Origin of the sequence: Vreelandella massiliensis (assembly GCF_900155385.1) — a bacterium.
GTDB lineage: Bacteria > Pseudomonadota > Gammaproteobacteria > Pseudomonadales > Halomonadaceae > Vreelandella > Vreelandella massiliensis.
Map to the genome: position 1 here is coordinate 1,508,574 of NZ_LT699745.1, position 57,671 is coordinate 1,566,244.

Sequence of the window (57,671 nt, forward strand, 5' to 3'; positions counted from 1 at the left end):
CTTATGTAGCGGCGCGAGTTCATCGTCGGCCCCGCTGTAGCGGGAAATAAGATGCAAGCTATCAACGGGAACATAGAGCCTGGCGCCGCCAGCGTATTCCAGTGCCAGAAACTCGTTGGCCATACCGCCGGCTTCGAGTGTTTCGAGCCCTAAGTAGCGACCCACACCGTGAGCCTGATGCACTACGGGCGCGCCTTTTTTCAGCTCCGATAAATGGCGAACAGCGAATTCGTTGTCGTCGGTGGCCTTTTCGCGCCGGCGGCTTTGGCGCACGACATCGCCAAAAAGCTCGGTTTCGGTAATGACCGCAAGATCGGGTGATGCCAGCCACAAGCCTTCATCGACCTGGCCTTCGGCGATGGCATACGGCATCTCGCCTTGCGCGAACGCGGAGAAGTCTTCCACGTGGGGCAGTGAGAGAGAAAGCGGCGCAAGGATTTCCTCAAGTGCTTCACTGCGACCGCGCGATTCGGCGATAAAAAGGACGCGGGTGGCGGGGTTGTCGTGTAAAAACGTCTTTAGTGCAGAGAGCGGGGTTTTGCTACGGGCATTGATGGTGATATCGGGGAGCACTTTGGCGGCGAAGTGGTGTGCGTGGCGCTGTTCGGCGTCGTTGGTCAGCTCAAGGCGCGGGCGCTGCTTGATTGCGCCAAAGATCTCATTGATGGGATAAAAAGCCCGATGGGGCGGCAGCAAAGGGCGCGTGGGGTCAACGCCGAGATTCGCGTAGCGCGCCTCGATGGCTTCCCAGTGGTGCTCGCCCGCCTCAAACACCCCGGGTAGCAGCGCGACTTGTGTCGCGTCGGTAAGGTGCTCAAACAGAGAGGCGGTTTGCTCAAAGAACAGGGGTAAATACTGCTCCAAGCCTGGCGAGGGAATGCCCTTTAACGCGTCGTTGTAGAGTGGGCACTGGCGCGGATCAACGTCGAAAAGGGTCTCGAACTGTTCACGGAAACAGGCAATAGCGCCACGGCTGAGCGAATATTCGTGGGCGGGCAGCAGCTCAATGGCATCGATTTTATCGGTTGAGCGCTGTGAGCCGGGATCAAAGTAGCGCAGGGTATCAATTTCATCATCAAAAAGATCGATGCGAATGGGGGCGTCCATCCCCATGGCGTAGAGGTCGATTATCGCCCCACGCATGGCGTACTCGCCTGGCTCGTAAACCGTTTCCACCGCGCGATACCCGGCGCGGGAAAGCGATTCGCGCAACGCTTCGCGATCGAGGGTGTCGCCGGTCTTGAGCGACATCACGCGTCCGGCAATGTAGTCAACCGGTGGCAGGCGTTGCATGAGCGTATTGATGGGTACCAAGACAATGCCGTGCACGCCCTCCTGTAGCTCACGCAGGGTCCGTAGTCTGGCTGAGACGATATCCTGGTGCGGTGAAAAGCTATCGTAGGGCAGGGTCTCCCAATCAGGGAAGGGGAGCACCGGGATATCGCTATAAAATGCCAATGCCTGTTCAAGCGCTTGGGCGCTCGCCGTGCTTGGCGTAATCACGAGTAACGGTGTACTGGTCGCCACTTGGGATAATGCCAGGGCATCGGCACTGCCCGGCGGCGAAACCCAGTAGAGGGTGTCGCGAGTCCCTTGGGGGGCGGGCGGTTCTAGCAGTGAAAAAGTCGGCATAATGTCAACATCGTCTAAGCATCGGGGCAAAGCGTTGATGATACACGATCAACCCGTCAGGCGATGTAGCGTTAATGACCGCTCATACGCACGAAACAAGCCGCTTCCATCGAACAGCGCCATCATGTAGTCAGAAGCCCCTTTGTGTAATCTGCTTACAGCAGCTGCGACTATCCAGTGATTGCAGGGAATGATGGCGACCGGGATAATAGCACTTTACTAATTCCCTCCTTTTTCTTCATTACCTAAAGAGGTCGCTCGTGAGTCAGCAAACGCTCGATAACGTTTTTCAGGAATGGCAAAGCAATGAAGCGCTGGCGGAGCAGATGATCCCGTTGGTAGGGCGTCTTTATCGTCAGAATAACGTCGTTGCGACCATGTTCGGGCGTTCGTTGATCCGCCGTTCAGTCATTCGGATCCTCAAGGATCACCGCTTTGTGCGCAAAATTGAGGGCACCGAGCTCTCCGTGCAAGATACATTCTCTATTGTTAAGGCCCTGTGCGAGCTCAATCTTGGCCCAGCGCACGTCGATGTGGGTAAACTAGCGGTCATGCTAAAAAAGCAGGGCGGCGGCGACGTGGAAGCCTTCCTGCGCAAGGAACTGCATGAGATTGTCGACGGCTATCAGCCCGGTGCCAGCACCGGTGAGCCCAAAGACGTCGTGCTTTATGGCTTTGGCCGTATTGGTCGTTTGTTGGCCCGTATTCTCGTCGAGAAAGCCGGTGGCGGTAATCTTTTACGCCTGCGTGCCATCGTTGTGCGTGGCCGCGGTGATGTGGCGAAAGATTTGGAAAAGCGGGCAAGCCTTCTGCGTCGTGACTCCGTGCATGGGCCATTTAAAGGCACAATTAGCGTGGATGCCGATGCGCGCACACTGACCGTTAACGGCAACGTGGTCCAGGTGATTTACGCTGACTCGCCCGCCGATGTGGATTACACCCAGTACGGGATCGATAATGCCGTGGTGGTGGATAATACCGGCATCTGGCGTGACGAAGCGGGCTTGGGCCAGCATTTGGAGTGCAAAGGAGCCTCCAAGGCGCTCTTAACCGCGCCGGGTAAAGGCAACATCAAAAACATCGTTTATGGCATCAACCACGGCGATGTGACTGAAAACGACACCATTCTTTCCGCGGCTTCTTGCACCACCAATGCCATTGTGCCGGTTCTCAAGGTGCTTAACGACGAGTATGGCGTTGTAACGGGCCATGTCGAAACTGTCCACGCTTATACAAACGATCAAAACTTGATCGATAATTACCATAAAGGCGATCGTCGCGGCCGCAGCGCGGCGCTGAATATGGTACTGACCGAAACCGGTGCGGCAAAAGCCGTGGCAAAAGCGCTGCCGGAGCTAGAGGGAAAGCTGACCGGTAACGCTATTCGCGTGCCGACACCGAATGTGTCCATGGCGATCCTTAATCTGACCCTGGATAAAGGCACCGATGCCGATACGCTGAACGATTACTTACGCCGTATGTCGATCAATTCGGCCTATCAAAAGCAGATTGATTTTGTCGATTCGCCCGAAGTGGTGTCATCTGACTTCGTGGGTAACCGCCATGCCGGCATCGTCGATGCAAAAGCGACCATCGCTAATGGCAATCATGCCGTGGTTTATGTGTGGTACGACAACGAGTTCGGTTATAGCTGCCAGGTCGTGCGGATTCTGCAGCAGATGTCCAACGTGAGCTTTTTGAAGCTGCCACGTACCGAGGCATAACCCGCGAATTCTAGGTTAGATAACGCCACCCTCGGGTGGCGTTTGTCGTTGTGATGCTGCGATTTGGCTGGGTCTATAGCACTTTTGGCGAGGGCTTGGGATGTGGTCATTGGCCGCGCTTATCTTTATAATGCGGTAGATTTTTGGGGTGGTTCAAGCGTGGGCTTGAGCCGGACTGGTAATCATCTGAGCGAAAAACAAGAATTCGAATCCATTCGAACCCCTTATCTTCGTATATCCGATCCATCAACTGGGCGAGACTATGATCGAAGTCAAAAAAGGCCTGGATCTCCCCATCACGGGAGCGCCCGAGCAGCGTATCGAAAATGCGCAGCCTGTGCGTCACGTGGCGATCCTGGGTACTGACTACGTTGGCATGAAGCCAACTATGGAAGTACAGGAAGGGGATAAGGTCAAACTAGGCCAACTGCTCTTCACCGATAAGAAAATCGACGGCGTGCGCTTTACCGCGCCCGCTGCTGGTGAAGTAGTCGCTATTAACCGTGGCGAAAAGCGTCGTCTGCTATCTGTTGTGATTAAAGTGGATGAGAGCGAAGAAGCCATTTCTTTCACCACGCATGATCGCTCCTCACTGGAGCGTTTAGAGCGCCAAACGGTGGTTGATCAGCTGGTCGAATCCGGTCTTTGGACGGCGCTGCGTACACGACCGTTTTCACGCACGCCTGCTATCGACAGCACGCCAGCCGATATCTTCGTCACCGCTGTGGATACGCATCCGTTGAGTCCTGATCCTGCCTTGATCATTAATGAGAATGCTCAAGCGTTTGAAGACGGCTTAAAGGTGCTCGCGCGTTTGACCGAGGGCAAGGTGTATCTGTGTACCGGTTCGGATAGCACTATCCCTGGTGGTGATGTCGACGGTGTTCAAACGGAGACTTTCTCCGGCCCGCATCCCGCTGGCCTGGTAGGCACGCACATCCACTACCTCTCGCCTGTCGCGCTGCACAAAAAAGTGTGGCACATCGGCTATCAGGATGTGATCACGTTCGGCAAGCTCTTCACCGAAGGCAAGTTGGATGTGAACCGTATCGTGGCCGTAGGCGGTCCTCGCGCTGAGAACCCGCGTCTGCTGCGCACGCGTATCGGTGCGAGTACGGATGAACTTCTCAACGGTGAAATTATCGAACCGGATGACACGCGGGTTATTTCTGGGTCGGTATTTTCCGGGTCGACGGCAGAAGGTAATCTGACCTATTTAGGACGTTTTCACAACCAGGTCAGCCTGATTGAAGAGGGTAACAAGCGCTCCTTTATGGGATGGCTCTCTCCGGGGGCTAATCGCCACTCGGTCATGGGCATCTACCTATCGAAAATCACAGGGCTGAGCAATTACGCGCCGACAACATCGACGAACGGTTCAGAGCGTGCCATGGTGCCGATGGCTAACTATGAACGTGTAATGCCTCTGGATGTGATGCCAACGCAGCTATTACGCTCGCTCATTGTAGGGGATATAGAAGTTGCCATGCAGCTTGGGTGTTTGGAACTGGACGAGGAGGACCTGGCTCTTTGTACCTACGTTTGCCCCGGCAAGTATGAGTACGGCCCCATCCTGCGTGACAATCTCACCCTGATCGAGAAAGAGGCCTGATGATGGGTATTCGACAAACACTCGATAATCTCGAGCCGCACTTCCATAAAGGTGGTAAGTACGAACAGTTCTATCCGCTGTATGAAGCGGTAGACACGATTTTTTACTCGCCGCCTTCTGTCGCTAAAACCACCGCCCACGTGCGTGACGGTGTTGACCTCAAGCGCATCATGATCACCGTCTGGATGTGTACCTTCCCGGCGATGTTTTTCGGTATGTGGAATGCTGGTTGGCAAGCCAACACCGCCATAGACGCGGGATATGCCTCCATGGGGGGATGGCGCGAAGCGATTATGATGACATTGGCTTCTGGCCATGACCCCAGCAGTTTGTGGGCGAACTTTGTCCTCGGCGCCACCTACTTCCTACCAATCTATCTTGTCACTTTTGTGATTGGCGGTTTCTGGGAAGTCCTGTTTGCCATCAAGCGCGGTCACGAAGTCAACGAAGGTTTCTTCGTCACGTCTGTACTGTATGCGCTGATTTTGCCGGCGACCATTCCCTTGTGGCAGGTAGCATTGGGTATCACCTTCGGTATCGTGATCGGCAAAGAGATTTTTGGCGGCACGGGGAAAAACTTCCTCAATCCGGCATTAACCGGCCGCGCGTTTTTGTACTTCGCGTATCCAGCGCAAATCTCGGGTGATGCTGTATGGGTGGCGGCAGACGGTTACACCGGTGCGACCGCTCTATCCATGGCGTTCCAAGGTGGCATGAGCGCTGTAACCGAGTTGTACAGCTGGTGGGATGCTTTCCTCGGCTTTATTCCGGGGTCTGTGGGCGAAACATCGACACTCGCCATTTTGCTCGGTGCCGTCGTGCTGATGTGGACCAAAATCGCCAACTGGCGCATCGTACTGGGGGTTTTCCTGGGTATGGTGGTGACCAGCACACTGTTTAACCTTATCGGTTCCGACTCCAACCCGATGTTTGCCATGCCGTGGTACTGGCACTTGGTCGTCGGCGGTTTCGCGTTTGGTATGGTGTTTATGGCGACCGATCCGGTTTCCGCTTCGATGACCAACCAAGGGCGGCTGATCTTTGGCGCGCTCATTGGGGCTATGACCGTCTTGATCCGTGTGGTAAACCCGGCCTTCCCGGAAGGCATTATGCTGGCGATTCTGTTTGCCAACCTGTTTGCACCGCTGATCGACCATTTCTTTGTCCAGGCCAATATTAAACGTCGCGAAAAACGCGTTGGCGTGCCGGCCGAGGAGACTGCCTAATGGCTCAAGGTAATAACTCGATCAAAAAGATCCTGACCGTTGCATTCGCACTCTGCATTGTGTGCTCTGTCATCGTGTCAACTGCAGCAGTGGCATTACGCCCTATGCAGCAGTTCAATCAGGAGCTAGATCGCAAAACCAACATTCTCAATGTTGCTCAGCTTTATGAGCCGGGCACCGACGTTGAAGAGACGTTCCGCGAAGAAATTACCGCGCGCGTGGTTGACATGCGCACCGGTGAATACACTGAAGAATTTGATCCCGAGACGTTCAATCACTTTGAAGCGGCGCGTGATCCGGCGACCGGCCGCACGCTGTCGGGTGATCGTGATATCGCAGGCCTTTCTCGGGTAGAAAATTACGCGACCGTGTATCTCGTGGGCGACCCCGATAATCCCAATCAGATCGTTTTGCCGATTCGTGGCCAGGGCCTTTGGGGCTTGATGCGTGGCTTTTTGTCCGTTGAAGGTGATGGTAATACCCTCATCAGTATCACCTACTACGAACACAGCGAAACGCCGGGTTTGGGCGCTGAGGTTAATAATCCGCGCTGGCAAGCTCAGTGGGAAGGCAAAAAGATCTACGACGAAGAAGGTGATTTGACACCGGAGATTCATTTGGCCAAGGGTGGTGCTTCTGGTGAGCACGAAGTAGATGCCCTTTCCGGTGCTACCTTGACCAGTAACGGGGTGACCAACATGGTCCAGTTCTGGTTGAGCCCGGAAGGTTTCGGAGAGTACTTGGCGAAATTCCGTAGTGGGATTAGCCAAGAAGAAGCTCAAGAAGCCGACGTCGAAATCGAATCCGAAGGAGCCTAACCATGGCAGACGTCACTCCTAAAAGTGTCCTAACGGCACCGATATTTCAAAACAACCCCATTGCATTACAAATTTTGGGGATCTGTTCCGCACTCGCGGTAACGACAAGCTTGAGCGTGTCGACGGTAATGGCCCTGGCCGTTATCTTCGTCACCGCCTTTTCTAACTTGTTCGTTTCCTTGATTCGGAACCACATTCCATCGTCGATTCGCATCATTGTGCAAATGACGATTATCGCCTCACTGGTCATCGTGGTTGACCAGATTCTGAAAGCATTCGCTTATGAAATGTCGAAACAGCTTTCCGTCTTCGTTGGCCTCATTATTACCAACTGTATCGTGATGGGGCGCGCGGAAGGTTTCGCGATGTCGAACAGCCCGGGGCTTTCATTCCTCGACGGTATCGGTAACGGCTTGGGGTATGGCTTTGTACTGATGGTGGTCGGTTTTGTTCGCGAGCTCTTTGGCTCGGGCAGTATCTTCGGCTTTACGGTATTGGCCCCTGTCCAAGACGGCGGCTGGTACGTGCCCAATGGTCTGCTGCTGCTACCGCCCTCCGCGTTCTTTATTATCGGCCTAATGATTTGGGTAATGCGTGCCTTGGACCCGGGTCAGGTCGAAGAGAATGAGTTCAAGATGAAGGAAAATACCAAGCCGAAGGAGGCCGTGTAACATGGAACACTATATAAGCCTTTTTGTTGCTTCGGTTTTCGTCGAGAACCTAGCCCTTGCCTTCTTCCTCGGCATGTGTACTTTCTTGGCGGTATCTAAGAAAGTCTCTTCCGCTTTTGGTTTGGGCATTGCGGTTATCGTCGTCTTAACCATTTCCGTGCCGGTGAATAACCTGGTTTATGGCTTGCTGTTGGCAGAAGGGGCGCTCTCTTGGACCGGCATTAGCGGTGCCGAGAATATCGACCTCTCTTTCCTGGGCCTGCTCAGCTATATCGGTGTTATTGCGGCGTTGGTACAAATCCTGGAGATGTTCCTGGATAAATATGTGCCCGCGCTTTATAACGCCTTGGGCGTATTCCTACCGCTGATCACCGTCAACTGTGCCATCTTGGGTGGCGTACTCTTCATGGTGGAGCGTAGCTATAACTTTGGTGAGTCCGTTGTTTATGGCTTCGGCTCAGGCGTTGGCTGGGCGCTGGCTATCACCGCGCTTGCCGGTATCCGTGAAAAGCTGAAGTACAGCGATGTACCCGCAGGCTTGCAGGGGCTAGGCATCACCTTCATCACTGTGGGCTTGATGTCTCTGGGCTTCATGTCTTTCTCAGGCATTCAGCTTTAACGGAATGGTTTTCCCGGCGACGTTGCGTCGCCGGGATGAAGAAAACCTTCAGCAATAGGAAACCGACATGGTTGATACATCTATCATCTTGCTCGGTGTTGTCATGTTCACGATCATCGTTATTAGCTTAACGGCGATTATTCTGGCAGCGCGCAGCAAGTTAGTGAGTAGCGGGGACGTCACCATTGAGGTCAATGGTGACCCAGAACACACCTTGAGCACTCAAGCCGGTGGCAAGCTGCTAAATACATTGGCGGCAAACGGCATTTTCCTCTCTTCTGCCTGTGGCGGCGGCGGTTCCTGTGCGCAGTGCAAGTGCCGTGTAGAAGAGGGCGGTGGTTCTATTCTGCCCACTGAAGAGTCGCACTTCACCATGCGCGAGAAAAAGGAAGGCTGGCGCCTTTCCTGCCAGGTGCCGGTGAAGCAGGATATGAAAATTGAAGTTCCGGAAGAGGTCTTCGGGGTTAAGAAGTGGGAGTGTGAGGTTCTCGATAACCCCAACGTGGCCACTTTCATCAAAGAGTTGAACTTGAAGCTACCTGAAGGCGAGGAAGTTGACTTCCGTGCCGGTGGCTATGTTCAGCTTGTCGCGCCGCCTTACGACATCAAGTTCTCTGACTTTGATATCGAAGAGGAGTACCGGGGCGACTGGGAGAAATTCAACCTCTTTGATATCTCGCATAAGAACGACGAGGAAGTGATTCGCGCCTACTCGATGGCGAACTACCCGGAAGAGAAGGGTATCCTCAAGTTCAATATTCGTATCGCGACACCGCCTCCCGGTACCAATCATCCGCCCGGCCTGATGTCGACGTATGTCTTCAACTTAAAGCCCGGCGATAAGGTGACGGTAATGGGGCCATTTGGCGAGTTCTTCGCCAAGGATACCGATGCGGAAATGGTCTTTATTGGCGGTGGTGCCGGTATGGCACCGATGCGTAGCCATATTTTTGATCAGCTCAAACGTCTGGAAACGAACCGCAAAATTTCGTTCTGGTACGGTGCGCGCTCCTGGCGTGAGACCTTCTATAACGAAGAGTACGACAAGCTGGCCGAAGAGTATCCCAACTTCGAATGGCATTTAGCACTCTCTGACCCGCTACCCGAGGATAACTGGGAAGGGCCGACGGGCTTCATTCATAACGTGCTGTACGAAAACTACCTGAAGGACCATCCGGCTCCTGAAGATTGTGAGTACTACATGTGTGGGCCGCCCATGATGAATGCCTCGGTGATTAAGCTACTGCTTGATCTTGGGGTTGAGCCGGAAAATATCCTCCTGGATGACTTCGGCGGATAAGCTGACCCAGCAAGAGATAACGGGGCTAGCCACTGTGCTAGCCCCGTTTGTTATTTACCCGCCGCTTAACGATAATGGCACTAAATACCGCTTTAACTGTCATGAGTTGAGGTGGCTAATGCGTTGTATTCAGAGCGTAACACAGTGATTTGAGTGAGGTGTTTATCATGACCATTTGGCTATTGGCGTTCGGATTTATGCTCTTGGTGATGGCGGCCATGGCGGTGGGTGTCATCATGGGCCGCAAGCCTATCGCGGGTTCGTGCGGTGGTTTGAATCAAATTGGCATGAAGGATGGATGCGATATTTGCGGTGGTAAGGATGAAGTGTGCGAAGAAGAGAATCGCAAGCGGCGTGGCGTTAGCTCGCGGCGGCGCAGCGATGAGAGCCGCGGCGCTGATTTAGGTTACGATGCGACACGTCGCTGACTCCGTGTACAGTACTTAATACAACCAATAAGGGACGCAAAAACGTATGGCGGTTCACAACTATGATGTCGTGGTGATTGGCACAGGGCCTGCGGGGGAGAGTGCCGCGATTAACGCAGCAAAACACGGTATGCGTGTCGCTGTTATCGAGCGGCAGACCCAAGTGGGTGGTAACTGCACTCACTGGGGTACCATTCCTTCAAAAGCGCTGCGCCATCAGGTCAAGCAGATCATGGCATTCAATACGAACCGTATGTTCCGTGATATTGGCGAACCGCGCTGGTTCTCGTTCCCCAAAGTGATGGAGCGCTCTCGCGGCACCATCGATCAGCAAGTGGAAATGCGCACGACGTTCTATGCGCGGAATCGCATCGACCTCTTCCATGGCTTGGCGCGGTTCAAGGATGAACACACCGTTGTCGTACGTGACCGTCAAGAGGGTGTTGAAGAGTTGGTGGCGAAAAAGATCGTGATCGCGACAGGATCGCGCCCTTATCGTCCGGCTGATATCAATTTCCGCCATCCGCGTATCTACTGCTCCGATACGATTTTGAGCCTTTCGCATACGCCGCGCACGTTGATCATCTTTGGTGCGGGGGTTATCGGCTGCGAATACGCCTCGATTTTTTCGGGATTGGGCGTCAAGGTCGACTTGATTAACAATCGCGATAGCCTGCTGTCATTTTTGGACGATGAAATCAGCGATGCGCTTTCGTACCACTTGCGCAAGCACGGCGTGCTCATCCGCCAGAACGAAGATTACGCCAGTGTTGAAGGCGATGAATCTGGCGTGGTGGTCCATCTGAAATCTGGCAAGAAAATGCGCGCCGATGCCTTCTTGTGGGCCAACGGGCGTACCGGCAATACCGATAGCTTGGGTTTAGAAAATATCGGCCTGGAAGCCAACGGGCGTGGCCAGCTTAGCGTGGATGAGCATTACCGCACGGCTATTCCGCATATCTATGCCGCGGGCGATGTCATCGGTTGGCCAAGCCTTGCCAGTGCGGCCTATGACCAGGGGCTTAACTCCTGTAACGAGCTTTTGGATAAGGAGTATCGCTTTGTCTCGGAAGTGCCAACGGGTATCTACACCATTCCCGAAATCAGCTCATTTGGCCCCAATGAGCGTGAATTAACCGACGCGAAAGTGCCCTATGAAGTGGCACAAGCGTTTTTCAAAGACACGGCCAGAGCGCAAATAACGGGCGACACGGTGGGGATGCTGAAGATTCTCTTCCATCAAGACACGCTGGAGATATTGGGTATTCACTGTTTCGGCGACCAGGCGTCTGAAATTGTGCATATCGGCCAAGCCATCATGCAACAATCAGGCAGTGCCAATACGCTTGAGTATTTCGTTAATACCACGTTTAACTACCCCACCATGGCAGAAGCGTACCGCGTCGCCGCGCAGAACGGTCTTAACCGCGTGTTTTAGTGCTTAGATCATCACTTGACTGTTGGCGAGTATTTTTTGATGTCCTGGGGAGGAGGTGGGAGGAAGTACACACTCAACCCTATTTCTTCCTAAAGCTTTGGCTTGGTATAGCGCTTGATCCGCCAACGAGTAGAGCTTTTCAAAACTATGCTTGCCATCAAAGGTGGTAGTAACGCCAATGCTAACGTTCTGCCGTAAATCTTTGTCTATGTGGGAAAGCGGTTGCTTCGCAATAGTTTGACGAATACGCTCGGCCACGCTTTCGGCATCCTCTGTGTTGGTGTTCGGCATCAACAGGCAAAATTCCTCCCCGCCAATGCGTGCAGCCACATCAGTGCCCCGGCTAATATCACGCAGCTTCTGGCCTACCATGCGCAGTACATCATCACCGGCTGGATGGCCATAAGTATCATTGATGTGCTTGAAGTAATCCAAATCTATCAGCAAAAGGCTCAGGGGTTGGTCGTGACGCTGGGCGTCGTTCAAAGCGGCTAAGGCAGACGCGACAAGGTGGCGTCGGTTATAAAGTTTTGTAAGCTCATCGGTTAGCATCAGCGTTTTTAACGCGTTGCGCTGACGTTGCAAGCGTAATACGGCAGCGAGTAGCGCTAAAGCGATCAGCATTACCGCCACAACCAACCCTGCTACAGCCCATGACAGACGCTCCATGATTAAACGTTGCCGGCCAGCAGCGCTATGCACGGCATCGTTAAGCTCGCTATACGTCCACGCCATGGTGGCTTCAATGTCACTGGACAGCCGCTTTAATTCGGATAGGAGTGAGCGGTCGACAAGCGCTGCCTCTGACCGCCTTTCCAGTTTGTTAAGCTGCTCAGCAAGGCGCTCAAAATCGACCTCAAGGTAGGCGGTCTCTTGATGCAATTGCGGATGCCCATTTAAACCCTGACGGACGTGGTCTAAATACTTTTTGGAAAGCCACAAGGCGTGATTAATCTGGCGCAAATGCAGACCTATAGGCTCGTCAATAAAGCTTTCTAAGGCATTATCTAATTGCGGGGTGGTTTGTTGCGCTCGGACAATATCACCAACAAGCGCTGTGTAATCGGCGCCCAATTGTTGGCGCGCGCTGTGGACATAAAACCCCACCAGAAGCGCCGTTGAAGTGGCTACAATGGCAATAAGCGCAGCAATCCCCCACATTTTAGGGGTAAAGGTTATAGGTAGTGGGTTCATGAGTAACGAAGCTCCCGGATTGACCAAATCCAGCGAGTGTGGGGTGACGTACCCTTTATTACGCTTTCGGCATCAGCGGGAACAACGAGTAGCAGTGGGCCAAGTTGCTGTTTGTTAAGAGGCTGACCATTCAGGCGTGTCACAAGTAAATAACGTTTTTGGTCGCGCTCGCTGGGGCTCAGAAATATGGTGTAGTCATCGTGGGCAATGAGGCGGATACGCTTGTCTTGGGGAATGCCTTGGTGCTCAAGAAATGCATTTAACCATACGCCGGTAAATCTGCCTTCAAGGCCTTCCGGGTGTTCTAGTTCGACATCGTAAAGCGGAAGCGTTTCTATATCCGCCAGCGAGAGCCAACGCTGATCCTGGTGGTGAGTGATTAGCAGTATATACGCATGATTGTCACTGGGTTCCTGTTGGCTGGGCACTGGAGTCGCGCCAAAACCGGAGCTGGCAAAAAGTCCCAATAGTATGAGTAAAGGCCACCTCAAGCAGTGTTTACGGTAGCCGAGTGGCTTCTTTACCGGTATGCGCTTAGCAAATGCTAAGGGGTAGATCAGAAACCAAGGCTGCATTGGAAGCTCCGGGTATAAAACGATGACAATATTTCATAACAGGATAACCTAACTAAAGCAAAATTATACTTAAGTTTCCATCAGAACATTTAGCTATTTCTCGCTAAAAATTAATCTTTTGTGTGACTCTCCCTAAGCAACTTTATTATCAACCATTTAGATGGCCGTTAGAGCGATTGAAGCGCTGTTGTTGCACGCTTTTGCCAGGGCCCTGGCAGTTGTGAGGCCTTTTTAAGTGCCTTCCGTGCGCTATCTAACTCTCCTTCAGCTTGGTGGATAAGCCCTAAGTTAAGCCAAGCGACGCCCAGTTTGGGGTTTGTCATTGTGGCCTGTATTAGCGCATCGCGTGCCTTGGCCACCTTCTTGAGCGTGTAATAGGCATTGCCTAAGGCAAAATATCCCATTGCATTATCGGGTTGGCGCTTAACCAACGCTTCCCAGCTTAAAAGTGCTCCGCGAGCGCCGTGTAATGCTTCATAAGCGCTAATGGCATCGATGGCACGCTGCGGGTCAATGCTGGCAGGGATTTCCCCAGGTGGTGCAATAATAAATCCCCAGCGATCGGCGCGTGCCCAGGTGGCATCAAAACGGCTAAACGACAGGGTGTGCCGCTCTATTTCTCCGCTACGTAAGATCAGTGTCTCGTTGGCAAGGTCGTAACCAACCGCTACGGCGTAGTGCCACATTGGCCAGGTGGGGAGGGATAAATTCTGCATGACCACCACAGGATCACCCTCAGCCAGATGCGTTAAGAGGCTATCGAGCGTCGGGCGAATCGGATATGCAATCTGTTGGTAGCGTCGGGCGGTGGCCAACATTTCGGGTTGCACGCTGCCGCCGCGTTCGGGGATGAAAACTTGTGGCGTCAATTGGTCAACGTTGACGTCGACACCTCGATGGTTAAGGATCATCGCCAGCGCCGCCGGTCCACACTGGTACTTTACCTGCGGATGGAAAGGGACGTCGTTAAGTTCCACCTGGGGTGGCAATGTTTGATAAGTGCTTTCGAGTAACGCAGGGCGGCTTGCGCACCCAGTGAGAAAAGCGCTGATAAGAAAACAGAGAAAAACGCCCGCTAAGCGGGCGGTGGGCAAATGGGAACGTATCCGTTTAGCGCGTAAACGGATACACATCGGTCAAGCCTAGAATGTCAGTCACCAGTAGAATCACGAAAACGGCGAACAGTGCTCCAATAACGCCAGCGCCCGCGGGCATGGCTTCAAGCTGTTCGGCCATTTGTTTCGCTTCCGTATCACTTAAGGCAGCTACACGCTCTTTTACTTCCTCCGGGCTAACCCCTTGGGCAAGCAGCTGCTCCTGTACATCCGCCCTGGCGATAATATCGTGGATGCGTTGGTGATCTTCAGTGACGTTATCGGCTTCAAGGGCCGCTTGGGTTGATACCAAACCAGTGGCTTGTGCGGCTGCTACAGGGAAGCTGCCTAGTGCCAATAGGGCGATTAATAATACGGAAATGTATCGACGCAGCGTAGACATGGCGTTTTCCTTTTACACTGAAAAAAGTTGGAAAGGGCGCTCACAACAAGAGCCTTGTTAAGAGTATAGAAATAAAAAGGTGACGGGTTAAATCGCTGTTTTGCTACTACCTGCAGCGTTGATTAACTTAATGCAAGCGATAGGTCCAAGCGGACTCAGCCAAAATGCCACGCCCCCCGGCGAGGGTAAAGGCTAAATCATGCAGGCCGGGCCATAAAGGCACTGGGGAGGCGCCTTTTACCGCGAGGTCTAGACGCTGTGCCATTAAAAGTAATTTATGCAGGCGCTTCATCGGCAGGCGGGCAATCGCTTTTTGGTAGGCCGGGCGGCGTTTGTCAAAAATCATCGGCTTTTGTGCCTTGCAGGCGTGCTCGAAGCTTTGGCCCTGGTCAAGATGTTGATGAATCGACAGCAGTGTGCGTAGTTCGCGGCTAAGCGCCCACAGCACAATAGGCGCCTCTACGCCTTCGCTGCGTAAACCGTGGATAATCCGGGAAGCGCGACTGGTTTCCCCTTTTAGGCACGCATCGGCGAGGTTAAAGACATCAAACCGTGTGCTGTCTTCGACGCCTTGGGCGATACTCTCAACGCCCACGCGCGCATTGGGCGGCAGCAAAAGGGCCAACTTCTGTAGCTCTTGGTCCGCCGCGAGCAGGTTGCCTTCGGTGCGTTCCCCCAAAAGCCGAGCGGCGTCTAAGTCAAGCTGCAGCCCGTGCCGTCCGGCGCGGTCACGCAGCCAAAATCCCAAACGCGATGGGTCGACTGGCCATAACGGGACAAAAAGTCCGTGTTTATCCAGCGTTTTGAACCAGGCGCTTTTTTGTTGTTTGGCATCAAGCTTGCCCATGCTGATCAACAGCACATCGTCGCTCTGGGCAAGCTGGTCGGCGTACTGGGTGAGTGCCTTGGCACCGTCCTGCCCCAGCTTATGGTTGCCTAGGCGGAGTTCAATGAGCTTGCGTGTGGCGAACAGCGAGAGATTGCTCGCCACTTCCAGCAGTTTTCCCCAGGCAAAGTTGGGCTCGACATCGATGACTTCGCGTTCGTCGACACCGGCTTCTCGCGCTGTTTGTCGCACGGCATCGCACGCATCACGGTGCTGCAGCGGTTCATCACCGGCCACTATCACGACGCTGGGCAGTTGCTTGTTCAGCGCAGCGGGCAGTTGGTCAGCGAAGACTTTCACACGCGCAGCGCCTCAAGGGTGGCTAAGCGTTCGATAATGCGCTGCGCGAGCTGCCTTGAAAGTTCTTGGCGCACCTCGTCAATCAACACATCACGGTTAAGAAGGTCATCGTCATTAACGCGCTGGTCGGTCGAGACGCTCAGCTGTTCATTGTTTAGCACATAGGCATTGTTGGAGCGTTGCTGCAGGGATACCTGTGCGTTCAAGGTAAACTGATGCTCGCGGCTACCGCGTCCTTCGGCGCCGAGTCGACGCTCAACGAGTTCAGGCGTGCCCAGGGTAAGCCGCCAAGGGGCGTCTTCGCGCATGCCCGTGCCGGTAGCTTTTAGCTGCGCCTGCAGCGACTGGGCGACGTCGCTGCGGGTATCGCCTTCAAGCGCGAGGTCGGGCAGCTGCGGCTGGCTTTTGGAGCCGCGCAATCTGAAGCCGCAGCCACCCAGCACGACCACCGAGGCGGCGATCCCGGCGGTTACTCCGTGCTTGATGAAGCGGCGCCGTGTTAAGGCGCGGCGGTTTAGGGGCGCTTGACTCATCCGCCGACCACAATGTTGACAAGTTTACCCGGTACGACAATCACTTTACGCACGGTTTTACCTTCAATGTGACGCTGAACGTTTTCATCCGCCATGGCCATCTCTTCAATAGTCGCTTTGTCGGCAGTGGCGGGAGCCTGAAGTCTGGCACGCAGTTTGCCATTGACCTGTACCACCAGTTCAATGCTATCGCGTGTGAGGGCTTCTTCATCAAGCTCAGGCCAAGCGGCGTCAATCGCAGGCTCCGTATGGCCCAGCTGCTGCCAAAGCGCGTGGCAAGCGTGGGGCGTAATGGGGGCCAGCAGTAGGACACAGGCTTCGATGGCTTCACGCGTTACCGCTAAGCCTTGGGGCGAGGCGTCTTGGTTATCGCTTTGGAAGCGTGCCAGCGCATTGGAGAGCTCCATCACGGCGGCGATGGCGGTGTTGAACGTGGTGCGTCGGCCAATATCGTCGCTGGCTTTTTTGATGGTTTCGTGGGTTTTGCGCCGCAGCGTTTTCTGCTCCTCGTTGAGGGCGCTTTTGTCCAAAGCGGCAGGCTCGCCGGCTTCTAGGTGCTCGTTCACCTGGCGCCATAGGCGTTTAAGGAATCGATGCGCGCCTTCAACACCGGAGTCGGACCACTCCAGCGACTGCTCGGGGGGAGCGGCGAACATCATAAACAGGCGTACGGTGTCAGCGCCGAACTTATCGATCATCGACTGCGGGTCGACGCCGTTGTTCTTGGATTTCGACATCTTTTCGATGCCACCCATTTCCACCGGCTGACCATCTTTGAGCAGAACCGCACTGATCGGGCGGCCTTTCTCGTCGCGCTTGACCTCCACATCGGCGGGGTTGAACCACTCCTTGCCGCCGTTGGCGGTTTCACGGTAGTAGGTTTCGGCAATCACCATGCCTTGGGTGAGCAGTTGCTGGAACGGCTCGTCGCAATCGACCAGGCCGAAATCGCGCATCAGTTTATGGAAGAAGCGAGCGTAGAGCAGGTGCAAAATCGCGTGCTCGATACCACCGATATAGAGATCCACCGGCAGCCAGTAGTTGGCGCGCTCATCGAGCATGGCGTCGGGGTTATCGGCGCAGCAAAAGCGTGCGTAGTACCACGAAGACTCCATGAAGGTGTCGAAGGTGTCGGTTTCGCGCACCCAGCCATCGCCAAGCTCGGAAAATTCCGGCATCTTCTTGAGCGGCGAGCCGGAGGCGTCAACGGTGACTTCCATCGGTAGCTCCACCGGCAGCTCGTCGTCGGTGAGCGGCACGGTTTCGCCTTCGGGGCCGTACTTGATCGGAATCGGCGCGCCCCAGTAGCGCTGGCGAGCCACGCCCCAATCACGCAGGCGGAAGTTGGTTTTGATATCACCCTTGCCCATCGCCATCAGCGCCCCGGCGATCGCCTCGAACGCGTGCTTAAAGTCCAGGCCGTTAAACTCACCGGAATTGATCAGCGTGCCGTACTCGACATAGGCGCCTTCGGAGAGATCGGGCTCGTTGCCGTTTTCATCGGCGATGACCGGCTTGATCTCGATGCCGTACTTGGTGGCAAACTCCCAGTCGCGCTGGTCGTGGGCAGGTACCGCCATGACGGCACCGGTGCCGAACTCCATCAACACGAAATTGGCCACAAAGACCGGCACCTTATCACCGGTGAGCGGGTGAACGGCGTAATGCCCGGTGGGAAGGCCTTTCTTCTCTTTGGTGGCCATTTCCGCCTCAGAAGTGCCGCCGCGGGCACACTCTTCGCGGAAAGCGGCAAGCTCAGCGTTGCCTTCCGCCGCCTGCTTAGCCAGCGGGTGATCCGCCGCAACCGCGACGTACGTTACCCCCATTAGGGTATCGGGGCGGGTGGTATAGACCGAAAGGGACTCATACGCTGCGCCGCTGCCGTCTTCGATAGCGAAACTCAGCTCAACACCCTGGGATTTGCCGATCCAGTTGCGCTGCATCGTCTTGACCTGCTCGGGCCATTCGACATGCTCTAGGTCGGCCAGCAACTCCTCGGCGTAGTCAGTGATTTTCAAAAACCACAGTGGGATCTCTTTGCGCTCTACCAGCGCGCCGGAGCGCCAGCCACGCCCCTCGATCACCTGTTCGTTGGCGAGTACCGTTTGGTCGACCGGGTCCCAGTTCACCGTCGACATTTTTTTGTAGACCAAGCCTTTTTCCACCAGCTTGGTAAAGAACCACTGCTCCCAGCGGTAGTAGCTTACGTCGCAGGTGGCGAACTCACGGCTCCAGTCGTAGGCAAAGCCAAGCGCTTTTAGCTGGTTGCGCATGTAGTCGATATTTTGGTACGTCCACTTGGCGGGCGGCACCTGGTTTTGAATCGCGGCGTTCTCCGCCGGCATGCCGAAGGCGTCCCAGCCCATGGGCTGCATCACGTTTTTGCCCTGCATACGCTGAAAGCGCGAGACAACATCGCCGATGGTGTAGTTGCGCACGTGACCCATGTGCAGCTTGCCGCTAGGGTAGGGGAACATGGAGAGGCAGTAGAATTTTTCGCGGTTGGCATCTTCTACGGCCTTGAAGCACTGATGCGTGTCCCAATACTGCTGAGCGTCACGTTCGATATCACGAGGGCTGTACTGTGCGTCCATCGGTTTATTTCATGCCTTGGGTGCTCGCCCGACTGACCGGGCGCGGTGAATGATAAAAATCGAATGTTAGATGCTGAGTGCGATTGTATCCTATGAAAGGATAACCTTGAACGGTAACTCACCGCGCAACACGAGAAGTGACGGCTAACGCCGAATTGCTAACGACCTAGCTTTTAGAGATTAAACGTGTAGAAACAGTGTCTAAAAAAGGAGAACGACATGGCAGAGCATAACGATAATCGCCTGCGCGAAGGTTACGAGCGCCTGCTTGAGCGGATGAAAGAGGGCGCCGATGAGCTGACATGGGAAAACCTGCAAAAGGATCTCGATGAGGCGGTCGAGTTTGAAAGTGAGTTGGAGGAGTTCACCAAAGATGAACTCTCCCTATTGCGCGCTTGGGTAGAGCGCGATCTCAAAGACATGCGCTACTTCATGGCCGATACCGGTAAGCATGTAGCGAATTGGTTAGGTATTGATGTGAGTAACGTCTCGCGCCGCGTCGCCGAGTCGCTACTGTCGATTGCCGATCGCAGCATCGTTGAGCGTGAGCGCTTTGATGATGACCTGGAAGCGGCCCGAGCCGACTACTTCGAAGGCGAAATGGCCGCACCCGGCAAGATGGCCTGCGTTCACTGCGACGCACCGGTGGTCTTGGAAAGCGTGGCGCGTATCGAGCCCTGCCATCAGTGCGGGCACCGCTATTTTTATCGCGTAAACGACTAGGCGCTATTTATTAGATGTTGAGCCACGCTGCCAGAAGTGCAATGGCGACGAGGACTAATAGGCTCATCACGGCGGCGTAGGGCAGGTTATCGCGCATCATGCGATAACCGCTCACGCCGTAGCGCCCCTGTAGCGAGAGATTAATCCCCGACAGCGGGCCGACGCTGGTGCCTACCGCCCAGGCGGCCAGCGCCACGAAGGCAAACAGCGTCTGCTCCGCGCCCTCAAGGGTGAGAATCGACGCTAAAATCGATACCCCGATAATGGGATGCAAGCCCGCCAAGGCACTCAGGGCGATCGCGGCAAAGCTTATCATTGCCTCCCCCATACCGAAGCGAGTGAAAAGACGCCACTGCTCACCGGTCATTGCTTCCACCAGCGTAGAAAGTCCTAGGGTGAAGAGTCCTGCCGCAAGGAATAGCGAAATTTCGCCGCGCATCGCGGGCAGGCGGGTCAAGGTGTGTTGGCGTACACGGTGCAGGGTAAACCGCGGCCCAAAGGGGAGGTTGCTCAACAGCGCGACCAACGGCAGCAAGAACGTAATGATGCTGACAATAGTCAGGTGAGGGGTTAGCCAGAAGTGAAAGAGCATCACCAGAGCCGCCATTCCCAGCGGCATCAGTAAGCTTTGCGGCGAGAGCGAAAAGCCCGCCACAGCGGTCAGATCAAATCGTCGGCGTAATTCCCAAGTAGTGAAAAGCCCCGATACCATCGCCAGGGGAAAACCGATGAGCGCCACACTTGTGTACTGCATCTGCGGGGCGAGCCCCATGACGACCCCCATGGAGGCGAAAAACGGCGACCACAGTGCCGCACTTGAGAGGCCGCGATTAAGCGCCAGCAGCTGTGGGGCGGTTAGCGGCGCCCGTTTCGCCAGGCGGTCGCCGACCATAAAAACGGTTGAGAGGTTTAGAATCGTGCCAAGAAAATGCACCCCCAACCAAGTTCGCAAGATGCCACCCGCCCCCGAGACCCGGGCCCCGGGAGCCCCTTTGTTACCTTGTGTCCCGATCAAGCCAATAAAGCTTACGCCCACAAGCATCGCCACCACATAGGCGTTTTGCTTCAATACTCCAGGCCACGCCACTGCTGCGTCATAGCCTACACGCGCTACGATGAGCATTCCCAACCCAAGGGCTATCAGCACGCCCGCCTGGGTTCTGGAGCGCTTGGGAATATCAGGCCAGAGCAGCATCACCGCCAACCAAAGGGCATAGCTCACCGGAAGCTCGGTGGCGACCACGCCGGTAAAGCCGGTAATTTGTGCCAGGAGCCCAAACAAAATTAGTACGCCGGCCCACCGCTGTCTCGGGAGTGTCTCTTCCATGGAGGTATCCTAATATGGCCTTCGTCAGCGAAAGGGATTGCTCGCGTGCTAGGCAGGGCTATCGCAGTTAACACACAACACAATGTTGGTTCGATCGTCTCTGCTACTTCCGCTCGCCCTGAGCCTGTCGAAGGGCGTGTCAGCGTTAGCACAACGCCTTATCCCCTTCGACAGGCTCAGGGTGATCGGGTGTTGTGCTGTTGAGGCACTAACTGCAATAGCCCTGGCGTGCTAGATTATTGGATCGGTTAAACGCCTGGAAGTACAGCAGAGGAATCAACACCAGCGTCAGTACAGTGGAGATAAGCACCCCGCTGGCCAGGGTGAGGCCCAGGGGTTTTAGCGACGGTTCAAAGACCAGCACACCGCTACCGAACATGACGGTGGCGGCGGTCAATAGAATCGGACGAGTACGTTGAATGCCCGCCTGAATAACGGCCTCTTTTAGCGCCATTCCCTCCTCCTGGCGCTTTTCTATGAAATCGACCAGTAAGATGGCGTTGCGCGTTACGATGCCCCCGAGGGCGATGACCCCAAGAATACCGGTACCGGCAATATTAATGCCAAAGGCCCAGTGCGCGGGGATAACGCCGATAAACACCAGCGGGATCGGCAGCATTATTAAAAGCGGTAACCGGTAAGAGCGGAACCAGCCCGCCAGCAACACGTAGATCAGTACCATCACCACCAGCCCCGCCATACCTAAGTCGCGGTAAACATCACGGGTCATCTCCCACTCGCCGGACCAGTAGAGTACTGGCTCGCGCGCTTGATTAGGCGGGGAAAACCAGCGGATATCCATGTCCGATTCCCCTATGCCGCGAAGAGATTCCAGTTGGACGGTAAGCGGCTGGGCCACGGAGCGATCTAGATCGGCGAATACCGTGGTGACCGGCATAAGCTCCCGGCGAAAGCGCGTCTGCTCACCCGGTGTAGGGGTAAAGTCCACCAGCGACGCCAAGGGTATGGAGCGGCCGTCAACGCTAGTTACATACAGGCTTTTGATCGCTTGCTCACTTTCCCTGTCGGGTTTGGCTAGGCGCAATATAATCGGGATGGGCTCGCGCGAATGGGGCATCCCCGACCAGTTTCCCAGCGTTTCACCATGAATCGCCATCGCCAGGGTGCGGATCACCTCGGCGGGAAGTACACCGAAAGTGGCGGCCCGCTCAGGATCAATCTCTATGTGGATTGAAGGTAGCGCGGAGGAGGGTAGTTGCTGTGTGGAAACCACGCCCTCTTGCTCGCTAAGCCACTGCTCCACGCGGTCGGCAGCGGCCTGGCGTGCAGCCGGATCTGCGCCATAAATTTCCGCGGTGATAGCCCGATCGCTACTGGGGCCAGAGGGAATGCGGCTGATGTGCCCTTGTCCCGCATACGGGGCCAGCCAATGGTCGAGATGATGGGCGATCTCTCGACTGATGGCGTAGCTCTGACGTTCACGTCGGTTGTTCGGAACGAGTTCTACATGGAGCGTAAGGTCTCGTGGTGCTTTCTCTTCAGGGGCGTAAAGCGTTTCCGGCGGGTAAATCATCGGCGCCGAGAGGCCCGAGTAGAGGGTAACGGCGTTGACCTCCGGAATATCGCGCAAATGGCGGTTCACCATTGAGGCAGCGGTTAACGACTCGCTCAGCGTCGATTCGGGTGGTAACTCGATATTCACCGCGAACACGTTGCGATCAAGCAGCGGTGTGAGCCCTACCTGAACGACGCGCAGGCCAATCAGCGAGAGGCTCGCTAGGAGCAAAACGCTTAGGGTGAGATATAGGCACCGGCGAAGAGAGGTGTAGGCAATAAACGCGGAGAGTAAACGGCGGTAAAAATTGACCCAATGGGCTTGGTTTTGGGATGCCTCTGTGGCATCGGAATCGTGGTGATTTTTGCGTTTTTTCGCTTGTTGGCGACTGTCGACCTTGAGTACACGAAAACCAAAATAGGGTGTGATCGTCAGGGCCACCAAAAGCGAAAAGAGCACGGCCGCCGAGGCGCCAATAGGAATCGCGCGCACATACTGGCCCATTTCGCCGCTGATATAGGCCGTCGGCAACAACGTCGCTACCACCAGAAGGTCCGCCAGGATCGTCGGGTTGCCGACTTCGTTAACGGCTTTCACCGTTAATTCACGGCTTTTTTCTCCGGCATGTTGAAAGTGGCGGGCAACATTTTCCAGCATGACCACGGCGTCGTCGGAAAGAATGCCAATGGCGAGAATCATGGCCGCGATCGAAACCGGGTTGAGGGTAAAATCGAAACGGTTATACAGGTAAGGCACGATGGAGAGCGAGGCGGGCATCATGATGGCGATCACCAGCGCGGCCCGCCAGCCGAGCCCTAACCAGATAATAACCACCACGACCAACGTGCCAGACAATAACTGCACCAATACATTGTACACCCGCTCTGTGGCATCAATGCCGGCATCGTGGCTTACCGTTAGCTGCACCTCTGAAGGCAGTGAGCGCTTGGCGAAGCGATCCAGGCTTTCCTTAAGCTGACGAGTGACATCGCTCACGTTCATCCCCTCAAGGGTCGTTACCGCCAGCGTGACCGCAGGGAAGGGCGCCGATTGGCCCTTTTGCCAATGCAGAGCCGCCTGATTCTCCTCAATGCGGCCATTTTTAATATTGGCCACTTCGTCTAAGTACACCGGACCTCCGCCATCATCACCCACCGCTAAACGGTTAAGTTGTTCAAGAGTCTCGAGCGTCATGCCTACTTGGAGGTCGGTCGTTGGTGGACTTTCTAGCCGACCAACGGGCACTTGTTGGTTCGCGCCAACAATCGCTTCGCCCAACTGGCCTAAGGGGATATTGCGCGACGCAAGTGCGGTGGGGTTAGGTAGCACCTCAATGGCCGATTGATCCCCGCCAAAGCGTTCGACACTGCGCACGCCGGGAACCCTCTGGAGTTCTGCGGCGACCTCGGTCGCTATGTCATCAAGACCGCCAAGGCTTGTGGTTTTGCTGCTGAGGGTGGCCAAAAACACCACAAGACGACTCTCGCCAAAGACCTGGATGCGGGGCGTTTCGGCGGTTTGGGGGAGGTCTCCGGCGCGAGCCTGAAAAATTTCCTCTAGCTCGGCGAAAGCCGTTGGTTTGGGGGTTCCCGCGGCAAACTCCACCGAGAGCAGAGCGGCATGGCTGGCACTGGCGCTGCGTACTTCCTCGACTGACGCGATCTCGCGCACCCAGGCTGCTGTTCGGCGCGCTAGTTGGTTGTCAACTCGCTCGACGCCGGCCCCCGGCCAGGGCAGCAATACCGTCGCGGTGGGAACATCGATGTCGGGGCGGTCTTCGCGTGGGGTGACAATCAGCGCATAGCCGCCTAACAGTAAGCAGGCGACGACAAAAAGGGGCACCACCGGCGAGTCAAGTAAGCGGTTGGCGATATGGCCAGCAAGTCCCAAACGCAACCTACTTCTCCTCGGGGCGTTGGGCGGTGGATTGAAGTGAAACCGCCTGGCCGTCACGAAGTGACGGGACGGGGTTAAGCACCACCCGCTCACCTACCGCCAAGCCTTGAGTGACCGGTATGAGGTTATCGGCGCCCGCGGGGGGTGTCGCTGTCTTTATCCAGCGCAGCTGCAGTGTGGGGGTGTCGGTTGATGCCTCCACCACCAACACGCCGGTGAGCTGGCCCCGGCGGATCAGCGCCTCTTGCGGCACACCAACTCGAGTGGTGTGTTCTTGCTGTCGCTTGGGAGGGGGAATCGGGACGGTCACGCTGACGACGTGCCCGGGCACGAGGCGTGCGGGCGGGGTCTCAACGGAAAGTCTCAAACGCTGGCCGGTGCCTTGATCGCTTAGGGCGGGGATCACGCTGACCAGACGCGCCTCGGCTATGCGCTCGCCGCCCATAAGCACCGCAAGCCGCTGGCCAGCGGTCAATATATCCGCCTGCTCACGGGAAACTGGCACATCAATGTTTAACCGGTGACGCTGTTCAAGCGCCACGATCGGCTGGCCTGGGCCGACAAAGCTGCCGGCATCCATCAGGGTTTCGGAAACGTGCCCAGCAAACGGGGCGGTGATACGTGTGTAGTCAAGGTTAGCCCGCTGCGCCTTGAGTTCGGATTGAGCGGCCTGCCGTTGGGCCTTCAGCTCGCTGAGTTTGACATCCGCCTGCTCGGTGCGCACTCGGGCGATCAGGTCCTCGTCATAAAGGCGGTGGAGCCGTTGGCTGTTCAACCTTGCTTGCGCAACGGCCGCTTCTGCCGCAGTGACGTTTTCGCGAGCCGCGGCAATCGCCGCTTCCACTTCGCGCGCATCGACGGTAGCCAGTAATTCACCTTTGGCGACGGCGTCACCTGGCGCAGCGGGTACGGAGGTCAAGGTGCCCGCGACCCGCGTGCTGAGAAGGGCCCTTTCCCCTGGGCTGACCACGCCGGGAAGCTGACGGGTCGTGGGGTGGGTCCAGGCGACGGTTTCGGCAACCTCAACGGTGGCTGTTTCGTCGCTGTTGGTTGTTGTTTCGGGTGCCTGGTCGCTGCAACCCGCCAGACCACCCGCCGTGAATAAAGCGATGAGCAGCAAACCAGCAGCGCCTGCACGCTGAGAGTGAGACCATGCTTTCAAAGACCGTGTTTTCAAAGACCGTGTTTTCAACGACAACGCTTTCATGGGCGCTTGTCCTCCAGCGCCAGAAGGGGGTCGTAACCGTGCTGAAGGTAGTAGTTCATGCCGGCCAGAACGCCTTGATAGCGCGCATTAATCAGCGCCAGGCGTTCACGTTCAAGCCGCGCCTGGGTGGTGAGCAGCTCGGTCATGGAGCCTAGGCCCTCTTCATAGCGCCGCTTCGCTAACCGTGTGGCCCGTTGTGCCGCTTCTTCGGCTGTTAACGCCGCATGCCAGCCGGCCCATCCGGCTTCCCAGTGGCTCACGGCAAGGGCTTGCTCGAGCTTGATTCGGCGGCGCGTGTCATCGAGCTCCACCCGGGCTTGGCGTGCTTTTGCTTGAGATTCGTCGATGCGCCCCTCACGGCCGAGCCCATCAAAAAGCGTCCACTGCAGGTTGACCGCGAGCAGCCAGCCATCGCCATGGGTGTTCAGCGGCGCCTCGCCATCGATCCACTGCTGACGCGCGATCAGGTTGAGGTTGGGTAGCCACTCGGCTTGCGACGCTTTTACATTGCTGCTGGCGGCCTCGGCGGCGAGTTCGCTGGCGCGTAGATCCCTGCGTTCCTGTGCGGCGTCAATCTCAGTGGGAGGTGGTGGCGTGGGCAGTTCGCTTGAAAGGGCTACATCATCCTGGCTCGAGGGCATGCCCAGAAGCTTTTTCAATGTGAGCTGTGCCTGCTGTTTTTTTGCTCGCGCTTGCGCCACACGGGCTTGGATGGCGGCGAGTTCGGCGTCGGCTTGTTCGGTATCCAGACGCGAAGCCAAGCCTTCTCGATAGTTGGCATGGGCGAGCCTTGCGGTGGCCTGGGCCGCTTGCTGGGCCGTTTGCAGCGCCTGTACGCGCTGCTGCTCTCGAATGAGAGTAAAGTAACGCCGCGACACCTCCAGGCGGATGGCCTGGTGCCCCCACTGCTCCGCATGGCGGCGAGCGTCCACGTTTAATGCCGCGCTTTGGCGAGACTGAATGGCGTCCGCATTAAATAAAGGCTGGACGATTTGAATGCCGGTCAGCGTGCCTTCGGCGGGGCCGAAATCTCGGCGCTCGAGGGTGGGAGGAAGTGCCAGCGTGGGCACTGGTACGCCAGTAAGGTAGGAGGAGTCCGCTCTCAGCCAGGTAGCGTCGGCGCTGATCGTGGGAAGGTAAACCTGGGCGGTTTGTCGGTGCGCGGCTTCTGCCTTCTGGGTTTCAGCAGCTAGGGATTGCAGGGTAATAGCCTGTTTCCGAGAGATATCCAGCGCCTCTTCCAGTGACAGCGCACTGACTGATGTGGGGACCAATAAAGCGGACAGTATCAATACCCATGTGAGTCGCAACAAGGTTCCCTTTTTGCTCATAGTCCGTGAATGCTGTCTGTTTTTTGAGAGTTTGGCGCCTTGTGGAGCAGTAAGTGAGCGCTTCATGAAAGTAGGTTAAGCAAAAGGTGATGCCAATAAAACGCAGTCTGTTTGGCTTCTAAAGAAAGTGCAAGAGAGACTAAGCCCCGCGTAAGGTTTTTATGCTGCGTTCCACCAAGGCTGGCACAGACCTGAATCCAGCTAGCCTAGCGACAGGTCTACAGCATCTACCCAACGATACAAAGAGGTGCGACATGAAAATGAAGCTATGGACCGCGGGTCTATTCGCAAGTCTGATAATGGCCGGTTCTGCTCTCGCCATGGATTCCGAAACCATCGAAAAACATATGGCCGAAATTAACGACAAATATCTTGTGACGGCCGAGGAGGAGGGTAAAACAAAGGCGCTTGAGGAGAAGGTCGCTGAACTTGAGGCCATGATCCAGCTGATACTCGACGACCAAGACACCTGATCATCATTAAAGCGTGATCCCGAACCCCGACGCCTTCGCGCCGGGGTTTTTCGCATGGGATGATCTAGCCGCCGTTTGATTCCGCTGGGGTTTATGCCTTTGTTTGCGTGGTTTCGTCGTTTCTGTTGCTTTCCAGCGCTTCAATCATTTTTTCGGCGGCGTTGGAGAGCGTGCGGTTAGTGTGAACCAGATAGCCTAGCGGGCGGTGGATAGGGGCGGTATCGACGTTGAGCGCGTAAAGCTCACGATCCAGCATTTTCTCCGGTAGCAGGCTCCAGCCCAGTCCAACGCTGCACATCATTTTGAGGGTTTCCAGGTAATTGGTGGACATGCTCACGGGAAGCGTAAGCCCCGCTTGGGCAAAGCGCCGCTCGATGAGCGTGCGGGTAAAGGTCTTCGCGCCGGGAAGTACGCCGTTGAAGCGACACATAGCGGCAAGCGTCAAGGCGTTGCCCTGTTGGCTTTGCTGCGCAAGCGGGTGGTCGTGGGCGCAGACAAAGCCCATGCGATCGCGCCAGCACTCCACGACATGCAGTTGCTCGACCGGCTCAGGGGCGAGCGTGACGACTGCCATTTCTAGGGTGCCATCCAGCACGCTCTGATACGCCAGCTCCGAGTCCAGAAAATGCAGGTCCAGCTCGACATTCGGGTGGCGCTGGGTGTATGCCTTAAGAATCGGCGGCAAGCGGTGCAGGCCGATATGGTGGCTGGTGGCGAGGGTTAGGCGCCCGCTTACATGGCCGGATAAGTTGGCCAGCGCCCGGCGGCTATCCTCCACGGCGAGCAGAATTCGTCTTGCCTGAGGCAGCAACAGCTGACCCGCCTCGGTGAGCGCGATGCGTCGCCCGATACGATCAAATAGCCGTGTGCCGACTTGGGTCTCCAATACCGCGATACGTTTGCTCACCGCTGGTTGCGTCAGGTGCAACTGCTCGGCGGCGCGAGAGAAGCTTTGCGTATCGGCCACGGCCAAAAAGGCTTGCAAGCTTTGGGTGTCCATTTGTATTCCTTTTTGGAATCCAATCTATAAATAACATGAATTGCATTTATTATCGCGGCGAGCAACACTGTTGCCAACAACAAGCTTTCGCGTGTCGGGCCTTTAAAGCGCACGCATGTCTGGCGTGCCGCGGTGAGACAAGCGCGTGATGGTTAATGATCGAGATCAAGACCGACTAAAACAGGGCGCAAGCCCGGGAGAGAACATGGCAGGTCAAACGCTTTACGACAAACTGTGGGAGCAGCATTTGGTCAAGCAGCGCGATGACGGAACAGCGCTGATCTACATCGACCGCCATATGCTGCACGAAGTGACGTCCCCTCAGGCATTTGAAGGGTTGCGTTTAGCCGGTCGCAAACCGTGGCGCCTGGACGCGAATCTGGCGACGACTGACCACAATGTGCCGACTACCCGTGAAGAGCGCGCCCAGGGCAATCAGGGCATCAAAGACCCGGTATCGCTGATTCAAGTGCAAACGCTCGACGACAACTGCGTGGAGTACGGCATCACTGAGTTCGGTATCAACGACCCGCGCCAGGGGATCGTTCACGTGGTGGGACCCGAGCAGGGGGCGACGCTTCCGGGTATGACCGTGGTCTGCGGTGACTCGCATACCGCGACCCACGGGGCGTTCGGTGCGCTGGCGCACGGCATTGGCACGTCAGAGGTGGAGCACGTGCTCGCCACCCAGTGTTTGTTGACGCAAAAGATGAAGAACATGCAAGTGCGCGTCGAAGGTGAGCTAGGCCTTGGCGTCACCGCAAAAGACGTGGTGCTGGCGATTATTGGCCGGATCGGTACCGCCGGCGGTACCGGCTACGCGATTGAGTTTGCCGGTAGCGCCATTGAATCGCTTTCGATGGAAGGGCGTATGACCGTCTGCAACATGGCGATCGAAGCGGGCGCCCGGGTCGGCATGATCGCCGTCGACGACACCACGATCAACTACATCGGCAAGCGCCCCTATGCACCGACCGACGAGCAGTGGGACGCGGCGGTAGCCGATTGGCGCAACCTGGTTTCCGATGCGGATGCGGTGTTCGATAAGGTCGTGACGCTGAAAGCCGAGGATATCGAACCCCAGGTGAGCTGGGGAACAAGCCCCGAGATGGTGACCGGTATCTCGGGCCAGGTGCCGGATCCTGCCGCCGCCCCAGACGACACCGTACAGCGTAGCCATACTCGCGCGCTTGAGTACATGGGCCTGCAGCCGAATCAGAAAATCACTGATATTCAACTGGATAAAGTCTTTATCGGCTCTTGCACCAACTCGCGCATTGAGGATTTGCGCGAAGCGGCCAAGGTCGCCAAGGGGAAAAAAGTGGCGGACAACATTAAACTCGCCATGGTGGTGCCCGGTTCCGGTCTGGTGAAACGTCAGGCGGAAGAAGAAGGGTTGGATAAAGTTTTCATCGAAGCTGGCTTTGAGTGGCGCGAGCCGGGCTGCTCCATGTGTCTGGCGATGAACGCCGACAAGCTCGGCGCGGGCGAGCACTGCGCGTCCACGTCCAACCGTAATTTCGAAGGGCGCCAGGGCTATGGCGGCCGCACCCACTTGGTCAGCCCTGCGATGGCGGCCGCTGCCGCGATTGCCGGTCACTTTGTTGACGTTCGCGGTCTGCCCGCCAACGATGCCACGCACGCTCAGGAGGCTTAAACAGTGAAAAAGTTTGAACGTTTTGAAGGCGTCGTGGCGCCGCTGGATCGTGCCAACGTCGACACCGACTTGATTATCCCGAAGCAGTTTTTGAAGTCGATCAAGCGCACCGGCTTTGGCGTTAACCTGTTTGACGAGTTGCGCTACCTTGATGAAGGGCAGCCGGGCCAGGACTGCTCCGAGCGTCCGTTGAATCCCGATTTCGTACTCAACCAGCCGCGCTATCAAAACGCCGAGGTGTTGCTTGCCCGGCGCAACTTTGGCTGCGGCAGCTCCCGCGAGCACGCCCCCTGGGCGCTGGAGGATTTTGGCTTCAAGGTCGTGATCGCCCCCAGCTTCGCGGATATTTTCTACAACAATGCGTTTAAAAACGGCTTGTTGTTGATCACGCTGGGAGAAGACGAAATCGACCGTCTTTTCCAGGAAGTGGAAGCGCGCGACGGCTATACGTTGGATGTTGATCTGGAAAATCAGCGCATTATCACGCCACGAGGCGAGATTCTTGAGTTTGAGGTGGATGAGTTCCGCAAGCAGTGCCTGCTTGAAGGCTTGGACGATATCGGCATCACGCTCAAGGATGAAGACGCCATACGCGCATTTGAGGAAAAGCATCGCCAAAAGCGTCCGTGGCTGTTTCGCCAGACCGCTTGATAGTGATTAGTATTAGTTTAACGCGCCTTAAGGATATTGCATGACTCACAAGGTTTTACTTCTGCCGGGAGACGGCATCGGCCCAGAAATCGCCGTGCAGGCCAAGCGCCTACTGCACGCCTGCCAAGACGCGGGCCTGGATATCGATATTGACGAAGCGCTGGTGGGCGGCGCGGCCTATGACGCTCATCTTGACCCTCTGCCGCCGGAGACATTGCAAAAGGCCAAAGCCGCCGATGCGATTCTGCTTGGCGCTGTGGGCGGGCCTAAATGGGACACCCTGGAAGATCTCTCCAAGCGGCCAGAAAAAGGGCTTTTGGGGTTACGCAAAAATCTAGGCTTATTTGGCAACCTGCGTCCGGCAATGCTCTATCCGCAGCTGGCGAGTGCGTCGAGTCTCAAGCCGGAGCTGGTGTCGGGGCTGGATATCATGATCGTCCGGGAGCTGACCGGCGGCATCTACTTCGGTCAACCGCGCGGTATCGAGGTACGCGACGGGCAGCGCGTCGGCTTTAATACCTACATCTACGCCGAGTCCGAGATCGAGCGTATTGGGCGCGTCGCCTTTGAGATGGCGCGTAAGCGGGGCAAAAAGCTCTGCTCGGTGGATAAGGCCAATGTGCTGGAAGTCACCATCCTCTGGCGTGAAGTCATGAACCGCTTGGCGCAGGAGTATATGGACGTTGAATTGACGCACATGTACGTCGATAACGCCGCGATGCAGCTGGTGCGTGAACCTAAGCAGTTCGACGTGGTGGTGACCGGCAATATGTTCGGTGACATTCTCTCCGATGCCGCGGCGATGCTCACCGGCTCCATCGGCATGCTGCCCTCCGCCTCGCTCAACGAGAGCGGCCAGGGAATGTACGAGCCGTGTCACGGCAGCGCGCCCGATATCGCCGGAAAAAATCTCGCCAACCCGCTGGCAATGATGCTCTCGGTGGCGATGATGCTACGCTACTCTTTGGCTGAGAACGCCATGGCCGAACGCATCGAAGCGGCTGTCGGCAAGGTGCTGGATGACGGTTTGCGCACAGCGGATATCGCCTCCGAAGGCATGCAAACAATCGGCACCGATGCCATGGGCGATGCCGTCTTGGCAGCATTTGCTCAGCAAGCGTAATGTGTGCGGCCCTGACCAATGTACAAAAGTATGTATAATAAAGGGCACATTCTTTATCGGAGGACTTCACGATGTTGAAAGTCGGTTTTGTAGGATGGCGGGGTATGGTCGGCTCTGTGCTGATGGAGCGCATGCAGGAAGACGGTGATTTTAACGGTATCGAGCCGATTTTCTTCACCACTTCCCAAGTAGGCCAGGAGGCCCCCGATGTCGGCGTGGACGTGCCTCCGCTGAAAGACGCTTTCTCACTCGACGAGCTTAAAGCGCTCGACGTTGTTGTCACTTGCCAAGGCGGTGATTACACCAAAGAAGTCTACGGTGATCTGCGTAAAAGCGGCTGGCAAGGCTACTGGATCGACGCCGCTAGCACGCTGCGTATGGACGATGACGCGACCATCGTGCTCGACCCGGTTAACCGCAAGGTGATCGATGCCCAGCTTGCCAAAGGCGCGAAAACCTTCGTCGGCGGTAACTGCACCGTCAGCTTAATGCTAATGGGCCTAGGTGGCCTGTTCGAAGCCGATATGATCGAGTGGATGACCTCGATGACGTATCAGGCGGCCTCCGGGTCCGGCGCCAAGCACATGCAAGAGCTGCTCATGCAGATGGGCGCGCTGCGCGATAGCGTGGGTGAGGAGCTGAAAGACACCTCCAGCGCGATTCTGGATATCGACCGCAAGGTCACCGCGGCCATGCGCTCAAACGCTTTTCCCACTGACAACTTCGGTGCGCCGCTGGCGGGCAGCCTCTTGCCCTGGATCGATACCAAGCTCGACAACGGCCAGAGCCGCGAAGAGTGGAAAGCGAGCGTTGAGACCAACAAGATTCTGGGCCTGCAAGATAACCCCGTGCCGATCGACGGTATCTGTGTCCGCGTTGGCGCCATGCGTTCGCACAGCCAGGCGTTCACCATTAAGCTCAAGCAAGACGTGCCGATCGATGAGATCGAAGATCGCATCGCCAAGCACAACGATTGGGTCAAAGTGATTGCCAACGAGAAAGACGACACCATCGCGGGACTCACACCCGCCGCCGTGACCGGCACGTTGGATATTCCCGTTGGCCGCCTGCGTAAGTTAGCCATGGGCGGTGAATATCTCTCCGCGTTCACCGCGGGCGACCAGCTGCTTTGGGGCGCAGCCGAGCCGCTCAAGCGCATGCTGACGATTCTCCGCGAGCAGTAAAACCGCAGTACCTACGCTAAGACGTTGAAACGGGGGCCACTATAGGCCCCCGTTTTTGTGCGCATCCGTGTAAGCTATGGTAAAAAGAGCTTAACACATTGAGTTGATAAGCGATTTCCCGCGCGAGTGACGAATCTTATGAAGCAGGGGCGTTCATGAAATCACCAATTACACTAGCCGTGCTGTTCTCCCTGGCCGTGTCGAGCTCTATTTCAAGCTCTGTCGCGCACGCGCTTGGAGTTAGCGACGCACAGGTTGGGTCGGCGCTGAATGCCCCTTTAAGCGCTTCCATTCCTCTTGTCGACGCGGGCCAGTACTCGCCAGAGGAGCTTGAGGTTAGATTAGCACCGCGCAGCGCCTACACCTCGGCGGGGCTTGAGTGGAGCGATGTGATCGCTGATGTCAGCGCTGAGCTCCAAGGCCAGCCACCGACGATACGACTAACCTCATCGCAGCCGGTTAATGAGCCCTGGCTGGATGTGCTGTTGGTGATCGAGTCGCCCTCGGGCTCCCATGCCCATGAAATTACCCTGCTGTTTGATCCTGCTGACTATCCGGCCTCGGATGTGCCGGCACGCGAATCGGCGTCTCAGTCTCAATCGCAAGCGCAGGCACAAATATCCAGCCGTCAGGGTGGCGAAAGCCGGGCGGGCGCTAGCCGTCATACGGTAAATGCGGGTATGAATAATCCCGCCTATGTGAACAGCGGCGATACGCTTTGGAGCGTCGCCGAGCGGCTAAAACCCGACCAGGCAAGCGTCCAGCAAATGATGGTGGCGCTGCTTGAAGCCAATCCTGAGGTGTTTCCATCCGGGAATATTAATTCCATGCGGGCGGGGTTTACCTTAAACGTGCCCCGCGATGCCCAGGTCATGCGGCGTTCGGCCGAGGCCTCTGCGGAGACCATTGAGGCGATGAATACCGCCTGGCGCAATCGCGACAATGGCTTGGCGTCGGTGGCGTTGTCCGAACCGGAAACCGCCTCGGCACCCGAGGAAGAGGCAACACCTGATGCCCCAGAACAGGCTGACGATGGCACTGCTGGTCCACGCATTGATGACGCGGCTATCGTCAGTGCCGAAGCGGTTAACCCGGGAGAAGAGAGCGCTACGTTGGCTGAGCAACTTGAGGAAAGCCAGGCGCTTCTATCTCAGCTCATGGATGAGCGTGAACAGATGCAAAATGAGCTTGAAGGGCTAAGGCGTGAAGTGTCTGAACTCACCGAGGCGCTAGCCCAATCAAGCGCAGGCAGCGTTTCATCCACTGGCAGCGGCGCGGACAGCGTCGAAGTGGATAGTGGTGAAGCGGAGAGCGTGCCTCCGGTCGAAGCGCCTCAGCGCCAGGATATTCAGAGTCAAGCTGCTCAGAGTCAAAATACCCAGAGCCAAGAGAGCGAAGTGCCCGCCTCGGCAAGTAACGGTGAAGCGCGTGGTTTTCCATCGCTACCAGAGCTGATGGAAAATTACCGCTGGACCTTAATAACAGCCGCCTTGGTGCTGCTGCTTATTTTGCTGCTGTTAAGGCGTCGTCGTCAGGCAAAAGAGTGGGAAGACGTGGAGACCATGCCCGCAGGAGCTAGCACCTCGGCTAAGCCCCAAGCGGCCGTGGCATCGCCAGCGGCAAACCCGCAAGCGAGCGTTCCCGCCTCTGAGGCGCCAAAAGCAGAATCGGTCTCTTTTAGTGCGGTGGAGGAGGACCTGGAAACCGACCCTTTCAGCGACCCCTCGCCGACCATCTACGCGGCGCAAGAATCACACGCTGACAGGGCGAAAAGTGGCTCGACGTCACCCGCTTCTGAAGGTCGCCATGAAGCGCCTGAAAATCGTCCAGGGTTTGAAAATAGCAGCGACGAACCCGAGGCGTATGACCTCGGCGAACCGCTTGAGTGGGAAGCCGATGACGATGACGCACTGGAGCGTAGTCAAGCGGCCGGGCTCGCCTCGCAGCGCAGTGCCGCATCACGCGAGTCGTCTGAAAAAGAGCATCAAGCCGAGCAAGCGCCAGAGGCATTCGCTGACGACGGCGAAAAAGCGCCGGCCGAGCGGGAAGAGGCGGCCGAGACAGAAAAAGAGGCAGAAGAACCGCTGACAGCGCCGCCGTCGCGTGAATCGTCTCCTAGCGAGCAAAACGCTTCGGATTCGCGCTTTATTGATTACCAGCCGCCCTCATTAAGCGCTGAGCCGGCAGCACCTCGCGAGGAGACGCCGATGCAGCCAACGGTAGAGTTTGAGCCGGTCTCAGCGGCAAAGCCTGCGCAGAAAACGCCAGAGCCGCCCGAATCTTCTTCTGAAAAAAAAGGGCACAAAACGTCGACATCAGATCGCGATTCACCGCTTGGCGAAGGTTGGGAGATTGAAGAGGTAGCATTCAAAGCACCAGGTCGGGATAATGCGCGCTCCTCTTAACCCTTAACGTATTGTGAGTCGATGACGCTGTTTGATCGCTTTGATGAAAGCACACCGCTAACCGGACGCATCGCCATGGGAGTTGAGTACGATGGTACTCACTACTGCGGTTTTCAGCGGCTAAGTCACGCCGCCTCGGTTCAGGCGAGCCTAGAGAAGGCGCTTGCGCGAGTAGCCGGTGAACCGATAACGGTTCACGCCAGCGGCCGTACTGATTCTGGTGTGCATGCCACTCGCCAAATCGTGCATTTCGATTCGCCGGTGGCGCGTAGCGAAAAAGCCTGGATTTTTGGGGCCAATACCAACTTGCCAAAAGATATTGCGGTGCGTTGGGTAAAAACCGTACCCGACACCTTCCATTCGCGCCTGAGTGCGCTCGCACGCCGCTATCGCTACCTGTTGATTAATCAGCTCAATCGACCGGTATTGGAGCGCGCCAATGTCACCTGGTGCCGCGACCCTTTGGATGCCGCGGCCATGCACCGCGCCGCTCAGGTGCTGGTCGGTGAGCATGACTTTTCAAGCTTTCGTGCCGCGGGCTGTCGCTCGAAAGCGCCTTGGCGCCATCTACACTTTATCGAGGTCAGGCGCCACGGGGCCTTCGTTGTGGTCGACGTGCAAGGCAACGCCTTTTTGCACCATATGATTCGCAATATTGTCGGCGCGTTGGTGAGTGTCGGAAGAGGCTCCCAGGATGAAGCCTATATTGGCCGACTACTGGCGCTGCGCGACCGTAAGCAGGGCGATGTCACCGCGCCCGCGTGTGGCTTGCACTTTGTGGATTCGCGCTATGACGAAAGTTTCGCGCTGCCCCAGGAGCCACTGGGACCTAATCTCCTAGCGTTTACCGGCGAGTGGACCGGCGAGCGGGAGATTCCCGACTCGCCGATGGTGCGCCATCGGCGAGGTCATGCACCATCGGCTTACGAAGCGAGCAAGCAGGAGAGTGCATAATGCCCCGCGCTATCAATCGCACGCGCATCAAGTTTTGTGGGTTAACGCGCGCCGAGGATATTGCCCATGCCGTCAATCTGGGTGTTGATGCGATCGGTTTTGTGATGTGGCCAAAAAGCAAGCGGAGCATTAGCGTAGAGCAACTGGCCGAGCTTGCCGCCTGTGTACCAGCATTTGTGACCCGTGTCGGGCTTTTTGTGGATCAGCCGGCCGATGTTATCGAGCGCTGCGCGCCGTTTCTGGATCTGTTGCAGTTTCACGGCGACGAACCGCCCGAGGCGTGTCAACGCTATAAAATGGCCTGGATGAAAGCGCTGCGAATGCGCGACGGCGTTGATTTACACCATGAAGCTGCCCGCTACCAAGGAGCGAATGCCTTGCTGTTAGACGCCTATCGACCCGGCGTGCCGGGGGGCACTGGCGAGACCTTCGATTGGTCAAGAATTCCCGCAAACTTAGCAAAACCTGTTATCCTCGCAGGTGGTTTGACGCCGGGTAATATTGGCGCCGCCGTTCAACACGTAGCGCCTTATGCCGTCGATGTTTCCGGCGGCATTGAAGTCGCACCGGGTGAGAAGGACGTCGCGAAAATGCAGGCGTTTGTTGAGGCGGTAACGGCCGCGAACGTAGCACCTTTCACGCTGCCTGATGTCTAGCCCTTTGCTGTAGTGTGTTGGTCCATATTCTGTTGCCGATGTTGGCGATCTTGTGAGGTACCCCTGTGACTGGTTTATCAACGACTAGCTCTGCACCGACTGGCTCCACGTCAAAATTTAGTCATTTGACCCAAATGCCCGATGCCCGTGGTCACTTTGGCCCCTATGGCGGTCGCTTTGTGTCGGAAACGCTGAGCTTCGCGCTGGAAGATTTGGAAAAGATCTACGCAAGCTTGCGCGATGATCCCGCCTTCCAGGCCGAGTTTGACCGCGATCTGGCCCACTACGTCGGGCGCCCGTCACCGCTTTACCACGCTGAGCGATGGTCGCAGAAACTTGGCGGGGCGCAGATATGGCTTAAGCGTGAAGACCTCAATCACACCGGCGCGCACAAGGTTAACAACACCATCGGTCAGGCCCTGCTAGCGAAGAAAACCGGCAAGCCGCGGGTTATCGCGGAAACTGGCGCTGGCCAGCACGGGGTCGCCTCCGCCACCGTGGCGGCGCGTTTGGGCCTTGAGTGCGACGTCTACATGGGGGCCGCTGACGTCGAGCGCCAGAAACTCAACGTTTACCGCATGCACCTTCTCGGGGCGCGCGTGATTCCAGTAGAGTCGGGCACGCGCACGTTGAAAGACGCCATGAACGAGGCGCTGCGTGATTGGGTCACCAACGTTGATAACACGTTCTATATTATCGGCACCGTTGCCGGTCCTCACCCGTATCCGCTTTTAGTGCGCGACTTTAACTCAGTGGTGGGGCGTGAGGCGCGCAAGCAGTCACTGGAACAAATGGGCCGGTTGCCCGATGCGTTGATCGCGTGTGTGGGCGGCGGCTCCAACGCACTCGGTTTGTTTTATCCCTTCGTCGAGGATGAAGAGGTGGCCATGTACGGCGTAGAGGCCGGCGGCGACGGCGTTGAAACCGGTCGCCACGCGGCGCCCCTCGCCTCCAATGCCCCGCGCGGCGTGCTGCATGGCAACCGCACCTATTTGATGTCGGATGAGGCGGGGCAGGTCTCCGATACGCACTCCATTTCCGCGGGGCTTGATTATCCTGGCGTTGGGCCGGAGCACGCGCTATGGAAGGACGTGGGGCGGGTCAATTACGTGGCGGCCAACGATAAGGACGTATTGGAAGCCTTCCGTGAGTTGACCCACATGGAAGGCATCATGCCAGCCCTGGAGTCGGCGCACGCCCTGGCATACGCCAAGGTGCTGGCGCCTACCATGCGACCCGACCAGCATATCGTGGTGAACCTCTCCGGCCGCGGCGATAAAGACATCATGACAGTCGCTAAGCTCGATGGCCTCGAATTTTAAGGGATGGTAATGAATCGAATTGATCAACGCTTCAGCGAACTCAAAGCACAGGGCCGCAAGGCGCTTATCCCTTACATCACCGCAGGAGATCCCGCGCCACAGCATACCGTTGGCTTCATGCACGCCTTGGTCGAGGCGGGTGCGGATGTGATTGAGCTCGGCGTGCCGTTTTCCGACCCCATGGCAGATGGCCCGGTCATTCAAAAAGCGTGCGAGCGCGCGTTAAAGCATGGCACACGCCTGGTGGATCTGTTTGACATGGTCAAAGAGTTTCGCCAAGCAGATACTCAGACGCCTGTGGTGTTGATGGGGTATTTAAATCCGATTGAACGCATTGGCTACGAGGCATTTGCCGATCAGGCGGCGAGTGCCGGCGTTGATGGCGTGCTGATTGTCGATATGCCCCCGGAAGAGGCCGAAGAGATCGGCCCGCTGATGAAAGCGCGTGATTTAGCGGCGATCTTTTTGGTTGCCCCTACCACTTCGCACGAGCGCGCCGCTACAATATGCGCCCACGGCCAAGGCTATCTCTACTACGTCTCGCTTAAAGGGGTGACGGGGGCGGCCACGCTGAATGCGGCCGACGTGGCGGAGCACTTGGCGCCGCTGCGGGAAATGACCGACCTGCCGCTATGCGTGGGGTTTGGTATTCGCGATGGCGTGACGGCGGCCGAAGTGGCCAACGTCGCCGATGGCGTTATTGTCGGCAGCGCGCTGGTGAACCGTATTGCGGAAAATAGCCCAACACCCGAGATAATTCCTGGCCAGCTCAAAGATGTACTGGCCGATATGCGCTCAGCCATGGATGCGTGAAATTCGTCTACGCTGAGATATCGCACTACTTTTTAATCCTTGTTAAACCCTTATCGACGCCTGGCTTTGCCAGGCATTGACGTATAACGGAAAACTTTTAGATATGAGCTGGTTAGATAAAATTGTGCCCTCCATGGGGCGTATCCAGCGTAAAGACCGTCGTGCCAGTGTGCCGGACGGCCTCTGGCGCAAATGCCCCAAGTGCGAAGCGGTACTCTACTTACCCGAGCTGGAGAAGCATTATAGCGTCTGCCCCAAGTGCGACCATCACCTGCGCTTGACGGCGCGTAAGCGTCTCGATTGGTTTTTGGATAAAGAGGGGCGCCAAGAGCTCGCGGCAGACATTGAGCCTACCGACCGTCTGAAGTTTCGCGACTCGAAAAAGTACAAAGACCGCCTGGCCGCGGCGCAAAAAGATACCGGCGAAAAAGACGCCTTAGTGGCTTTTCGTGGCCAGCTTGATGGGTTGCCGGTGGTTGCCGTGGCCTTTGAGTTCACCTTTATGGGGGGCTCAATGGGTGCCGTTGTGGGGGAGAAATTCGTCCGCGCGGCCACACTCGCCCTGGAAGAGCGCATCCCGCTGATCTGTTTTTCCGCATCAGGCGGTGCGCGTATGCAGGAAGCGCTGTTTTCGCTGATGCAGATGGCAAAAACATCAGCAGCATTGGAGAAGCTAAAGCAGGAAGGCGTGCCGTATATTTCCGTGCTCACCGATCCCGTGTTTGGTGGCGTTTCTGCATCGCTTGCGATGCTTGGGGATCTTAACGTTGCCGAGCCCAACGCCCTGATTGGTTTTGCCGGTCCTCGGGTGATCGAGCAAACAGTGCGTGAAACACTACCCGAAGGTTTTCAGCGCAGCGAATTTCTGCTCGAACACGGCACTGTCGATATGATCGTCCATCGCAGCGAAATGCGAGCACGGCTTGGCGGCATCTTACGCAAACTGACCCACCACGACCCGGTCACGTCAGTGGTTGAAGTGTCCGACGAGAGCACTATGAGTGAACCGGTGGCCGATGAGCCGTCCGTCGCAAGCGCGGCCGAACACAACGGCGAGCAGGCCGTGCAGAGGCCCGAACCCGATGACACGCCAGCGCCTTCAAGCGATGACAAACCGCGCAATGCCTAACGATTTAGCGGCATGGCTTGAGCATTTAGAGCGGTTACATCCGGTCGGCATCGATATGGGCCTTTCGCGGGTAAAGGAAGTGGCCACGCGCATGGGGCTTTTAGCGTCGCCGCTGGCGCCTAAGGTCGTGACAGTGGCGGGCACCAACGGCAAGGGGTCAACGCTTGCCCTGATGGCGGCGGTCGCCAGTGCGCATGGCCTGAGAGTGGGCACTTATACCTCGCCGCACTTGGTGCGTTACAACGAGCGCGTCACGCTCAATGGCGAACCGGTGAGCGATGAGCGCCTGGTGGCGGGGTTTCAAGCCATTGAGCATGCCCGCCTTAAAGCGCCTGAGGTCAGCTTGACCTACTTTGAAGCCGGCACGCTCTGTGCGCTCTGGTGCTTTGCCCATGCGGACCTCGACCTTGTGCTGCTGGAGGTTGGGCTTGGCGGTCGTCTGGATGCGGTCAACATCATCGATGCCGATATCGGTATCGTGACCACCATCGCATTGGATCACGCCAATTTTTTAGGTACCGATCTTGAGCAGATCGGCCGCGAAAAGGCGGGCATCTTGCGCGCCCGCCGTCCCGCCGTGCTGGGTAGCGAACAGCTACCCGCAAGCGTAGCGGAAACAGCGAACCGGCTTGAGTCGCCGATTTTCCCATTGGGGGAAGCGTTTCGCCCTGAACTTCACGACGATGGGCAGTGGACTTGGCACGGCCAAAAAATGGATGGGTCTGTGTTGACGCTGTCCCCACTTCCGCACCCTTCGTTGCCCCTGGATAACGCCGCCACCGCCCTTCAGGCGCTGGCGCTGGCGGGTGTGACGCTTGAGACCGCAGCGACGCAGGCGGCATTGGCGAGTGTCACGCTTCCAGGGCGCATGCAGTGGATAGGGCAGTGGTGTCTGGACGTAGGGCATAATCCCCACGCCGCTGCCTATGTCGCGAGCCGTTTACCAAAACCTGCGGGAGGCCGCCTCTGGTGCTTGATGGGTATGCTGGATGATAAAGACGCTGACGGGGTAATAGCGAATTTATTACCGGTGGTCACCGACTGGGTATGTGTCTCTCTCGCCGGCCCCCGGGGGCGTTCAGCCGCCACGCTTGCGACAGTCATTGAGCATCACGGGGGGCGGGTTCATTATTGCGCCGCGACCCCAGGGGATGGCGCCGACTGGTTGGGCCACCAATTGGCACCTCATGATGTCGTACTGGCGACAGGGTCGTTTTTTACCGTTGGGGCACTGCTTGAGAGATCATTACCGCAGGCATGCGAGGCACACGGTTGATGGGAGCGCTTTTATAATGTGCCCCCAGGGGAGAAAGGCATGAAATATGGTAAAACGGAGCGCATCAGCGGCATCGTTATTCTGTTATCGCTGGCCGCGATCTTGGTGCCCTGGTTAATGAGCGACCCCGCTCCGCGCGAGGAGCGCCCGCAGCCATCGTTTACCATTGAGCAGCCGATAGACGCGCCCCGTCGCGATGTCGCCGAGCCCAAACCTCCTGAATCGATCGATCTTTCCTCCTTTAACGATCGTACTTCCTCAGACGATGAGGAGCGTTCATCAGAAGAGGTCAGTGAGGCGTCGGCCCCAACCGAAACAGACGCTCCAGAAGCGCCGCGTTCGCAAGAGCAGAGCATAGAAGAGCCAAGTTCAGCGCCCCAAGGTGGAGAAGCGCAAGAAGCGCAAGCACAAGATGGCGCTGCGCAAGTGAAAGACGACCCCATTGCCGCGCTAATGGCGCAATCAGAGAGCCAGCGTGCTGCCGCTGAGAAGGCGATTCCTGCCGCTCAGGCGCAAGGCGAATGGGGCGTTCAGGTTGGCACCTTCGGTAACCCCGATAATGCCGCACGCCTCAAGCGCGAATTAGAAGAGCAAGGATTTCCCGTTTATACCCGTGAGCGCAGCGATGATTTAACCACGGTGATCGTCGGCCCCTTTGCCAGCTCATCCGATGGCGAGCGCGCCTCTGCCCTGATCAAAGAACGTGTGAATCAGCAAGGTTTGCTGGTTCGAGTGAGGGACTAAACGATGGCGTTAACGTGGATCGACGCGCTTTTTTTAGCGGTTCTAGCGCTGTCGATGCTGGCAGGCTTTGTGCGCGGCTTGGTGCGTGAAGCGCTGGGGCTCGCCGCCTGGGTCGTGGCGCTTTTGGTGGCCCGCGTGCTGGCCGAGCCGGTGGCCGACTTAATGACCGGCTTTATTGAAAGCTTTGATGCGCGCTTGGTGCTCGCCTTCGTGTTGGTGATATTCGCTGTGATCCTGCTGTGCGGCATTGTCATTCGTATGGTACATGCCGCGGTGGTGTGGGTAGGGATGGGGTTTTTAAACCGCTTAGCGGGGGCTGCGTTCGGTGCCGCTCGCGGTGTGGCGATTTTGCTTGTCGCCACGGTATTGATCACGCTCACCCCGCTTGGCGAGCTTCAGGCCTGGCAGCAGGCGTCGCTGCGTCCCAGTTTTGAGCAATTGCGTGACTGGGCCGTGAGCCAGCTCGATCAGTGGGAGAGCGAATTGCCCCGCGCGCCTGATTCGCTCAGAGACGTTCCGTTACCGGATTTTCGGCAGCGCGATGAGGGGTGAGGGCTAGTCGTCCTGCGCCTCGGTGGTGCAAGGTTTATCATTCGTTGGCTTATTGCGTAAGCCTGGGTTTCAAGCGAGGTAACAGAGTATGTGCGGTATAGTGGGCCTTCTGGCCAAGCAGACGGTGAATCAGGCGATTTATGATGCCTTGACCGTACTACAGCATCGGGGCCAGGACGCTGCCGGGATGATGACCTGGAGCGAAGGACGCTTTTTACTGCGCAAGAGCAATGGGCTGGTGCGCGATGTTTTTCACACCCGCCACATGGCGCGCCTGAAGGGGAATCTGGGCATTGGTCACGTGCGCTACCCAACGGCCGGTTCGTCGAGCGAGGCGGAGTCGCAGCCGTTTTACGTCAATTCGCCTTACGGTATCGCGCTGGCGCACAACGGTAACCTGACCAACTCCGATCAGCTCAAGCAAGAGCTTTTCTCTACCGATCTGCGCCACATCAACACCAGCTCCGACTCCGAAGTGCTGCTCAATGTGTTCGCCCATGAATTGGGTAAACAAGGGCTGCACTTAGGCGCTGAAGACGTGTTTGATGCGGTGCGTCGGGTGCATCGTCGCTGCAAAGGCGGCTACGCCTCGGTGGCAATCATCAACGGTCTGGGGATGGTGGCTTTCCGTGACCCGCACGGTATTCGCCCGGTGGTGTTTGGTACCCGCGAGTTTGAAGGCCAGCAAGAAGTGATGATCGCCTCCGAATCCGTTGCCCTGGACGTGGGCGGGTTTGAATTAGTGCGCGATATCTCCCCCGGCGAGGCGATATTTGTCGATATGCAGGGCAATATTCATACGCAGGTGTGCGCGGATCGTCCGCAGCTGCGCTCGTGTATTTTTGAGCATGTCTATCTCGCGCGCCCGGACTCGATTCTTGACGGCGCCTACGTCTACGGTACGCGCATGCAGATGGGGCGCAAACTCGGGGATCGCATCCTCAACGAGTGGCCCGAGCACGATATCGACGTGGTCATTCCGATTCCCGATACCTCGCGCACCTCGGCGCTGGAGATGGCGCAGCATCTTGGCGTGACCTATCGCGAAGGCTTTATGAAAAACCGCTATATCGGCCGCACCTTTATCATGCCGGGCCAGACGCAGCGCAAGAAGTCCGTACGGCAAAAGCTCAATGCCATCGATATCGAGTTTAAGGATAAAAACGTCCTGCTAGTCGATGACTCAATCGTGCGCGGCACGACCTGTAAGCAGATTATTCAGATGGCCCGCGACGCCGGCGCGCGCAATGTCTATTTTGCTTCCGCCGCGCCGCCGGTGCGCTACCCCAACGTATACGGCATCGATATGCCCGCGGCCTCGGAGCTTATCGCCCATGGGCGCAGCGAAGCCGAAGTGGGTGAGTTGATTGGCGCTGACCGGATTTTCTATCAAGACTTGGACGATCTCAAAGCCGCTTGCCGCGATGTGAACCCTGAGTTTGATGGCTTCGACTGCTCGGTCTTCGATGGCAATTACGTCACCGACGATATTGATGACGCGTATCTTCAAGCCCTTGAAGCAAGCCGCAGTGATAGTGCCAAGGATCATAGCGCTGGCGACCATGCGCTAGTGGATATGCACAACCAGGACGACGACCTCGACGATTGATGGTAACGGCGGGTTTTATGCGCCGTCTTTATCGTGAGAAGGAGACATAACATGCAAGACGATACGGTAGAGCCGTCGTGGTCATTAGAGACCCTGGCCATTCGCGCCGGGCACGATCGTACCGCTGAGCAGGAGCACGCCGAGCCGATTTTTCCCACGTCAAGCTTTGTGTATGCCAGCGCCGCGGAAGCCGCGCGTAAGTTTGGCGGGGAGGAGCCGGGCAACGTCTACTCGCGCTTTACCAACCCAACGGTAAGAACGTTTGAAAAGCGTCTTGCCGCGCTGGAAGGCGGGGAGCGCTGTGTCGCGACCAGCTCCGGCATGTCCGCGATTTTGGCTACAGCACTGGCGCTTTTGCAGGCCGGTGATGAGATTGTCGCGTCACGCTCGCTGTTTGGCTCCACCGTCAGCTTGTTCGATAAGTATTTGGGTAAGCTCGGGATTATCACCCGCTATGTGGAGCTTTCCGACCTAAAGGCGTGGGAAGCCGCGATGACCCCGGCAACCAAACTGCTGTTTGCCGAAACCCCGTCGAACCCGCTGGCGGAAGTGGCCGATATTGCCGCCCTTGCCGAGTTGGCCAAGCGCCACGATGCCCTCTTGGCGATTGATAACTGCTTTTTAACCCCGGCGCTACAGCAGCCGTTGGCGCTGGGGGCGGATTTGATCATTCACTCGGCGACCAAATACCTGGATGGCCAAGGGCGCGCCGTGGGCGGTGCGGTGGTGGGCAGCCATCAGCTGTTAGAGGAGGTGTTCGGCGTGGTGCGCACCTGCGGGCCGTGTCTTAGCCCGTTTAACGCCTGGGTGTTTACCAAGGGGCTGGAAACCCTATCGCTGCGGATGAAAGCGCATTGCGAGAACGCACAACGGTTGGCGCAGTGGCTAACGGATCATCCCGGCGTTGAGCGGGTATTCTATAGCGGTTTAGAGAGCCACCCTCAGCATGCGCTTGCCAAGCAGCAGCAAAAAGGCTTTGGCGCGGTGCTGGGCTTTGAAGTCAAAGGTGGGCAAAAGGCCGCTTGGCAAGTGATCGATGCCACGCAAATGGTGTCGATCACCGGCAATTTGGGCGATGTCAAAACCACCATCACGCATCCGGCGACGACTACCCATGGTCGCCTTTCCGAGGCGCAAAAATCAGCCGCCGGCATAACGCCAGGGCTGATTCGCGTGGCGGTGGGGCTCGAGAGTCAGGAGGATATTCAGCGCGATTTAGCCCGAGGGCTAGACCGATTAATGCCTCAATAGTGGCTTACGTAAACCGGGACTCAGCGCCCGGTTTATTTTTTTCATGCCTTCGCCGAGTGAGCAACGGTTTTTACGAACGGTGTGTTCTGCTTTTTTCAGCGGTTTTTGGTTTTCGTGGCGGGTATCATCGGCTTCAATTATTAAAGAGCGCAAGTTACTGGAGAAAGGGTCAACACACATGTGGCGCAATACACGTAGCGGGTGGGGCATTGTCAGCATCATTTTGCACTGGTTGAGTGCCATCGCCATTGTCGGGCTTTTTATCCTCGGCTGGTGGATGACCGAGCTGGACTACTACGACCCTTGGTATAACCAAGCGCCTTGGATTCACCGCTCCGTGGGCGTGTTACTGCTTTTGTTAACCGTTTTGCGTCTTGTGTGGCGTTTCATACAGCCCACGCCCCACGACGAGGGGGGCCGCCTGGAAGCCCTTGCCGCCCACGCTGGCCACATCGCCCTTTACGTGCTGTTGTTAACCGTGATGGTCAGCGGTTACCTGATCTCGACCGCGAAAGGCAGCGGCATTGATGTCTTTGGCTGGTTTGAAGTGCCAGCGCTTTTGCACGGCTTACCCAACCAAGCGAGCATCGCGGGGAGTGTCCACTGGTACAGCGCGCTGGCGCTGGTCGTGCTTGCCGCCGGTCACGCGCTCGCTGCCTTTAAACACCATTTTATTGATCACCATAACACCTTGGTGCGAATGCTTACCCCAAGGTATAGCCGCCAAGTTGATGACACATCACACTAACAAGTTGATGACACATCACACGAAGGCGTTATTCCACCCGAAGGAGACAAACGATGTTAAAGAAAACCGCCGTTGCCACTGCTATCGCCGCTGCTAGTTTAGTGCCACTAAGCCAAGCGCAAGCGGATACTTATGTGATTGATACCGAAGGCCAGCACGCCTTTGTGCAGTTTAAAATTAGTCACCTGGGTTTCTCTTACATTCTGGGGAACTTTGAGGAGTTTTCGGGTGAGTTCACTTACGATCCTGAGAACTTGGAAGACGCTTCTGTTGAGATGGAAGTCCAGATTGACAGCCTTAACTCCAACCATGCCGAGCGTGATCGCCATATTTTGAGCGATGATTTCTTAAACGCCGGTGAGTACCCCACCGCGTCCTTCACCTCCACGGGCTTTGAGCTAACGGGCGATAACGAAGGCATCGTGACCGGCGACTTAACGCTGCACGGCGAAACCCAGGAAATTGAAATGCCTGTCTCGCTTGTGGGCGAAGGCAGTGACCCCTGGGGCAACTATCGTGCCGGTTTTGAAGGTAGCACCACGCTTAAGCTATCTGAATTCGGCATGGATATGAGCGCCTTCCCTGAAGTCATGCACGAGCTTGAGCTGTATGTGACATTTGAGGGTATTCGCCAGTAAGCGGTAAACTCAGCGCAGCGCCACCACTCTGAAAAAGGGTGGTGGCGTTTTTGCGTTTTATCGATGTGACATAGGAGTGGGATAAGGTGGTCGCTATAGAGAAACCGCAGGGGTTGGGCAGAACGCTTTGGCAACAAACATGGCCCATGGCGATTGGGGTATTAGCCTTACTGGGGTTTCAGCTGGTAGACAGCGCCTTTATCGCCCGCTTAGGCACGACGCCGCTTGCCGCCCAATCGTTTACCTTTCCGCTGTCGTTTTTCATTATCGGTATTCAAGTGGGGATCGGCATCGCCATCGCGGCGTTGATTTCGCGGGCGATAGGGGCAGGCGAGGATGCACGGGCAAAACGCCTGGGCAGCTTGGTACTCATGGCCGGTGGCGGGGTTATTGGGCTGTTAGCCATCAGCCTCTGGGGGCTGCAAGTGCCTATTTTCAAGCTGTTGGGCGCGGATCAAACCACGCTTGAGCACATCCGCCCTTACTGGGCGCCGCAACTGGTCGCGGCGTGGCTTGGCGCGGTCTTGTATTTTCTTTACAGCCTCTTTCGCGCCCACGGCGATACCAAGCTACCGGGCAAGATGATGGTGTTAAGTAGCCTGGTGAACCTGGCGCTTGATCCGCTACTGATCTTTGGGGTTGGCCCGTGGGAGGGCTTGGGGCTGCCGGGAGCGGCCTGGGCGACCATAGCCGCATTTACAACTGGCTTGGTGATTACATGGAGTAAGCTTGCCAAGCAACGCTGGCTGTCACTGGAAGGGCTGAAAGAGGAGGCGCTGTTCTCTTACAAGCCCTTTGCGGGAATCGCCGGCCCGGCGATGATGAGCCAGCTGATGCCACCGCTTGCGGCGATGTTGGCGATCTCCATCGTCGCGCCGTTGGGGGATACCTATGTGGCGGCGTGGGGCTTGGCGAGCCGTTTAGAGACTCTCTCGCTAATGGTCATTTTAGCCATGACGATGTCACTCCCGCCGTGGCTTGGGCGCTGCTATGGTGCCGGCGATTGGGGGCAAATTCACCGCCTGCTGCGGCTGGCGCTGAAAGTCGCGGTCCTGTGGCAGTTGAGCCTGGGACTATTGATGGCACTCGGTGCCCCTTGGGTCGCGCTGGCGCTTGCCGGCCAGCCGGAAGTCCGCGAAGCGCTGGCACTGTTGATTCGCTTTCTGCTGCCAAGCTACGCCGCGCTCGGCGTTTGCATGTTGGTCGTCTCGGCCGGCAATGCGCTGGGGTGGCCGCTACGGGCAATGCTGCTATCAGGGGCACGGCTTTTTATCTGCTATCTGCCCTGCTTATGGGTGGGGGCGCAGCTAGGGGGCTGGCTGGGGTTAGCATCCGGCGCGGCCATCGGTAATCTGCTGGCCGGATTGACCGCCTGGCGAGTGCTTAAACGGATACTTTCCCGCCCACATCGGCAGGCGGGAGTCGCAAAGCCGGTTTAATGCAGCTCGTTGCGCTGCTGAAAGGCGAAGTAGGCAAATAAAACCGCCATGGCCAGATAGCCCATGACGAAATCCGGCGCGGCGTTGAGGGCTAATTTCGGCGCGTGCATCAGCCCAAGCCATGAGAACCCAGCCGCAATCGCGGCAAAAATGGCGGCGCGCCGGAACTGGTGGTCGATGACGGAAACGGTCATTGCGCCAAGGAAAATCGCCATGAACATGGCGCCCTGGCCCATGATCACAATCGCATTGGAGATATCGCTGACCACCTCTTCGGCACCCCGGTTAAAGCGGGTCATCACATAGTTAGCGAAGTAGGGCAGCATCGCCAGCGCCACTGCCGGATAGTAACGGGTATCGTTAGATTGAAACGCCGTGGCGATCATGGAAATACCCACGAAGACCAAAATCGGCGCTACCACGGAGACCGGAATGATCGCTGCCAGCGCCGCGATCAAGCCGAACATGGTGGCAATGGCGTATACCGCGCCGTTTAAAAGGCTATAGCCGCGTCCGGCGCCCATCCACTTGGCACCGACGGTGGCGATGTAAACCGTGGTAGGGAAGATGCCACCGAACAGGGCGCCGATCATGGTGCCGGCGCCATCCACCGCTTGGCACTCGCGCACATCGTATTTGTCACCCGCCGCTTCCATTGCCTCGACGTTGTTCATGGTTTCGATCGCGTTATACAGCGTGATCGGCAGCACCACGGTAAGCACCGCCAGCATGCCGGTAAAGAGCAGCCCCATGCCCTCAAACCAGGCGAGGTTGGGCAGTAAGGGGTAGAAGCCCAGATGTTGGAAGGCGTCGCTGAAGCGGGCGCTGTCGGCATCGCCAATCAGGTAGGCCATCAGGGTGCCGATGATAATGGCGAAAAGCGAAGTGGGTAAGCGAAAGGGCATGCTCACGCGGGCAATTAAGCCAACGATAATAATGGCGAGCACCACAAGGCCAATAATGGGCATTTCCAAGGTTTTAAACAGCATCTCCCCGGCGATAAAGGTAAGGGCCACTCCGGCGACGGCGCCGAGCATCGCCGCCCGAGGCAGGTGATACTGCACCCAACGACCAATCACGCTAATAGCCGCTTCGATGGCACCGCTGATAAAACATGCCGCGACGGCGATTTTCCACGCAAGCTCAGCATCACCCGTTAGTTGTTTGGCGGGCAGCAGTACCCCAAAGAGGAACACGAACATCACAGGCGTCGAAATGCCGTAGGAGAGCGCGGTGACATCGGTGCGCTGCTCTCGACGGGCCAGGCGCGCCGCGCTAAAGGCGTAGTAGAAGTTGCCCACCATGACGGCCACGGCGGCGCCGGGCAGCACTTGGCCGTATACAATGGACGCGGGAAATCCCATGCCAAGCATGGTGATGGCGATAATGACGAAGTTGGCGATATTGTTCTGGAACAGAGCAAAGAACGCATCGGTGTCTTCTTTTTTATACCACGGGTAGGATAGGCCGGCGGTTGCCATGACGTGCCTCTTGCAGCGGGCTTAAGAATTGGCGATGGAAAAAAAACGCCCAGGCGCTGCCTGGACGTTTAAGGGTTTCGAGACGGTGGGCGCGTTATGCTTTACCGTTTACGGTGGCGATGGCTTTGGCCAAGTAGGGTAGGTTCTCGTGGGAGAAGCCTGCCACGTTGGCACGGCCAGAGCGCACCATATAAATACCGAACTCATCGCGCAGGCGGTCCACTTGCTCCGGCGTTAAACCGGTGTAAGAGAACATGCCGCGCTGTTCGGCCACACAGGCGTATTTTTCAGCGAGTCCGTAAGGCTTCAGTGCTTCAACAAAATCGCGGCGCAGGGTGTTAATACGGTCGCGCATTTCGGTGAGTTCTTCGCGCCAAATGGCGGTGAGCTCGTCGTCATGGAGAATCTCGCTGACAATCGAGCCGCCATGCGCTGGTGGGTTGGAGTAGTTCTCGCGCGCCACGATGGCGATTTGCGAGCGAACATTCTCCATCTGCTCGCTGTCTTTCGCCACCATGATCAAGCAGCCGGTGCGCTCGCAGTAAATGCCAAAGTTCTTGGAGCAGGAGCTGGTAATAATAACTTCATCCAGCGCTTCGGCCATCAGGCGCACGCCATAGGCGTCTTCATCCAAGCCTTCGCCGAAACCCTGGTAAGCGAAGTCAATCAGCGGTAGCAAGTTGCGCTCGCGTACCACGTCAAGCACGAGTTGCCACTGCTCTTGGGAGAGATCAAAGCCTGTCGGGTTGTGGCAGCAAGCGTGGAGAACCACCACATCGCCTTCCGGGATCTGCTTTAGTGCCGCCAACATGCCGTCAAAATCCAGGCGGTTTTCGGCGTCGACATAAGGGTACTTATGCAACGCGATACCGGCGGCGGTAAAAATGCCCAGGTGGTTGGGCCATGTCGGGTCGGATACCCAGATACCCTTATCCGGTAGTTGCGTCGCGATAAAGTCCGCCGCTAGACGCAGAGCACCAGTGCCGCCCGGGGACTGCGTGGCGCTGGCGCGATTGGCTTCAAGCACCGGCGAGTTTTCCCCTAGCACCATGGGGAGTATCACCTCGCCATAGGAAGGAGCGCCGTGCGAGCCAATATAGGTTTTGGTGGTTTCGTTCTTGAGCAGGCGAGCCTCGGCTTCCTTGACGGCGCGCATGACCGGTGTGTTGCCTTCGGCGTCCTTATAAACCCCGACACCTAGGTCGACTTTCTGCGGGTTGGTATCTTTCTTGAAGGCTTCAATCAGCCCGAGGATGGCATCCCCGGGGACTCGCTCGATATGCTCGAACATTTATTCGGCTACCTCGTCAGTTCTGGCGGCTAAAATGAAGTCATTCTGATGCAGGCCGCCGATTTCATGTGACCACCATGTCACGGTGGCTTTTCCGTATTCGGTGGTGATCATGGGGTGATGACCTGCCTCTTCGGCGATGTCGCCAACGCGCTGAGTGAATGCCAAGGCGCCGACAAAATCGTCAAAGTCATAACTTCGCGTGAGCTTCATAATGCCATCGCGGTCGGTAATCTTCCACTGTGGCAGCGCCTTCAGCGCATCGTCAGCCTCTTTTTCAGTCATTGGCGTAGCATTGCCGCTACAAGGTTCACACGTCTGTTGGGCTAGATTGCTCATATTGCCTCCATGGGTTGTGGCGATTGCCTGACTGTCTTCACTCCTCAGGGTAGGAGGCTGATGCGCAGATGCCAAATCGGATATGCCCAGAGCGTTTTATATTCTTTTTTGTGCTTTTAATCTTATTATTTATTCCTTTTTGATCTTTTTTAGATTCGCTAACGTAGTGCCTGATGGAAATCGTTTATCCCACGCGAGGTGTCATTTGGCTCTTTTTGATTCAACTTCCTATCAAGCCCCAGGCATCGTGAGCTTGATGGGCGCGGGTCCCGGCGACCCTGAGCTATTGACGCTGAAGGCGTACCGCCGCCTGCAGTCCGCCGATATCGTGCTGTATGATCGCCTAGTGAGCCAAGAAGTGCTGGATATGATTCCCGAACGAACGCGTCGGTTCTATGTGGGTAAGGCACGTTCGCACCATAGTGTCGCCCAGGGGAGTATCAACCAAGCGCTGGTGGATTGGGCCAAAGCCGGCAATACGGTGGTGCGCTTAAAGGGAGGCGATCCTTTTATCTTTGGCCGTGGCGGCGAGGAGTTGGAAGCCCTCGTAGCAGAGCAGATCCCCGTGGAAGTTATTCCAGGGATCACCGCTGCCTCGGGCTGCGCGGCCTACGCCGGGATTCCGCTAACGCACCGCGATCACGCCCAATCCGTGCGCTTTGTCACCGGGCATTTAAAAAGCGGCCGCTGCGACCTTGACTGGCAATCCCTTGCGCGGCCCGGGCAAACGCTGGTGTTCTACATGAGCCTCGGGAGCCTAAGTGAAATCAGCCAGCAGTTGATGGCGCATGGCTTGTCGAAAAATACGCCGTTGGCGCTGGTGTCGCATGGCACTACCCGCGAGCAGCAGGTGGATATTGGCTCGCTGGGAGCCCTCCCTGAGCGTTTTTTAGCCGGGGAAATCGTCTCACCCGCGCTATTGATCGTGGGTGATGTGGTAACGCTTCACGCGACGTTGGCATGGTTTGACGCGCCAAGGGGAGAGGCGAGCGGTTTTTTTAACCAAAGCCATCCGCCGCTTTTGCAATGTGTCAATTAATTACCTCAATGGCAGCAATAAGTGCAACGAAACGTAAGACGTTTTAACGCTTTGTGGAAAAGCGCGACTGGCCAGATATGTATGGCTGTGTATGCTGTACTAGGTGAGATATTTAAATCGTCATGCATACACTCGTTCGCTGCCGTTTGTGGTAGCGCTTGCCAAAGAGGGACGCACCAATGACAGAAGACAATAAACCCACAGCCAAATCACTTATGTCGGATAATCGCGTAAGGGCTATCGCGGGCATTGCGGCGATTGCGGTGATCTGGGCGATTGTGGCGCAATCCAACGCCGGCGACCGGCTAGATCGCATTGCCGTGTTAGAACAAGACCTCGCTGAGGCCGAGCAGGAGCGTCAAGAGCTGCGCTCGGAGCTCTCCGACGTTGAGCAAGCCGAGATGGACCTGGCATCACTGCGTGAAGAGATGCAGGCGGTGCAGGAAGAGACCGAGCAGGCGCAGGCGACCTTAACCTCGACACAAGACGATATCGCCAGCGCTGAGGAACAGCTAGCCGCGCTGGCGTCCGAGCGGGAGAGCCGCCAAGAAGCGCTCGACGCACTCAACGCCGAAATAGAAGAGACGCAGAGCCGTCTTGATGAGCTACGCACGACGTACGCGGAAGTCGAGGCTGAGAAGGAAGAAGCCGAAGCAGCACGCGACGCCGCTGAGCAAGCACTTCAAGAAGCGGAAGAGGCTCGCCAGCAAGCCATTGACGCGCGCGATCAGGCAGAGCAGGCGCGTGAAGAAGCCGTCGCGGCACGCGAGCAGGCCGAAGCGGACCTTGAAGCGCTGAATGCCGATATTGAAGCGGCCAATGAGGAGCTAACGTCTCTTAACGACGAGCTGAATGCCCTGCAACAGGAGCGCGATGCGCTGGTGGAAGAGCGCGATGCGCTTGCCGCCGAGCGGGATGAACTGCAAAGCGAGGTAGAGTCGCTGCAAGCGCTGCTTGAAGAGGAGCAGCAGAGCCTTTCGGCTACCCGCGACGAGTTAGATGACCTGATGGTCGCGCTCGATATTGGCCGCGATGAACTCGCGGGCCTCAATAGCAAAATTGACGAGCGTGAAACCCAACTTGAACGTCTCAACACCCAGCTTGAAGATTGGCGTGAAGAGCTTGCCGCTTTGCAAGACCGTGTTGATAGCGAAGAAGCAGAAAATGGGCAAAATGAGCAAGCTGATAGCGAGAGCAGCAACGACTAAAAACGCTAAACAGCCCATGAAGAAAAGCTGATAAACGCGTTACACTCGCCATCATGTGGCACAGGCGAGAACAACGGGCACCTGTGAAAGCAGGTGCCCGTTTTGTTATAAATTGATTTTAAAGTGCTTTTTGAGCGGCTCGATTGACGGGGATATTTACCTACAAGAGGTCACTATGGCGTTGGATTTAGGGATAGCGCAAAGCACATGGGTATTTTTTGTGCTGGGACTTACGCTGCTTGCTTTTATGTGGGGGCGCTTTCGCTATGACTTGGTGGCCCTTGCCGCGCTGCTGGGTTCGGTCATGCTGGGGTTGGTCCCGGCGGATGAGGCGTTTAACGGCTTTGGCCACCCCGCGGTGATTACGGTGGTGGCGGTGCTGGTGTTAAGTCGTGGTTTTGAGCGCGCGGGCGTGGTGGATATTATCGCCGATCAAATGCTCAAAGCGGGAGAGCGTTTACTGCTTCAACTGGCTGTGCTGGTGGGCACCGTCGTGGTGCTTTCGGGGGTAATGAATAATGTCGGCGCCTTGGCCCTGCTGCTGCCTGTCGCGATGCGGCTTGCACGTGAGCACAATACCTCGCCCTCGCTTTTGCTCATGCCGCTCGCCTTTGGCTCGCTGCTCGGTGGTTTGACCACGCTGATTGGCACCCCGCCCAATATCATTATCTCCAGCTATCGTGGTGACGTGGCCGGAGAAAATTTCAGCATGTTCAGTTTCTTCCCGGTTGGGGCAAGCGTTGCGCTAGTCGGGTTTCTCTTTATCGTTCTGCTTGGCTGGCGCCTAACCCCCAAACGCACTGGTCAAGCAACCACTGAGGATATGTTTGATACCGCCAACTACCTGGTAGAGCTACAAGTAGGCGGCGATTCAAAAGCGAAGGGATTAACGCTCCAGCAGCTTCGCGACGAAGTGGACGAGACCATTCCCGTTTTGGCCGTCCTGCGTGACGGAGAGCGCCGAGCGGGGAACAACTTCTACGATACTCTGAAAGAAGATGATGTGTTGCTGCTGGAAGCCGATCCTGAAGAGCTAAAAATACTAGAAGAGAAGGTTGGGTTGAGCGTCGTAACCGAGCCGGAAGGTGAGGATGATGAAGGCGATGAAGGCGATAAAAACGAAAAGCAGCGTAAGGGGCGGGTTGACACAAAAGGCTTGCAGCTGGTTGAAGCGGTGGTGCGCACCGACTCCATGATGGTCAATCGCAGCGTGCGTCAGCTGCGGCTGCACCATCAGTTTGGGTTGCATCTGGTCGCGGTAGCGCGCGATGGCTCGCGCCTAAAGAAGCGCTTGCGTGATATACGCTTTCGGGGCGGCGATGTGCTGTTACTCCAAGGCGGGGAGACGGAAATCAACGAGAGTCTCGCCACTCTCGGGTGCCTACCCCTGGCCAAGCGTGAACTCAATCTGGGGCAGCCGCGTAAGTTACTCTTATCGATTACGATTTTTGCTTTAGCCATTGCCGCCATGCTGCTCGATGTTTTGCCCACGGCGGTCGCCCTGAGCACGGCCGCCCTATGCTCCCTGCTAGTGGGAGTGTTACCACTGCGCGAAGGGTATCAGGCCATTGATGGGCCCGTGATAGTGCTATTAGGGGCGATGATCCCCGTCGGTCAGGCGCTGGAAACCAGCGGCGGCGCCAAGCTGATCGCGGATGCATTGCTACAGTTTGGGAGTGAATGGCCCGTGGTCGCGACGCTAGCGGGGCTTTTTATCCTCTCGATGGTGCTCTCCAATATCGTCAACAACGCCGCCGCCGCCGTTTTGATGGCACCCATTGCCGCGAGCCTAGCCAACGGCTTTGACGCTTCTTTGGACCCTTTTTTAATGGTCGTGGCAGTGAGCGCATCGTGTGCGTTTTTGACCCCCATTGGCCATCAGTCCAACACCTTGGTGCTAGGCCCTGGCGGCTACCGATTTGGTGATTTTTGGAAACTGGGCTTGCCGCTCTCGTTGGTGGTGATGGTCGTGGCCTTGCCCATGATTCTCTGGGTCTGGCCGCTCTAGCGAGCGCAGGTTGCCAGCCATCAAACGGCGACGGTGGCTATCAAGGCGCTTTTACTCAAGGTAACGGCTCACTATGTCCACATATTTGCTTGCGATAGATCAAGGTACCACCAGCTCCAGGGCGGTGCTGTTTGACCGCCAGGGACGCATTAAAGCGCTTGCGCAGCGCGAGTTTGCGCAGTCATTCCCCCATGATGGCTGGGTGGAGCATGACCCGGAAGCGATTTGGGACAGCGTTATCGCCACCTGCCGAGACGTGCTCGCGAAAGCGGATGTTCCCGTGGACGCTGTGATTGGGGTGGGGATTACCAATCAGCGCGAAACAACGCTGCTTTGGGATCGCGCCACGGGCACACCGCTTCATAACGCCATTGTATGGCAAGACCGGCGCACGGCGGCGGCGTGTCAAAAGCTGCGTGATGCAGGCCATACCCAAGCCGTGCAAGAGAAAACCGGCCTTTTGATCGACCCCTATTTTTCCGCCACCAAGCTTGCCTGGCTGTTTGATAACGTGCCCGGGGCTCGCGAGCGCGCGGAAAACGGTGAGCTGGCGTTTGGTACCGTGGATAGCTTTCTGATCTGGCGTTTAACCGGCGGCCGGCAACACCTCACCGACGCGACCAACGCCTCGCGCACCGCGCTGTTCAATATTCATACCCAGCAGTGGGATGATGAGCTGCTGGCGCTATTTACTATTCCCAAGGGGGTTCTGCCAGAGGTCAAAGATTCCAGCGACGATTTTGGCACGCTCGACCCAAAGTGGTTGGGTAAGGCGCTGCCGATTGCCGGAGTGGCGGGTGATCAGCAGGCGGCGCTGTTTGGCCAGGCGTGCTTTCAGCCGGGCATGGGCAAAAGCACTTACGGCACCGGCTGCTTCATGATCGTCAATACGGGAGAAACGCCGGCGATATCGCACAACCGTCTGTTGACCACGGTGGGCTATCGCCTCAACGGCACGCCGACGTATGCCCTGGAAGGAAGTATTTTCGTCGCCGGCGCGACCGTTCAATGGCTACGCGACGGCTTGAATCTGTTTGCCGATGCGGCCGAAACCGAAGCCTTGGCGCGTGAAACACGCAGCGGGCATAGCGTCTATCTGGTGCCTGCGTTTACCGGGCTGGGTGCGCCGCATTGGGACCCAAAAGCGCGCGGGGCGATTTTAGGGCTCACCCGCGACACCGGCATTGCTGAAATTGTCGCGGCGGGGCTACAAGCGGTGTGCTACCAGACCCGCGATTTGCAGCACTGCATGCACGATGACATGGGCCTCTCCCCGGGTACACTTCGCGTCGACGGCGGCATGGTCAAGAACAGTTGGTTGATGCAGTTTTTGTCCGATATGCTCGGCGTTCAGGTTGACCGCCCCACGGTGCTTGAAACCACCGCGCTAGGCGTGGCGTATCTGGCCGGGCTGCGGCTGGGTTGGTACGCAAGCCTTGAGGAGATTCAAGGCTTGTGGCAGTGCGAAACAAGCTTTGAGCCCCGGATGAGCGAAAAAAACCGGGAGGCGCTTTATCAGGGCTGGCTCGATGCGGTGGCGCGTGTGCGCACAGGGCCGACCGAGTAAGGGGGCGGCGTAAAAAAAGCCGGCCTTGGTGGCCGGCTATTGATATGGTCAAACGCTATTTGACGTA

Annotated in this window: 50 protein-coding genes (2 of these 50 cut by a window edge); 33 read left to right on the plus strand and 17 right to left on the minus strand. The window is 56.9% G+C overall.

The genetic code is table 11. From position 1 onward, the window contains the following. Positions 1-1,632, minus strand: partial view of a transcription-repair coupling factor gene (gene mfd, locus BQ9846_RS11765; RefSeq protein ID WP_075881146.1) — the start only. 1,818 nt of this gene lie to the left of the window's left edge; 1,632 of the gene's 3,450 nt are visible here — the first part of the coding sequence; its start codon is at positions 1,630-1,632; the stop codon falls past the left edge of the window. A 260-nt stretch (positions 1,633-1,892) separates the two neighbouring features. On the opposite strand from mfd, the gene BQ9846_RS11770 reads away from it, so the two are divergent. From BQ9846_RS11770 to sthA, 9 genes are all read left to right on the plus strand, one after another. Further along, the gene (locus tag BQ9846_RS11770; RefSeq protein ID WP_075881147.1) at positions 1,893-3,356 is read left to right on the plus strand and encodes a glyceraldehyde-3-phosphate dehydrogenase; all 1,464 of its coding nucleotides are present in this window, start codon (positions 1,893-1,895) and stop codon (positions 3,354-3,356) included. A 262-nt stretch (positions 3,357-3,618) separates the two neighbouring features. After that, positions 3,619-4,968, plus strand: coding sequence for a Na(+)-translocating NADH-quinone reductase subunit A (locus BQ9846_RS11775; RefSeq protein WP_075881148.1), 1,350 nt, complete (start codon positions 3,619-3,621; stop codon positions 4,966-4,968). Next, on the plus strand, positions 4,968-6,194 hold the full coding sequence (locus BQ9846_RS11780) for an NADH:ubiquinone reductase (Na(+)-transporting) subunit B (protein WP_075881149.1): 1,227 nt from the start codon (positions 4,968-4,970) through the stop codon (positions 6,192-6,194). The genes BQ9846_RS11775 and BQ9846_RS11780 overlap by 1 nt, the downstream gene beginning before the upstream one ends. Then, the gene (locus tag BQ9846_RS11785; RefSeq protein WP_075881150.1) at positions 6,194-7,012 is read left to right on the plus strand and encodes a Na(+)-translocating NADH-quinone reductase subunit C; all 819 of its coding nucleotides are present in this window, start codon (positions 6,194-6,196) and stop codon (positions 7,010-7,012) included. The genes BQ9846_RS11780 and BQ9846_RS11785 overlap by 1 nt, the downstream gene beginning before the upstream one ends. A gap of 2 nt (positions 7,013-7,014) precedes the next feature. Continuing rightward, positions 7,015-7,683 carry an NADH:ubiquinone reductase (Na(+)-transporting) subunit D gene (locus tag BQ9846_RS11790; RefSeq protein WP_075881151.1) on the plus strand — a complete coding sequence of 223 codons (669 nt, stop codon included), beginning with the start codon at positions 7,015-7,017 and terminating at the stop codon, positions 7,681-7,683. A 1-nt stretch (position 7,684) separates the two neighbouring features. After that, complete coding sequence (nqrE, locus tag BQ9846_RS11795) at positions 7,685-8,302, plus strand: NADH:ubiquinone reductase (Na(+)-transporting) subunit E (RefSeq protein ID WP_075881152.1); 618 nt, start codon at positions 7,685-7,687, stop codon at positions 8,300-8,302. A gap of 67 nt (positions 8,303-8,369) precedes the next feature. Continuing rightward, positions 8,370-9,602: an NADH:ubiquinone reductase (Na(+)-transporting) subunit F gene (gene nqrF / locus BQ9846_RS11800; protein WP_075881153.1), complete on the plus strand. Its 1,233-nt coding sequence runs from the start codon at positions 8,370-8,372 to the stop codon at positions 9,600-9,602. 167 nt (positions 9,603-9,769) lie between these two features. After that, positions 9,770-10,030 carry a (Na+)-NQR maturation NqrM gene (gene nqrM, locus BQ9846_RS11805; protein ID WP_075881154.1) on the plus strand — a complete coding sequence of 87 codons (261 nt, stop codon included), beginning with the start codon at positions 9,770-9,772 and terminating at the stop codon, positions 10,028-10,030. Positions 10,031-10,076: 46 nt separating this feature from the next. Beyond that, complete coding sequence (sthA, locus tag BQ9846_RS11810) at positions 10,077-11,468, plus strand: Si-specific NAD(P)(+) transhydrogenase (protein WP_075881155.1); 1,392 nt, start codon at positions 10,077-10,079, stop codon at positions 11,466-11,468. Positions 11,469-11,471: 3 nt separating this feature from the next. Here sthA and BQ9846_RS11815 read toward each other — a convergent pair whose 3' ends face one another. From BQ9846_RS11815 to leuS, 7 genes are all read right to left on the minus strand, one after another. Continuing rightward, positions 11,472-12,662, minus strand: a complete 1,191-nt coding sequence (locus BQ9846_RS11815) for a GGDEF domain-containing protein (protein ID WP_075881156.1) — start codon at positions 12,660-12,662, stop codon at positions 11,472-11,474. Further along, positions 12,659-13,090 (minus strand): molybdopterin-dependent oxidoreductase, encoded by a 432-nt coding sequence (locus BQ9846_RS11820; protein ID WP_144049418.1) that lies wholly within the window; start codon positions 13,088-13,090, stop codon positions 12,659-12,661. The genes BQ9846_RS11815 and BQ9846_RS11820 overlap by 4 nt, the downstream gene beginning before the upstream one ends. Before the next feature lie 314 nt (positions 13,091-13,404). Continuing rightward, complete coding sequence (locus BQ9846_RS11825; protein WP_075881158.1) at positions 13,405-14,370, minus strand: PA2778 family cysteine peptidase; 966 nt, start codon at positions 14,368-14,370, stop codon at positions 13,405-13,407. Next, on the minus strand, positions 14,348-14,734 hold the full coding sequence (locus tag BQ9846_RS11830; protein ID WP_075881159.1) for a PA2779 family protein: 387 nt from the start codon (positions 14,732-14,734) through the stop codon (positions 14,348-14,350). The genes BQ9846_RS11825 and BQ9846_RS11830 overlap by 23 nt, the downstream gene beginning before the upstream one ends. 127 nt (positions 14,735-14,861) lie before the next feature. Then, positions 14,862-15,920, minus strand: a complete 1,059-nt coding sequence (gene holA, locus BQ9846_RS11835; RefSeq protein ID WP_075881160.1) for a DNA polymerase III subunit delta — start codon at positions 15,918-15,920, stop codon at positions 14,862-14,864. After that, positions 15,917-16,453 (minus strand): LPS-assembly lipoprotein LptE, encoded by a 537-nt coding sequence (locus tag BQ9846_RS11840; protein WP_075881161.1) that lies wholly within the window; start codon positions 16,451-16,453, stop codon positions 15,917-15,919. The genes holA and BQ9846_RS11840 overlap by 4 nt, the downstream gene beginning before the upstream one ends. Next, entirely contained in the window at positions 16,450-19,047 is a 2,598-nt protein-coding gene (leuS, locus tag BQ9846_RS11845) for a leucine--tRNA ligase (protein WP_075881162.1), read from the minus strand. The genes BQ9846_RS11840 and leuS overlap by 4 nt, the downstream gene beginning before the upstream one ends. A gap of 219 nt (positions 19,048-19,266) precedes the next feature. Here leuS and BQ9846_RS11850 point away from each other — a divergent pair, with 219 nt between their 5' ends. Then, a complete protein-coding gene (locus BQ9846_RS11850; protein WP_075881163.1) occupies positions 19,267-19,770 on the plus strand; it encodes a zinc ribbon-containing protein in 504 nt (167 codons plus the stop codon). 10 nt (positions 19,771-19,780) lie between these two features. On the opposite strand, the gene BQ9846_RS11855 is transcribed toward BQ9846_RS11850, so the two are convergent. The 4 genes from BQ9846_RS11855 to BQ9846_RS11870 all read right to left on the minus strand — a co-directional run bounded on the left by BQ9846_RS11855 (position 19,781) and on the right by BQ9846_RS11870 (position 27,026). Next, positions 19,781-21,097, minus strand: a complete 1,317-nt coding sequence (locus BQ9846_RS11855) for a hypothetical protein (RefSeq protein ID WP_075881164.1) — start codon at positions 21,095-21,097, stop codon at positions 19,781-19,783. Positions 21,098-21,305: 208 nt separating this feature from the next. After that, the gene (locus tag BQ9846_RS11860) at positions 21,306-24,509 is read right to left on the minus strand and encodes an efflux RND transporter permease subunit (protein WP_075881165.1); all 3,204 of its coding nucleotides are present in this window, start codon (positions 24,507-24,509) and stop codon (positions 21,306-21,308) included. 1 nt (position 24,510) lies between these two features. Next, a complete protein-coding gene (locus tag BQ9846_RS11865; protein ID WP_075881166.1) occupies positions 24,511-25,629 on the minus strand; it encodes an efflux RND transporter periplasmic adaptor subunit in 1,119 nt (372 codons plus the stop codon). A gap of 83 nt (positions 25,630-25,712) precedes the next feature. Continuing rightward, complete coding sequence (locus BQ9846_RS11870; protein ID WP_075881167.1) at positions 25,713-27,026, minus strand: TolC family protein; 1,314 nt, start codon at positions 27,024-27,026, stop codon at positions 25,713-25,715. A gap of 275 nt (positions 27,027-27,301) precedes the next feature. Here BQ9846_RS11870 and BQ9846_RS11875 point away from each other — a divergent pair, with 275 nt between their 5' ends. Continuing rightward, complete coding sequence (locus tag BQ9846_RS11875) at positions 27,302-27,520, plus strand: hypothetical protein (protein ID WP_075881168.1); 219 nt, start codon at positions 27,302-27,304, stop codon at positions 27,518-27,520. Positions 27,521-27,611: 91 nt separating this feature from the next. Here BQ9846_RS11875 and BQ9846_RS11880 read toward each other — a convergent pair whose 3' ends face one another. Next, positions 27,612-28,520 carry a LysR family transcriptional regulator gene (locus tag BQ9846_RS11880; RefSeq protein WP_075881169.1) on the minus strand — a complete coding sequence of 303 codons (909 nt, stop codon included), beginning with the start codon at positions 28,518-28,520 and terminating at the stop codon, positions 27,612-27,614. A gap of 205 nt (positions 28,521-28,725) precedes the next feature. On the opposite strand from BQ9846_RS11880, the gene leuC reads away from it, so the two are divergent. The 18 genes from leuC (at position 28,726) to BQ9846_RS11970 (ending at position 48,671) form a co-directional block, all read left to right on the plus strand. Then, the gene (gene leuC / locus BQ9846_RS11885; protein ID WP_075881170.1) at positions 28,726-30,177 is read left to right on the plus strand and encodes a 3-isopropylmalate dehydratase large subunit; all 1,452 of its coding nucleotides are present in this window, start codon (positions 28,726-28,728) and stop codon (positions 30,175-30,177) included. Positions 30,178-30,180: 3 nt separating this feature from the next. Next, positions 30,181-30,828 carry a 3-isopropylmalate dehydratase small subunit gene (gene leuD, locus BQ9846_RS11890; protein ID WP_075881171.1) on the plus strand — a complete coding sequence of 216 codons (648 nt, stop codon included), beginning with the start codon at positions 30,181-30,183 and terminating at the stop codon, positions 30,826-30,828. A gap of 40 nt (positions 30,829-30,868) precedes the next feature. Beyond that, a complete protein-coding gene (gene leuB, locus BQ9846_RS11895; RefSeq protein WP_075881172.1) occupies positions 30,869-31,951 on the plus strand; it encodes a 3-isopropylmalate dehydrogenase in 1,083 nt (360 codons plus the stop codon). A 71-nt stretch (positions 31,952-32,022) separates the two neighbouring features. Next, entirely contained in the window at positions 32,023-33,135 is a 1,113-nt protein-coding gene (asd, locus tag BQ9846_RS11900) for an aspartate-semialdehyde dehydrogenase (protein ID WP_075881173.1), read from the plus strand. 155 nt (positions 33,136-33,290) lie between these two features. Next, entirely contained in the window at positions 33,291-35,540 is a 2,250-nt protein-coding gene (locus tag BQ9846_RS11905) for a FimV/HubP family polar landmark protein (RefSeq protein WP_075881174.1), read from the plus strand. A gap of 21 nt (positions 35,541-35,561) precedes the next feature. Beyond that, complete coding sequence (gene truA, locus BQ9846_RS11910; RefSeq protein WP_075881175.1) at positions 35,562-36,494, plus strand: tRNA pseudouridine(38-40) synthase TruA; 933 nt, start codon at positions 35,562-35,564, stop codon at positions 36,492-36,494. After that, positions 36,494-37,150: a phosphoribosylanthranilate isomerase gene (locus tag BQ9846_RS11915; RefSeq protein ID WP_075881176.1), complete on the plus strand. Its 657-nt coding sequence runs from the start codon at positions 36,494-36,496 to the stop codon at positions 37,148-37,150. The genes truA and BQ9846_RS11915 overlap by 1 nt, the downstream gene beginning before the upstream one ends. A 134-nt stretch (positions 37,151-37,284) precedes the next feature. Beyond that, positions 37,285-38,472 (plus strand): tryptophan synthase subunit beta, encoded by a 1,188-nt coding sequence (gene trpB / locus BQ9846_RS11920; protein WP_075881177.1) that lies wholly within the window; start codon positions 37,285-37,287, stop codon positions 38,470-38,472. A 9-nt stretch (positions 38,473-38,481) separates the two neighbouring features. Then, positions 38,482-39,285 (plus strand): tryptophan synthase subunit alpha, encoded by an 804-nt coding sequence (gene trpA / locus BQ9846_RS11925; protein WP_075881178.1) that lies wholly within the window; start codon positions 38,482-38,484, stop codon positions 39,283-39,285. Between the two features lie 103 nt (positions 39,286-39,388). Beyond that, the gene (accD, locus tag BQ9846_RS11930) at positions 39,389-40,414 is read left to right on the plus strand and encodes an acetyl-CoA carboxylase, carboxyltransferase subunit beta (RefSeq protein WP_075881179.1); all 1,026 of its coding nucleotides are present in this window, start codon (positions 39,389-39,391) and stop codon (positions 40,412-40,414) included. Continuing rightward, positions 40,407-41,690, plus strand: coding sequence for a bifunctional tetrahydrofolate synthase/dihydrofolate synthase (gene folC / locus BQ9846_RS11935; RefSeq protein ID WP_075881180.1), 1,284 nt, complete (start codon positions 40,407-40,409; stop codon positions 41,688-41,690). Before accD ends, folC begins: the two co-directional genes overlap by 8 nt. A 39-nt stretch (positions 41,691-41,729) precedes the next feature. After that, positions 41,730-42,434: an SPOR domain-containing protein gene (locus BQ9846_RS11940; RefSeq protein ID WP_075881181.1), complete on the plus strand. Its 705-nt coding sequence runs from the start codon at positions 41,730-41,732 to the stop codon at positions 42,432-42,434. 3 nt (positions 42,435-42,437) lie between these two features. Next, a complete protein-coding gene (locus tag BQ9846_RS11945) occupies positions 42,438-42,986 on the plus strand; it encodes a CvpA family protein (protein WP_075881182.1) in 549 nt (182 codons plus the stop codon). Positions 42,987-43,074: 88 nt separating this feature from the next. Next, positions 43,075-44,595: an amidophosphoribosyltransferase gene (purF, locus tag BQ9846_RS11950; RefSeq protein WP_075881183.1), complete on the plus strand. Its 1,521-nt coding sequence runs from the start codon at positions 43,075-43,077 to the stop codon at positions 44,593-44,595. A 51-nt stretch (positions 44,596-44,646) separates the two neighbouring features. Beyond that, on the plus strand, positions 44,647-45,846 hold the full coding sequence (locus tag BQ9846_RS11955) for an O-succinylhomoserine sulfhydrylase (protein WP_075881184.1): 1,200 nt from the start codon (positions 44,647-44,649) through the stop codon (positions 45,844-45,846). Positions 45,847-46,024: 178 nt separating this feature from the next. Continuing rightward, positions 46,025-46,594, plus strand: coding sequence for a cytochrome b (locus BQ9846_RS11960; protein ID WP_075881185.1), 570 nt, complete (start codon positions 46,025-46,027; stop codon positions 46,592-46,594). Positions 46,595-46,647: 53 nt separating this feature from the next. Continuing rightward, positions 46,648-47,232: a YceI family protein gene (locus BQ9846_RS11965; protein ID WP_075881186.1), complete on the plus strand. Its 585-nt coding sequence runs from the start codon at positions 46,648-46,650 to the stop codon at positions 47,230-47,232. Positions 47,233-47,378: 146 nt separating this feature from the next. Continuing rightward, entirely contained in the window at positions 47,379-48,671 is a 1,293-nt protein-coding gene (locus tag BQ9846_RS11970) for an MATE family efflux transporter (RefSeq protein ID WP_083651571.1), read from the plus strand. On the opposite strand, the gene BQ9846_RS11975 is transcribed toward BQ9846_RS11970, so the two are convergent. The 3 genes from BQ9846_RS11975 to BQ9846_RS11985 all read right to left on the minus strand — a co-directional run bounded on the left by BQ9846_RS11975 (position 48,668) and on the right by BQ9846_RS11985 (position 51,782). Then, entirely contained in the window at positions 48,668-50,152 is a 1,485-nt protein-coding gene (locus BQ9846_RS11975; RefSeq protein ID WP_075881188.1) for a uracil permease, read from the minus strand. The two genes, BQ9846_RS11970 and BQ9846_RS11975, sit on opposite strands and share 4 nt — an antisense overlap. A gap of 94 nt (positions 50,153-50,246) precedes the next feature. After that, on the minus strand, positions 50,247-51,443 hold the full coding sequence (locus BQ9846_RS11980) for an amino acid aminotransferase (RefSeq protein ID WP_075881189.1): 1,197 nt from the start codon (positions 51,441-51,443) through the stop codon (positions 50,247-50,249). Next, complete coding sequence (locus tag BQ9846_RS11985) at positions 51,444-51,782, minus strand: 4a-hydroxytetrahydrobiopterin dehydratase (RefSeq protein ID WP_075881190.1); 339 nt, start codon at positions 51,780-51,782, stop codon at positions 51,444-51,446. A gap of 244 nt (positions 51,783-52,026) precedes the next feature. Between BQ9846_RS11985 and cobA the strand changes: the two genes are divergently transcribed. From cobA to glpK, 4 genes are all read left to right on the plus strand, one after another. Then, positions 52,027-52,821: a uroporphyrinogen-III C-methyltransferase gene (cobA, locus tag BQ9846_RS11990; protein ID WP_268874696.1), complete on the plus strand. Its 795-nt coding sequence runs from the start codon at positions 52,027-52,029 to the stop codon at positions 52,819-52,821. Between the two features lie 179 nt (positions 52,822-53,000). Further along, on the plus strand, positions 53,001-54,029 hold the full coding sequence (locus tag BQ9846_RS11995; RefSeq protein ID WP_075881192.1) for a coiled-coil domain-containing protein: 1,029 nt from the start codon (positions 53,001-53,003) through the stop codon (positions 54,027-54,029). 175 nt (positions 54,030-54,204) lie between these two features. Next, positions 54,205-56,037 (plus strand): SLC13 family permease, encoded by a 1,833-nt coding sequence (locus BQ9846_RS12000; protein WP_075881193.1) that lies wholly within the window; start codon positions 54,205-54,207, stop codon positions 56,035-56,037. Positions 56,038-56,110: 73 nt separating this feature from the next. Continuing rightward, complete coding sequence (glpK, locus tag BQ9846_RS12005; RefSeq protein WP_075881194.1) at positions 56,111-57,604, plus strand: glycerol kinase GlpK; 1,494 nt, start codon at positions 56,111-56,113, stop codon at positions 57,602-57,604. A 55-nt stretch (positions 57,605-57,659) separates the two neighbouring features. Here the strand turns inward: glpK and BQ9846_RS12010 are convergent, their stop codons facing one another. Then, positions 57,660-57,671: the end of an acyl-CoA dehydrogenase gene (locus BQ9846_RS12010; protein ID WP_075881195.1), read on the minus strand. Its footprint extends 2,493 nt past the window's final position; 12 of the gene's 2,505 nt are visible here — the last part of the coding sequence; its start codon lies off the right edge, out of view; its stop codon occupies positions 57,660-57,662.

Excerpts from the sequence above, each read along its gene's own strand:
- BQ9846_RS11825 (WP_075881158.1), bottom strand. The coding sequence starts at position 14,370 with ATGTGTATCCGTTTACGCGCTAAACGGATACGTTCCCATTTGCCCACC.
- BQ9846_RS11815 (WP_075881156.1), bottom strand. The coding sequence starts at position 12,662 with ATGAACCCACTACCTATAACCTTTACCCCTAAAATGTGGGGGATTGCT.
- accD (WP_075881179.1), top strand. The coding sequence starts at position 39,389 with ATGAGCTGGTTAGATAAAATTGTGCCCTCCATGGGGCGTATCCAGCGT.
- BQ9846_RS11980 (WP_075881189.1), bottom strand. The coding sequence starts at position 51,443 with ATGTTCGAGCATATCGAGCGAGTCCCCGGGGATGCCATCCTCGGGCTG.
- BQ9846_RS11975 (WP_075881188.1), bottom strand. The coding sequence starts at position 50,152 with ATGGCAACCGCCGGCCTATCCTACCCGTGGTATAAAAAAGAAGACACC.
- asd (WP_075881173.1), top strand. The coding sequence starts at position 32,023 with ATGTTGAAAGTCGGTTTTGTAGGATGGCGGGGTATGGTCGGCTCTGTG.
- BQ9846_RS11970 (WP_083651571.1), top strand. The coding sequence starts at position 47,379 with ATGGCGATTGGGGTATTAGCCTTACTGGGGTTTCAGCTGGTAGACAGC.
- nqrE (WP_075881152.1), top strand. The coding sequence starts at position 7,685 with ATGGAACACTATATAAGCCTTTTTGTTGCTTCGGTTTTCGTCGAGAAC.
- BQ9846_RS11945 (WP_075881182.1), top strand. The coding sequence starts at position 42,438 with ATGGCGTTAACGTGGATCGACGCGCTTTTTTTAGCGGTTCTAGCGCTG.
- trpB (WP_075881177.1), top strand. The coding sequence starts at position 37,285 with ATGCCCGATGCCCGTGGTCACTTTGGCCCCTATGGCGGTCGCTTTGTG.
- leuS (WP_075881162.1), bottom strand. The coding sequence starts at position 19,047 with ATGGACGCACAGTACAGCCCTCGTGATATCGAACGTGACGCTCAGCAG.
- BQ9846_RS11960 (WP_075881185.1), top strand. The coding sequence starts at position 46,025 with ATGTGGCGCAATACACGTAGCGGGTGGGGCATTGTCAGCATCATTTTG.
- BQ9846_RS11940 (WP_075881181.1), top strand. The coding sequence starts at position 41,730 with ATGAAATATGGTAAAACGGAGCGCATCAGCGGCATCGTTATTCTGTTA.
- BQ9846_RS11790 (WP_075881151.1), top strand. The coding sequence starts at position 7,015 with ATGGCAGACGTCACTCCTAAAAGTGTCCTAACGGCACCGATATTTCAA.
- truA (WP_075881175.1), top strand. The coding sequence starts at position 35,562 with ATGACGCTGTTTGATCGCTTTGATGAAAGCACACCGCTAACCGGACGC.
- trpA (WP_075881178.1), top strand. The coding sequence starts at position 38,482 with ATGAATCGAATTGATCAACGCTTCAGCGAACTCAAAGCACAGGGCCGC.
- glpK (WP_075881194.1), top strand. The coding sequence starts at position 56,111 with ATGTCCACATATTTGCTTGCGATAGATCAAGGTACCACCAGCTCCAGG.
- BQ9846_RS11855 (WP_075881164.1), bottom strand. The coding sequence starts at position 21,097 with ATGGAAGAGACACTCCCGAGACAGCGGTGGGCCGGCGTACTAATTTTG.
- BQ9846_RS11905 (WP_075881174.1), top strand. The coding sequence starts at position 33,291 with ATGAAATCACCAATTACACTAGCCGTGCTGTTCTCCCTGGCCGTGTCG.
- BQ9846_RS12000 (WP_075881193.1), top strand. The coding sequence starts at position 54,205 with ATGGCGTTGGATTTAGGGATAGCGCAAAGCACATGGGTATTTTTTGTG.
- BQ9846_RS11875 (WP_075881168.1), top strand. The coding sequence starts at position 27,302 with ATGAAAATGAAGCTATGGACCGCGGGTCTATTCGCAAGTCTGATAATG.
- nqrM (WP_075881154.1), top strand. The coding sequence starts at position 9,770 with ATGACCATTTGGCTATTGGCGTTCGGATTTATGCTCTTGGTGATGGCG.
- BQ9846_RS11915 (WP_075881176.1), top strand. The coding sequence starts at position 36,494 with ATGCCCCGCGCTATCAATCGCACGCGCATCAAGTTTTGTGGGTTAACG.
- sthA (WP_075881155.1), top strand. The coding sequence starts at position 10,077 with ATGGCGGTTCACAACTATGATGTCGTGGTGATTGGCACAGGGCCTGCG.
- nqrF (WP_075881153.1), top strand. The coding sequence starts at position 8,370 with ATGGTTGATACATCTATCATCTTGCTCGGTGTTGTCATGTTCACGATC.
- BQ9846_RS11780 (WP_075881149.1), top strand. The coding sequence starts at position 4,968 with ATGATGGGTATTCGACAAACACTCGATAATCTCGAGCCGCACTTCCAT.
- BQ9846_RS11840 (WP_075881161.1), bottom strand. The coding sequence starts at position 16,453 with ATGAGTCAAGCGCCCCTAAACCGCCGCGCCTTAACACGGCGCCGCTTC.
- BQ9846_RS11785 (WP_075881150.1), top strand. The coding sequence starts at position 6,194 with ATGGCTCAAGGTAATAACTCGATCAAAAAGATCCTGACCGTTGCATTC.
- folC (WP_075881180.1), top strand. The coding sequence starts at position 40,407 with ATGCCTAACGATTTAGCGGCATGGCTTGAGCATTTAGAGCGGTTACAT.
- BQ9846_RS11775 (WP_075881148.1), top strand. The coding sequence starts at position 3,619 with ATGATCGAAGTCAAAAAAGGCCTGGATCTCCCCATCACGGGAGCGCCC.
- BQ9846_RS11880 (WP_075881169.1), bottom strand. The coding sequence starts at position 28,520 with ATGGACACCCAAAGCTTGCAAGCCTTTTTGGCCGTGGCCGATACGCAA.
- purF (WP_075881183.1), top strand. The coding sequence starts at position 43,075 with ATGTGCGGTATAGTGGGCCTTCTGGCCAAGCAGACGGTGAATCAGGCG.
- BQ9846_RS11985 (WP_075881190.1), bottom strand. The coding sequence starts at position 51,782 with ATGAGCAATCTAGCCCAACAGACGTGTGAACCTTGTAGCGGCAATGCT.
- leuC (WP_075881170.1), top strand. The coding sequence starts at position 28,726 with ATGGCAGGTCAAACGCTTTACGACAAACTGTGGGAGCAGCATTTGGTC.
- BQ9846_RS11995 (WP_075881192.1), top strand. The coding sequence starts at position 53,001 with ATGACAGAAGACAATAAACCCACAGCCAAATCACTTATGTCGGATAAT.
- BQ9846_RS11850 (WP_075881163.1), top strand. The coding sequence starts at position 19,267 with ATGGCAGAGCATAACGATAATCGCCTGCGCGAAGGTTACGAGCGCCTG.
- BQ9846_RS11955 (WP_075881184.1), top strand. The coding sequence starts at position 44,647 with ATGCAAGACGATACGGTAGAGCCGTCGTGGTCATTAGAGACCCTGGCC.
- leuB (WP_075881172.1), top strand. The coding sequence starts at position 30,869 with ATGACTCACAAGGTTTTACTTCTGCCGGGAGACGGCATCGGCCCAGAA.
- BQ9846_RS11830 (WP_075881159.1), bottom strand. The coding sequence starts at position 14,734 with ATGTCTACGCTGCGTCGATACATTTCCGTATTATTAATCGCCCTATTG.
- BQ9846_RS11965 (WP_075881186.1), top strand. The coding sequence starts at position 46,648 with ATGTTAAAGAAAACCGCCGTTGCCACTGCTATCGCCGCTGCTAGTTTA.